This window comes from Kribbella yunnanensis, from assembly GCF_039529655.1.
Classification (GTDB): Bacteria; Actinomycetota; Actinomycetes; order Propionibacteriales; family Kribbellaceae; genus Kribbella; species Kribbella yunnanensis.
The window spans coordinates 173,015-230,685 of the sequence record NZ_BAAANF010000003.1 but is presented as its reverse complement, the minus strand read 5'-3'; the positions used below and the strand labels follow the sequence as shown (position 1 = coordinate 230,685).

The following is a 57,671-nucleotide window of genomic DNA, read 5'->3' as shown; positions in this document are numbered from 1 at the left end:
GAACGCGGGCGACTCGATCATCGACCCCGTCTTGCCCAGTACGTCGGGACTCCCCGGCCGCCCACCCAGCACTTTGATCGTCCCGGTGGTCGGCGCGATCAGCCCGGTCAGAATCCGCAGCGTCGTGGTCTTCCCGGCGCCGTTCGGCCCGAGGAACCCGTACACCTCACCCGGCAGGACCGTCAGGTCGACACCGTCGACCGCGAGCGTGTCGCCGTACCTCTTCGTCAGGCCGATCACCTCGACCAGTGGAACCCCTGTCTCGTTCATGACAACGAGACTGCCGGTAGACGCACCTGTTCCGCGTCGGCTGCCGGGAGTGACCGCGCCTACCTCCTGCGGAGTAGGGCGGACCGCCCCGTCTGCGTCAGCCCAGCCACCCCGGCCGGACGAGCCCGGTCTGATACGCCACGACGACCAGTTGCGCACGATCGCGGGCCCCGAGCTTGATCATCGCCCGGCTCACGTGCGTCTTCGCAGTCGCCGGACTGAGCACGAGCCGCTCGGCGATCTCGTCGTTCGACAGACCCTCTCCGACGAGCGCGACGATCTCCTTCTCGCGCTCGGTCAGTACGTCGAGCTCATTGCTGGCATGCGGTTGCCGGCTCCGGCTCGCGAACTCCGCCACCAGCCGCCGCGTCACCCCCGGCGACAGCAGCGCATCCCCCCTCGCGACAACCCGAACCGCCTGCAGCAGCTCAACCGGCTCGGTGTCCTTCACCAGGAACCCGCTAGCCCCGACCCGAAGCGCCTCGAACACGTACTCGTCCAGGTCGAACGTCGTCAGGATCACTACATGGACATCGGCCAGCGACTCGTCCGCACCGATCATCCGGGTCGCGGCCAGCCCGTCGGTTCCCGGCATCCGGATGTCCATCAGTACGACATCGGGCTTCTCGGCCCGCGCCACGGCGACCGCCTCGGCGCCGTCGGACACCTCACCGATCACGGTGATGTCGTCCTCGGCGTTCAGCAACGCCCGGAATCCGGCCCGCACCAACGCCTGGTCATCCGCCAGCAACACCCTGATCATGCGGTCACGTTAATGCTTGGGCCGGGCCATAGCGATCAGGCGAGTCCCGCGTCGTGGGCCAGCAATGCGATCTGGGTGCGGTTCCCGAGCTCCAGCTTGGTCAGGATGTGCGAGATGTGCGCCTTCACCGTCGCCAGGCTCATGTACAGCTCGGCGGCGATCTGCGCGTTCGCCTTACCCTGCGCGACCGCCAGCATCACGTCGTACTCGCGCGGTGAGAGCCGTTTCAGCGACTCCTGCGCGATCGTGTGCGCGTCGGCCTGGGTGGCGGCGCGGTCCATCAGCCGCCGGGTGATCGCGGGGGAGAGGATCGGGTCCCCGGCCGCAACCCGCCGTACGGCGTCGACGATCTGGGTCGGCGGCGTGTCCTTCAGCAGGAACCCGCTGGCCCCGGCGCGCAGCGCGTGCAGCACGTTCTCGTCGGTGTCGAACGTGGTCAGCACCACGACCTCGGGCGGATTCGGCCGCGCCCGCACCCGCTGGGTCGCGACGATTCCGTCCACCCGCGGCATCCGCAGATCCATCAGCACCAGGTCCGGGCAGTGTGCGTCGACGGCAGCCTGCACTTCGTCCCCATCAGCGGCCTGCCCGACCACCGAGATTCCATTGGCCCCGTCCAGCATCATCTCGAGACTCGCCCGAACCAGCGCATCGTCGTCCACCACCAGTACCCGGATGATCGGCTCACTCATGTCGGCCACGGTAGCGAGGCGGCGAGCCGGAACCCGCCACCGGGCTCCCGCTGATGGTCGAGCGTCCCGCCGGCCAGCTGCACCCGCTCGGTCAGCCCCACCAGTCCGGTCCCGCTCCCGGGTGCCAGCGGTACGCCGTTCGATCCGGGGTTGGTCAGCTCGATCCGCAACCCGATCCCGGGCTGCCCGGTCACGGTGACCGTCACCGGATGTCCGGCCGCGTGCTTGCGAGCGTTCGTCAGTCCCTCCTGCACAATCCGGTACGCCGTTCGTCCGGTTGCCGGAGGCAATGACATGGCGTCCGCCACCTGTTCGTCGTACACGACCGTCGTCCCGGCCGCTCGCGATTCCTCCACGAGCCCTTGCACATCTCCGAACGTCGGCTGCGGCCGCCCGCCCGGTCCCTCCTCGATCTCGGTGTCACGCAGCACGCTGATCACCTCGCGCAGCTCGTCCAGCGCTTGATGCACGCCGGTCCGAATCACCCCCGCAGCCTGCGCCAACTTCTCCGGCGACGAATCCGGCCGGTACTCCAGCGCCCCCGCATACGTGGCCAGCAACGACAACCGATGAGCCAGTACGTCGTGCATCTCCCGAGCCATCTTGGTTCGCTCAAGCGTCCGCGCCTCCGCGACTCGGCGCCCCTGCTCGGCCTCCGCCCGTCGTGCCCGATCCAGCAGCGAGTCGAACAACTGCTGCCGAGCCTGGGTCCACAATCCCCAACCCAGCAAGGCCGCATGCACCGCGACGTCCAGTACCGCGAACCAGAAGAACGGCAATCCGGCAACCGGTCGCCACGCTCCCTGCACCAGATGCGCGACGATCTGAACCGCCGTCACCGCGATCGCCGTTCGCTGCGGCATCCGCAGTGCGATTCCGATAGTTGCCGCCGTACTGGCTGGTGTCCCCGCTGGTGACAACATCACCAGGAACGCCATCCCGAGCGCCGTGGGTACGGGGCGCCGCGGCAACAGCACCATCAATGCGGTGCTGGCAACACCCACCGCAATGTCCAGCACCACCCGCCGCGGATGACTCGGGTCCGCCATCCGCCCGACGATCGTCAGCGCCGTCAAGAGACCAATGGCGACAACCATCCAGGGACCCCAGGCCAACCGCCGCCCCGTCGGCGGACAGTCCTCAGTTTCCATGCCCAGACCCTAAGCCGCCGTCCGTCCAGCCACCACCGACCAAAGTAGAAGGTGCACAGCCGTCGGACCGATGCCCGAACGGCCGGCTTTCAGTCACCTTGGTGGCAACAACCACTCCCGGAGGCTGAAATGCAGACCATCACCTCGTCCGTCCCCACCACCGCCAAGCCGGCCGCGCGCCGCCGTACCGATCGGAGCCGGTTGCTGGTGGTCGGGGTGGCCACGATCGCGGCGGCATCGTGGTGGGCGGTCCTCGTCCCCGTGGCCGGGCTCACGCTGGATGCACGACAGGGCGGCGTACTGCAGCACATCGGCGCGCCCATGATCGCGATCTCGACGGCTGCGCTCGCGTTCGCCGGCTGGGCACTGCTGGCGATCTTGGAGCGCTTCGCGATCGGCGCCCGCAGGGCCTGGACGATCGTCGCCGCGATCTCCTGCCTGATGTCCCTCGGCAGCCCGCTCACCGGCGGGATCGGCATCGGCGCCAAGCTCGGCCTCGCGTCCTTCCACCTGCTGGTCGGCGCGATCGTCATCCTCGGCCTGCGCCGGACCGCGCTCTCCGCCGTCGAACGTTGCTACGAAGGCAACCGGGCAGCCTGATAGAACGCCTGGATATGCGCGGTCACCAACCCGGCCGCGCTGTCCGCGTCCCCGGCCGCCAGTGCCTTCACGATCGCGCGGTGCTCACTCCTCAGGCCGACCGCGGTCGCCTCCCAGTCCGGCAGGTTCGGTACGGCGGCCAGCACGTACCCGTGGATTGCCGACCGCAACGACTCCATCACTGCCGCGATCAACACATTGCCGGCGAGTCCCGCCAACGCCACATGGAACTCCGCGTCGAGGCGGTGGAACTCCTCCGGCGACATTCCCGGCGCATCCATCCGATCCAGCAGTTCGATCACCGGGGCCAACTCGGGGGACCGACCAGCAGCCTCCTTCGCGGCCCAGGACTCCAGCAGGACCCGGGTCTGCACGACGTCACCCATCGGCAGATGGTTGGTTGCCAGGTGCAACCGCAGTACGGCGGTCAGCGGGGACACCGGCTCGGCCACGATCACCGCACCCGCCTCCGGCCCGGACCCGGTCGCGGTGCGGACGACCCCCATCGCCTCCAGCACCCGAACCGCCTCCCGCACCGACGGCCGGCTGATCCCGAGCTGCTCCGCGAGAACGCGCTCTCCGGGCAGTCTCCCGCCGATCCGCAGCCGCCCGGCCGCCAGATCCGCCTCGACCCGATGCAGCACCAGCTCGTAGTTCTTCACCCGGCGACTCTACCCGTGTGGTCGGACCACAGGGTAGGGTGTGGTCCGACCACATCTTCTCTGGAGTGCCGATGACCGACCGCCAGCTACCGAAATGGTCCGAGCTGAGGCCGCTCCTGCGGGCCAAGCCGATCACCACGAACCCGACCGAGCGCCGCCTCGAGAGAGCGCTCACCATCGCCGATCTCCGCGCGATCGCGAAGCGCCGGACACCGCGCTCGGTCTTCGACTACACCGATGGCGCGGCCGAGTCCGAGATCAGCCTCGGCCGCGCTCGCCGGTTGTTCGCCGAGATGGAGCTGCAGCCGTCGATCCTGCGCAACGTCTCCGAGATCGACCTCGGTACGACGATCCTCGGCAAGCGCTCGGAGTTGCCGTTCGCGTTCGCGCCGACCGGGTTCACCCGGATGATGAACCACGAGGGCGAGAGCGCGGTCGTCAAGGTCGCCCAAGAGAGCGGTATCCCGTACGCGCTCTCGACCATGGGCACCACCTCGATCGAGGACGTCGCCGCGGCCGCCCCGGACGCGCGGAAGTGGTTCCAGCTGTACGTCTGGAAGGACCGCGACTCCGGCGAGGACCTGGTCAAGCGCTCCGCCGCCGCCGGCTACGAGGCGCTCATGCTGACGGTCGACGTGCCGGTCGCGGGTGCGCGCCTGCGCGACGTACGCAACGGTTTCACCATCCCGCCGTCGCTGACCGCGAAGACCGTGCTCGACGCGTCGATGCACCCGGCCTGGTGGGCCAACCTGCTCACCACCCGCCCGCTGACGTTCGCCTCCCTGTCCAGCTGGGACGGTACGGTCGCCGAGCTGCTGGACAAGCTCTTCGATCCGACCATGACGATCGACGACCTGACCTGGCTGCGGTCGATCTGGGACGGCCCGCTGATCGTCAAGGGCATCCAGACCGTCGACGACGCCCGCCGCGTGGTCGACGCCGGCGCGGACGCGATCGTGCTCTCGAACCACGGCGGCCGCCAGCTCGACCGCGCGCCGACTCCGCTGCGCATCCTCCCGGACGTCCGCAAGGCGATCGGTTCGGACGCAGAGATCTACCTCGACACCGGCATCATGTCCGGCGCCGACATCGTCGCCGCGGTGGCTCTCGGCGCCGACGCCTGCCTGGTCGGCCGCGCGTACCTGTACGGCCTGATGGCCGGCGGCCAGCGCGGTGTCGCCCGCGCCACGGACATCCTCACGAGCGAGGTCCGACGCACCATGGCGCTGCTCGGCGTCTCGAGCGTCGCCGAGCTCAGCCCGTCACACGTTCGCTTGCCCGACTAGCGGCAGCGTCGCGACGACCCGCAGTCCGCCAACGGGGGTGCGGGTCGTCGCCAGGGTCCCACCGAGTGCGGTCGCGCGCTCGCGCATGCCGACAATGCCATTGCCTTCGGTGGGTGCACCGGCCAGCGACTGCCCGTTGTCGTCAACCTGGACCACGAGCGACTCCTCGCCGTACTGGATCCGCACGGTCGCAGTGGTCGCCTTGGCATGCCGTACGACGTTGGTCAGCGACTCCTGGATGATGCGGAACGCAGCGCGGTCCAGCCCGGTCGGCAGCGGACGTGACTCACCATGGATCACGGTGTGCACCTCCAGACCCGCCATGGACGTCCGGCTGACCAGATGGTCGAGCCGATCCAGGCCGGCGACCGGTTGGCGCGGTGCCGACTCGTCGGCCTGCCGCAGGATGCCGACGATCGCGCGTAGCTCCACCAGGGCTTCTTTGCTGGCGTCCTTGATCGCAGCCAGCGCCGGTGCGGCCTGTTCGGGCTGCCGATCGGCCAGGTGCAGTGCAGTCGACGCCTGCACGTTGATCAGCGAGATGTGGTGCGCAACGACGTCGTGCAGTTCCTGTGCGATCCGCAGCCGCTCCTCACTGGCCTGCCGCAGCTCCGCCTCCCGCCGCGTGCGCTCTGACGCAGTCACGCGCTCGCGGTGCGCCCGGAACAGCTCCGAGATAGTGCCCAGCAGAACGAAGAAGAAGCCGACCAACAGGATCTGGTAGACCCCGTCTTCGTTGATGCCGAGCACCATCCGCCCGCCGACATGCCCGATGTACAGCGCGGCCAGCGCCGACCACCCGACCAGTCGATGCCCGAGCCGGATGGTTGTGAACACCGCGATGATGAACGGGAAGATCACCGGGCCGTACGGATACTGCATCAGCATGTAGATCAGCGTCGACACAACCGTTGCCCACAGCACGGGGATCAGGTGGGTCCGCAGCCAGTACAGCGACAGGGACCCCTTCAGGATCAGCAGCACCATGAACCAGTCCGCCGGTCGCCGGTCGAACTGCCCGTTGTTCGCCGCCCCGAACGACCCCACCACACCGAACACGGACATCGCCAGCGGCAGCAGAATCCGCCGTACCTGGGGATAGTGGTCAGTGGTGGTCACAGTAAGGAACCGTACGGCGCTGCGCCCCGCGATGTCATCGTCGCCACGGAGTATTCGCTTGTACGCCAGGCGCAGTACTCAGTACTTGACGTCGTAGATCTTGTCCTCGTACTCCTGGCCGTAGTACTTCTCCAGCTCGGCCAGGCTGGCGTCCTTGCGCTCCAAGGCCTTCGAGATCTCCGCCCGGCTCGGCGCCGCGTCGACATCCCAGGTCTCCGGCTTCCACAGCTTGGACCGCAGGAACGCCTTCGAGCAGTGGTGGTAGACCTCCTCGATCTCCACCAGCAGTGCGAGCTGCGGCCGGTTCCCCTTGACGATCATCTGATCGAAGAACGGTGCTTCCTTGACGAGCCGGGCCCGCCCGTTGATCCGCAGCGTGTCCGTGCGACCCGGCAGGAAGTAGATGAGCCCGACGTGCGGATTGCTGATGATGTTCTCGAAGCTGTCCACCCGCCGGTTACCGGCCCGGTCCGGGATCGCGATCGTGGTGTCGTCGAGCACCAGCGTGAACCCGGCCGGATCACCCTTCGGCGAGACATCACAGGTGCCGTCAGCCGCCGAGGTGGCCATCAGCACGAACGGCGAGGCGGCCAGCCAATCGCGGTCGAGCGGGTGCAGCTCCTTGCGCTCCTTGTCGACCGCTGCGCCGAGCGGGGGCGGCACAATCTCGCGCAGTTCCTCGTACGTCGTGACCTCGACCAGACCGGGGATATCCATCAGACTCCTCAGGCGACCACGGCCGAACCGTCCACACTGACGGCCCGCGTCCGCGCTGCCCATTTTACGGCGGGACCAGTTCCCACACTGGTCCCAAGGAACAGCGCTCCGACGATGATCCAGCCGATCGGACCCCAGCCCAGGACCACCGTGGTCAGCAGCGCCGGGCCGAGCATCCTGGCGATCGCCGGACCGGTACCGAAGAACCCCTGGTACTGCCCCTGCTTGTCAGCCGGCGCCAAACCGAAGCTGATCTCCCACGCACCCGAGGCCAGCTTCATCTCGCCCAGCGTCAGCAGCGCCGCGGCCACCACCAGCACTCCGGCAGCGACTGCAGGCTGCAGATCCATCGCGGTGAATGCGAACACGCCGCAGGCGGCCAGCATCGCGATCCCGGCGTACCGGACCGACTTGGTCGCAGTGCGCAGATCGCGCACCGTGCGAGCGACCCGCACCTGGAAGACCATCACGCCAACCGTGTTCACGATCATCAGCGAAGCGACCGCCCAGCTCGGCGCATCGGTGCGAGTGACGATCCAGAGCGGGCCGATCAGGCTGATCAGCGGCATGAACAGCAGCATGATCGAGTTCAGCAGCGCCAGAACGGCGTACGGACGATCCCGCAGTACGGCGAGCCGCGGCTCACCCTGGACCCGCACGGTCACCGCGACCGCCGGCACCCGACGGATCAGCGCGGCCGCGATCAAGAAACTCACCGCATCCACCGCAAAGACCACCAGGTACGCCGCCTCCGTGTCGAACCGCAGCGCGATCCCGCCCAGCAGCGCGCCGACCGCCAGCCCGCCGTTCACCGTGGCCTGCAGGAACGCCCGGATCCGCGTCCGCTCGGCCGGTGCGATCAGCCCGGCGAGCAACGCCTGCCGAGCCGCCGTCAGCCCGGTCTGGCTGCACGCGTAGGCGATTGCAGCCACCAGGAAGAGCGGGAAGCTCCGAACGAACAAGAACGCCGAGACTGAGATCGCCGTACTCAATGCCAGCAGGATGGCGACCACCCGCGGCCCCTTCCGGTCCGCCAAGTGCCCCAGCGGCACACCCGCCAGGAACCCGACCAGCCACGCGATCGTCAGCCCCAGCCCGACCTGAGCCTCCGAGAGCCCAACCACCCGCGTGAAGAACAACGCCGACGTGACGACGAACGCCCCGTCCCCGACCGAGTTCGCCAGCTGTGCCATCGCCAGATCACGCGGTGCTCCCGCGGGCGGCAAGAACTTGTTCGTCATCATGCACTGAGCCTATGGCCACAGCGGCCCAAGCTGCAGATCCACTTTCGTTCCAGTCAGGTGGGCCAATTGTCCGCTGTAGAACTGCCCTGTGGATAACGCGGATCCGGGCCGGAAGCCACGGCACATTCTTGGTATGAGCTTCCTTGACTTAGCCCCCGAATGGTCCGACCAGCCCCTCACCGACCCCACCCTCGCCGCCGACGTCGTCGATCTCATGGTCAGTGACCGTGACCGCCACAACGGCACCTTCACGGCCATCCTCTGCGGCCCCGACGCCCGCTTCCGAGCCGTAGTAGCCATCGACCTGCCCGCAGAATTCGCCGAACAGGACGTACCCCTGGACCCTCCCGGCCTCTGCGCAACAGCCATGCACCCGCTCGTGCTCGCCCTCCGCTCCGAGCCCGGTTCCTGCCTCCTCCTGGCCCTAGGCCGCCCCGGCCCACCCACCTGGCCCGAAGTAGACAACGAATGGTCCACCGCCGCCACCCACCTCTGCCAAGCCGCCCAAGTCCCCCTCCTGGCCTTCTACATAGCCACCCCCGACCACATCTACCAACCCCTGCTAGCCAAAGCGAACGCCGCCTGACTCGTGGAAGACTGACCCGAGCACTGCCAGCTGGAGGACCAATCGATGAGCATCGCATTCGTGGATCACGTCGGACCCTGGACGATCGAAGACGTCGAAGCGCTCCCCGACGATGGCAATCACACCCGCTACGAAATACTCACCCCTGGCGTCCTGACGGTGACGCCAGCGCTGATGGGATCCGTCCATCAGCGCGCGTCGCGCCGGCTCGCCAATCTGCTGGAAGCGGCGGTCGTGGCAGCCCAGGCCCCCTACGAATTGCTCCCGGTGATCAACGTCGAGATCCCCGGCGGCCGCCTGGCAACCCCAGATCTCTTGCTGATCGACCGCGCCGTCACCGCGACCGACGTCCCGCGCTGCCCGAGCGACTCCGTGCTTCTCGTCGTGGAGATTGTGTCGCCTCACACACAGCCGCAGGACCGGATCATCAAACCGCAGCTCTACGCCGAGGCCGGCATCAAGTTCTACTGGCGCCTCGAACTGGAGAAACGTCCGCACCTGATCGTTTCCGAGCTCAGCAACGGCAAGTACCGCCGGACGCTCACGGCGCTCGGGGGAGTGGTCTCGACGATCGATGAGCCCTACCCGATCCAGGTGGACCCGGCAGCTCTCGCTCGCCAGTAGCTGACCGGAGGTTTCAGCGCACGCCGCGGGGGCGGAACTGGATGCTGATCCGGGGGCCGACTCGGCCGCTGGCTTTGGGGATGGCGTGCTCCCAGGTGCGTTGGCAGGACCCACCCATCACGATCAAGTCGCCGTGCCCGAGCGGATACCGGATCGCCGAACCCACCGGTCCACTCGACCCACCCGGCCGCGGCCGCAGCGCCAGCACACGCGGCTCACCTACCGAAAGGATGGCCACCATCGTGTCCTCGTGATTCCCGCGCCCGATCCGGTCGCCGTGCCAGGCGACGCTGTCCCGGCCGTCGCGGTAGTAGCACAAGCCGGCCGTGCGGAACGATTCGCCGAGCTCCTCGCGGTAGTGGTCGCTCAAGGCGTCGCGCGCTTCGTCCAGGATCGGCAGCGGAAGGTCCTGGCTCTCCTCGTAGAAGCACAGCAACCGCGGCACGTCCACCACGCGGTCGTACATCTGCCGCTTCTCCGCGTACCACGGCACCTCCCGCACGAGCCGCTCGAACACCTGGTCCGCCCCGGTCAACCACCCCGGCAGCACATCGACCCACGCGCCCTGCCCAAGCTCCGCCCGCGTGATCCCGTCGAGCGATCCCAACCCCGGATCCTCGAACGCATCCAGCAACGAGCCCTGAAGATCAGCACCCATACGCAGCACACTACCCTAGATTCGAACATTTGTTCCCATGGGTTCGGCGGTCCGGCACCGGGGCCGCGTCCGCCGTGCGTACGAGGCGGATGCGACCGCGAGGCCCAGTCCCCATCCGATATAGGCGATGATCTCGACCGCGCCTCCGGTCAGGCCGAGGAGCAGCGCCGTGAGACCTCCGATCCCGAAGTACACGCTGAGTCCGACGCTCATCATGACGCCGGGCCCAAGGACCAGCCAGCGCGGGACGCGGCGACCCGCCAGCGGGCCGAGCCACCTGGGCCAGACCCGACCCCACGAATGGGCCAGGGCCAGTGGGAGCAGGGTCCCGGCAAGTACCAGCAAAGCGACGAACAGGACGAACCCGGCCGGCCCTTCGATGCCGCCCGCCGCGATCCATCCCCGGACCGCCGGGATCATCCGGATCGTGCAACAACCCACGGCGAAGTACGCGCCGGCCAGCCCCCAGCGCTGGATGCGAGCCGCATCCGCCGGGATCGCTGTGGCGTGCAAGCGTCCGCAGGTGAGGCAGGCTCCGCGAAGGGCGCGGAAGTGCGGCCGGACCGCGTAGGCCAGACCGGCCGCGCTCGCGGTACCCAGCAGCCGGAGTCCGACGGCGCCCAGTTCGGCTCCGCTCATCGGTTCGCCGAAGGGGACCGTCAGGAGTTGCGCGAGCGTGGGCCACAACAGCAGGCAGTACGCCGCCATGCCCGCGCAGCCCAGCCAGGTAACGCCGAGAGCTGCCCATCGAACCATCCGACGGCCGGACCGGAGCATCGTGTACCCCGCCGCCGCAAGCAACGCCGGGATCGCCCCGATCCACACCGCCTCGATCACGGACTCGATCCGGGCGAATTCGGGTGGGCCGGTGGCTGCCCAGAACAGATGCGCGGTTCCGTAGAGCACGCTGCAGAGGGCGTAGGCGCCGGCTCGAGGTATCACCCTGCGACCGTATGGCGATGTCCGAGCGCTGCCTTCCCTCGTGTGGGTGAGCGATCTCCCTCCGGCGCGGGACCATCAAGTCCGGTGCGAAGATGGCGACCGACCCGCTCCACCGTCAACGGGAGGTTCCGACATGGCCAGCAAGCTCACCGAGCTGGCGATCGACTGCGCCGACCCCGGCGCCCTGTCCCGCTTCTGGTGCGCGGTGCTCGACTACGAGGTGCAATTGATCGAGGAAGACCTCATCACCATCGGCTCACCAGATGTCCCCGAAGGCAGGAACCGCCCCGGCCCGGTGCCGCCCACCCTGACCTTCGTCCAGGTTCCCGAACCCAAGGCGGTCAAGAACAGACTCCACCTCGACGTGAACCCCACCGACCGCGATCAGGCCGAAGAAGTCCGCCGGCTGCTCGAGCTGGGAGCTCGTCCCGCCGACGTGGGCCAAGGCGCCGACGCCACCTGGGTCGTCCTCGCCGACCCCGAGGGCAACGAGTTCTGCGTCCTGGCCGGCCGTCACCCCTGACCGTGAGAGGCTCCGGTATGGCGCAGTCGCTGATCCGCAACGTCGACGTCCTGATCGTCCCCGAGACAGGGGAGTGCCACATCGCCGAGGCCCAGGACATTCACCTCACCGACTCCGTCATCACCGCCATAGGCCCCACCGGCACACCCCCGCTCGAACCAACCAAGGTGATCGACGGCACCGGCTTGCTCGCCGTACCCGGTCTGATCAACTCGCACACGCACAGCCCGATGGTGATGATGCGCGGCGCCGCCGAGGACCTCTCGATCGACGACTGGTTCAACCAGCGTATCTGGCCGATGGAGGTCAACCTCACCCCGGAACGCGTCCGCGTCGGCGCCCGCCTGGCCTGCGCCGAGATGCTCCTCGCCGGCGTCACCACCTTCGTCGACCACTACTTCCACGCCGACCAAATTGCGCAGGCCGCCATCGAGACCGGCATCCGCGCCGACCTCGCCCCGACCTACTTCTCCTCGGCCGGCCCCGAAGCCATCGACGCAGCCATCGCCACCACCCGCGACCTCGCCACTCTTCACCCGCGCATCACCGCCAGCCTCGGCCCGCACGCGACGTACACGGTCTCGGACGACGACCTCCGCCGTACCGCCGACGTCGCCCGCGCCGAAGGCTTCCGCATCCACCTGCACGCCGCCGAGACGGACGACCAAACCCAAGCCTCCCTCGACAAACACGGCGCCACCCCGATCGAGATCCTCGACCGCACCGGCGTCCTCGACGCCGGCGCCCTGATCGCCCACGGCTGCGGCATCCGCGACACGGACCTCCCGATCCTTGCCCGCCACGCCGACCGCACCACCGTCGCCACCTGCCCCAAGGTCTACCTGAAACTTGCCATGGGCAACGGAACCCCGATCAAGCAAATCCACTCGATCGGCATCCGCACCGGCATCGGCACCGACGGCGCCGCCGTCCACAACACCCTCGACGTCTGGGAGTCCCTCCGCCTCCTGGCCCTCACCCAGAAACACCAGCAAAACAACGCCGAGTGGATGCCCCTCTCCGACACCCTTCGCCTAGCCACCCGCCACAGCGCCGCCGCCGCCAACCAGCCCGCGACCCTAGGCGCCCTAGAGCCAGGCCGCCAAGCCGACATAACCCTCCTGGACCTCTCCGCGCCCCACAATCAACCCCTCCACGACCCCAGAGCAGCCCTCGTCTATTCCGTCCGAGCCTCCGACGTCCACACAGTCCTGGTAGCCGGCGAAGTAGTAGTCCGCAACCGCCAACTCACCAAGCTCGACCTAGCCGAAGTCCTAGCCGACGCCCGCTCCCTGGCCCACACCCTCGTCGACCTATCCCGCGGCGGCGCCGTCCAGCACTACGCCCCCTGAACAGACGTGTGCCCCGGCCGCAATCGACCGGGGCACACCTGTCAGCTGATGATCAGGTGATCGTCAGAGTGCGGATCGCGCTGTAGGCGAGGGTGTGGTCGCCGTCGCTCGGGAAGTAGACCCGGTAGGCGATCTTCCCCTTGTACGGCGGCTTGATCCCGAACGCGTAGGCGCCCGCCGAGCTCAGCTTCGCCGAACCAGCCGCGGTCCACGTCTTCCCGACCAGCCGCTGCAACTGCACCGACTTGCCGGAGTGCGCCGGGTTCACCACCCCACTGAGCTTCGTGGTCGACCCCAGCTTCACCGTCGAAGGCGACAGCGTCGACGAGATGGTCGGCGTGACCAGCACCGTGATGTCGTTGGTCCGCGTCCCCATCAGGTCGCCGTTCCCGGCGAACGTCAGCATGTACACCGCCGAGTACCCCGGCTTGAACGTGTAGCTGACCGTCCCCCGCGACGACGACCCCAGCGTCGTCAGCAGCTTGAACGTCTTCCCGTTCGCAGGCCGCGAGTAGATACTCATCGGCAACGTCGGGTACGCCTTCCCGTCGATCCCCAGCGTGCTCCCCTTGAGCGTGATCGACCCACCGATGTTCAGCTTCGTAGACGTCGTAGAGATCCCCGACTTCATCCCCAGCAACTGCGTACCCTTACCCGCACTCAGCTTCCCACTCCGATCCTTCACCCAAGCGCTGTAGGTGTAGGTCGTCGACTGCGGCAGCCCAGTGTTGGCAAAGCTGGAAGCAGTACCCGAGTAAACAAGCGTCCCGGTAGTCGGCGTCGGGTACTTACCCCCGGCATTCCGCCGCACGATGATCTGATCCAGATCCCCAAGCGCCGGAATCTTCCACCCCAGATTCGCCTTCTGGAACCCACCGCTAGCGTCAAACGTCTCCAACGCACCCGGCACCAGATCAACAGTCGAGAACACACTGCTGAACGGCTCCAGGATCACGGCCGCACCGCTCTCGTGCACACCGTTCACGACGATCCGGTACGGCGAATTGTCCAGCAACGCGCTCGCCGGAGTGATGGTCGCGGTCTTGGAAGCAGCGTCGAAGGCGACCGTGCTTGCGACCACGGCCCCCGTCCTGCCGTTGAGCAGCCGAACCGTCGACTCGTTGACCGTCGCGGCATCGACATCGGAGGCGAACGTCACCGAAGGCTTCGTGGCGACGGCCGCTCCGGTCGACAGGTTCGCCGGCAACGCGTTCGACACCGGGTAGCTCGCGCCGGGTGCCGTGGCGCCCGTGCCGGCGGCGGACACATTCAGTGCATAGGCCCGCGCGTCGCGGGAGCCGTTGGCGTTGCGGACCGCGATGTAGGTGTCGCCTGCGAGTGCGCTCACCTCGGCGCGGGCGGTCAGCGCCTGCCAGATCGGACCAGTGTTCGGGTCGACCGGCGGGAACGGGTTCTCCGCGGTACCGATCGACTGCAGCTGGCTGTTGTACACGTCGACTCGCGGCGCGAAGTTGGTCGTCCGGGTCGCCTCGTTGAAGACGGGGCCGGTGACATCGATCCGCAGGTTGCGGGCGTCCGCCGAGTTGATCTTGTACCAGTCGACGTCACCCTCGGTCAGGATCGTGCCGCTGGCCGTACCCGTCGTCACGGTCGCCCGCGCCGGCTGGTCGTTGCCGTCGGCGGCCGAGGTGCTGAAGTCGCTCGTCCACTTGCCGCCGAGCGTGGCGTAAGCGTCGAGGATGCCGGCACCGTAGAACGGGTCGATGCCCCGCGGACCGGCGTCCCGGGCCAGGTTCTTGATCCGGGCAGTCACCTGCGCGGACGTGTACGTCGGCCACTTGTTCCGGACGAGTGCCGCGATACCGGCGACGATCGGCGAGGAGCACGACGTACCGGTGCAGTACCAGTACGGCTCGTACTGCGGCGGGGTCAGCTGGCGCGGACCGGTGCTGAGGATGTCCCAGCCCGGAGCGGCGACGTCAACCCAGTCGCCGTACTGGCTGAAGCTGACCAGGGCCCCGGTCGCGTCGGTCGCGCCGACGGCGATGACCTCCGGATAGGCGGCCGGGTAGTGCAGCACGTTGTTTCCGTCGTTACCGGCGGCGGCCACGATCACGATGCCCTTGGCAGCGGCCCGCTTCACGGCGTCGTGCAGGACCTCGTTGTCGCCCGGGCCACCGAGCGACATGTTGATCACCTTGGCGCCGTGCGCGGCTGCCCAGTCGATGCCCTCGGCGACGTCGAGGTCGTACCCGCTGCCCTCGGCGTCCAGGACCTTGACCGGCATGGCCTTGACCGACCAGCCGATACCGGCGACCCCGGCCTTGTTGTTGGCGCCGGCGGCGATGATGCCCAGCGTCATCGTGCCGTGGCCGTTGTCGTCGATCGGGCCGCGGTTCGGCGAGGTGGTGTTCACGCCGGGAACCAGGTGGCCGACGAGGTCCGGGTGACCGGCGTCGACGCCGGTGTCCAGGACGGCGACGATCTGGTTACCCGTCGACTTGGCCACGTCCCACGCCTGCGGCATCCGGATCGTGTTCAGGTACGCCTTCTGGTCGGTGTTGTAGTACTCGTCGTTCGGTACGGCGGCGATCCGGCGCTTGTAGTTGAGCGAGGCGAGCGCGACGGTCGGGTCGGCCTTCACCTTCTTCAGCAGCTCGGGCGCGGACGCCGTACCGGTGATCTTCACGAGATCCTCGGTCAGCGACTCTTCGGTGGTGGCGCGGAGCTTGGTCAGGGCGGCCTTGCGGGCCGACTTGGTCGCGTTCGGCTTGAACTTCACCATGACCGCGTTCGGTTCGAACTCGGCCTTCTTCGCGGTCTGCTGGTGGGAGGTGAACTTCGGCCGGTACGGACCGGGCTCGGCGGCGGAGCCGGACGAGCTGGTCAGGACGACCAAAGAGCCGGCGACGAGGGCCGCGGGAACGCCTACACGCAGCAAAAGGGCAGGGCGGAACTTCAAGGGGACCCCCCCAAGGGTCTCAGAGTGTCAGTTGGGCGCAGTATCGCAGGATTTCGGTCCACTCCGCTTTGGGATCCCGATGTCAAAACGTGCAATCTGGGTCGCGGGGAGGTGTAGAACCCGGCAGAGCGGGGAAAAGTCGACGGTCGTTCTAGCCGAAGAGGCGGCGTTGGATTTCTTGGCGGTAGTCCTCGAGGGTGTTGTCCACGTGGAGGGCGGTGGCCTGGGCGGCTGCCTCGGGGTCGCCGGCTCGGATTGCCTCGAGGATGGCGGCGTGTTCCTGGATCGCGCCGTCCGCGTGACCACCGATCGTGCCTTGCAGGCCGATGGTGGTGGACTGGTACTGCAGGCGGCGGGCTTCGCGGACTGAGGCGACTAGGAATTCGTTGTGCGATGCGGTCGCGATGCCGAGGTGGAAATCGTCGTCGCCGCGGGCGAAGGCGTCTGCCTGGCCGGCCAGCTGGCCTTGGCGGCAGGTTTCGGCGGCGGCCTCGATGGCTCGCAGTTCGGCGGGGGTGGCGCGGGTCGCTGCGAGCCTGCTGGCGGCTGTCTCCTGGACGCGGCGGAACTCGAAGAGCATGTAGACGTGGTCGAGATTGGTGGGGAGGAAGAACCCTCGCCAGCGGGCCGGACCCAGCATCCCGTCGTCGTCCGCGACGTAGAGTCCGCGGCCCTTCTGGGCTCGGACGCGTCCGATGGCGGACAGGATCTTGATGGCTTCCCGTACGACGGTTCGGCTGCAGCCCAGTCGGGCGGCCAGCTCGTTCTCGGTCGGCATCCGGTCGCCTGGCTGGAGCGTCAGTTCCGCGATGAGCTGCAGAATTTGCTCGGCCACCAGCTCATAACCGGGCCGGTAGGCGCCCCGCTCCTCGGGGCCGGCCGGAAGAGACGTGCTGTCCACCTGCGGGCCTCCATCGTCGTGGCGACCCCGGTTCACACCGGGGTCGCCACATTATGCCTTCGATCAGGAGATCGCCCACTGCTGGTTGCCGCCGCCGTGGCAGGTCCACAGCTGGACCTTGGCGCCGTTGCCGGTGCCGGCGCCGCTGACGTCCAGACAGCTGCCGGACTGTACGGCGGTGATGGTGCCGTTCGCGTTGAATTGCCACTGCTGGTTGGTACCGCCGGTGCATTGCGAGATCACCACCTGGCCGTTCAAGGCGGTTGCGCACCGCAGGTTGCCGCCGGCGTAGACGGTCAGCTGACCAGTCGCCGTACGGGTCCAGGTGCGGTGCGCCCCACCCGTACATCCCCAGATCTGCAGCTGGGTGCCAGGTGTGGTGCTGCTGTTGGGGACCTCCAGGCACTTGCCCGCCGCCAGCGCCAGGACGTCACCAGTGCTGGGCCGCACCGCGCGTTCGATCCCGGCCTCGGCCATCACCTGTTGAGCGGCCACCGGCCACGCGCCGCTCACCTGGACGTTGTCGCGTACGACGTTGTTGTGCGGCGGCCCAGTGGCCACATTCGTCGCACCGGTGTTGTACCAGTTGGCGGCGAACACGTTGTCGTTCGTGTTGTTGGAGTTGCTGGCGTTGGTGAAGGCGAAGACCCCACTGTCGATCACCACGTTGTTCGTCACTGAGACGTAGCGTGAGCCCTCGTCGAGATACAGCCCGACGGTACTGCGATTGTCGTAGACGAGGTTGTGGTCGATCGAGCCGCCAGGGTTGGCGGACAGGTTGTAGAGGCTTCCGCCGTCGTGCAGTGACTTCTTGGTGCCGTGGACCACGTTGTACCGGACGACGGTCTCGCGCAACGTCGTCGGTGTGGTGTAGACCGGCTGGTAGTCGTACAGACCGCGGTTGCGGTAGTCCTGGCTGCCGCCGGGGTCATTGGCGCCCCAACCCCAGCCGATGTCGATGCCGTCGTACGCGAGGTTGGAGACCTCGTTGTGCTCGATGACGACGCGGGTCCCGTACGTCGCCAGGATGCCGGCCATGTCCTTGTAGTCCTTGGCGACGTCGGTCACCAGGTTGTTCCGGACGGTGATGTCCTTGTTGACCATCGCGGGGTTGGCCGGGTGGTGCGCGTCCGGACGGACACCGCCGATCAGGATCGCGCCGCCGGACAGGTTCGTGAAGGTGTTCTGGGACACCGTGATGTTGGAGGCACCGAGGCCCACTCCGGACTGGTGCGCGGCGGCATCGTTGCCGATCCCGAGTCCGATCTGCCCGAGATGGCGGAAGGTGTTGTTGACGAAGGTGATTCCGGTGGCAGCCGAGACCTGTACGGCGGCCGGTACCTGCCCCCAGCCGTTGCGAGTGGCCTCGAACTGTCGGCAGCCCGACTGGCACGAGGTCAGGAAGTCCCCGGGCATCTGGTAGGCAGCCGGGATGAAAGCGCCGCTCTGCTGATTCGCGTACCCGATCGAGGTCCCCGGCTGCAGCCAGGTCGTGTGCTCGAAGACCATGTCCCGCATGGTGATGTCGCGGACCGGATTCGCGAGCGTCCCGCTCACCTGCACCAGTGAGGTCAAACGCGGCAGCACGATGTCGCGTCCGACCGGTGACTGACCGGGGGCCGTCTTGTAGTAGAGCCGTCCGGCCTGCGGGTCCAGATACCACTGACCGGCGGTTCTGAGGAACGAATAGGAGTTGTGCAGTGTCAGACCGCCACCCGCGAACGGGCGCGCGAGGGTGTCGTACCCCCAGTTGTTGTTGTTCCACGCAGGCTGCTGCATGGTGATGCTGGTTCCGCTGATGCTCTGCACGGGGGAGTACCGGTCGGTGAACGAGTTCAGGCTCTCCAGCTCGATCCGGTTCTGCCTGGGCAGCGTGGCGAGGTAGTTCAGTGCGGAGTTCGTGATCGTCAGCCCGCTTGCTGTGATCCGTACGTCGTTGCGCGAGATCGGGATGGATGCACGCGGTGCAAGCGTCCCGTCGACGTACAGCTGCCGCGAGTCGACGCCCTGCGGAACCGAAGCGACCCAGATGTTGGCACCTGCGTCGTACTGCGTCCAGCCGGTGACGGGTTGGCCGCCCGACAGGGACGCGCCCGGTGCGGCCTGCCAGGTCACCGTGTGGCCGTTACGCCCTGAGTCGGCGCCGCTGAGTTTCAGCGGCTCGGACAGCCGGTGTACGCCGCTCGCGAGCTCCACGACCACGTCGCTCGTGCCGGCCCGAGCGCGAACCAGCTCCTGTGCTTTCGCGAGCGTGGCGACCGGACGATCCGCGGACCCGGCATTGCGATCGTTCCCGTTGGGTGCAACAACAATCCGTACGACGGCAGTGTCGGCGGCCTGCGCGGTGAGCATCGGCGCGGGTACCGCGATCATCGCGACGATGAACACGCTGAGTCGTGGCGACATCAGGCTTTGGCCCAGCGCTGGTTGGGGTTGGTGGTGCAGGTGGCGACGTTGGCCGGGCTTCCGTTGGCGGTGCCGGCGGCCTCGAGGCACAGTCCGGTCTGCAGGTTGCTGACGGTGCCGTTGTCGTTCACGTTCCACTGCTGGTTGGCGCCGCCGTTGCAGTCCCAGATACGAGTTCGCGTGCCGGGTACGGCGTTGACGGGGGCCTCCAAGCACTTGCCGAGGACCTGCAGTGTCTGGCCGGTGCGCGCGAACTGCTGGTTGGCGTTGGCGTGGCAGTCCCAGACGAGCATCGGGGTGCCGTTGGCCGAGTTGGCGGCGTTGACGTCCAGGCAACGACCGGCGGCCTCACTGCGCAGCCGGAACGCCGTCGGGGTGGGCGTCGTGTCTCCCGTGAAGAACTTCCACACCTCGTTCTTCACCCAGCTCCGGGCGCCGCTTTCGCAGCCTGCGCAACCGTCGACCGGACCTTGCTGGTGACCTCCGTCGAAGGCGGCCCACACCACCGGATACCCGGCGCGACAGCCCGAGTAGGTGGTTGTGATGTGGGTGCGGCTGCCCGCTGCGGGTTCGCGCGGGGACTGCGGGGTGCAGCCGTTGTTCCGGACGAACCTGTCCCGGAGTCCGCGCCCGGCGCCGATGTTGTCCGAGATGCCGTGGATGCCCATGTACGCGAAGGGCTGGGTGCCACCGTTACAGCCGCTGATCCCGCCAGGTGCGGCGATCGCCGCGACCGCGCGGAAGGTCGTTGCGCGCGAACAGGCCAGTGAGTAGCTCATGGCGCCGCCGTAGCTGAAGCCCAGGGCGAAGCGCTGTGTCGTGTCGACGCAGAGGTCGGTCTCGATCCGCCGGATCATGTCATCGGTAAACGTCACGTCCTCACCACCCGAGTTACCCCAGCCGTTGTTGAGGCCCTGCGGCGCGACGAAGATCGCCGTGTTGTTCGCCAGCCGGCGCAGCCCGTAGTGGGCATAGACGTCGCCGTCGCTGCCGCCTCCGGCGACCTGCTGCATGGTGCCGCCCAGCCAGTGGAAGCCGAAGACGAGCCGGTACTGCGTGGTGTTGTTGTAGTTGTCGGGCACACTCAGGATGAAGCTGCGGTTCTTCCCACTGCTCTGGATCGTGTATGTCCCACTGCGCAGTGTCGGCGTCTTGCCACAGCCGGGGGATGCCGCGAGCGGAATCGCGGCCGAGGACGCGGGAGCCGGCCTGGCCTCTGCGGCGCCGGCTGACAAACCGGTGAAGATCAGCGCGGTGGCAGCGACGGGTACCAGCGACCGGCGTACAAGGTGGTTCTTCCTCATGATTCTCTCCTCCTGTCAGCAGGACGAATTCGTTTGGGTGAGCAGGCCCATCCGCCAAGGCAGCTTCAGATAGTCGCCACCGGCACCCGGATCCTGGCCCTGGTAGACGTACTGCAGCCGGCACGGATCGATGGTCAGCGTCTGGTCGTTGTTCGCGCGCACCAGCTCGCCGTGGCTGATGTCCTGGGTCCAGGCGCCGTTCGGGAACGCGACGTTGTTGCGGCCGGCAAATGGCTGGTTCTCCGTGGCCGCCAGCGGAGTCCAGTTGCCGGTGAGGCTGCCGGAGACGTAGGACCGGAAGTACCGCCGGCCGGAGCTGCCGATCGCCTCCTGGATCAACAGGTATTGGTTGGCCCCGGCAACCTTGTACACATTGGTTGCCTCGAACAAGTTGAACTTGGAGTCCGACAGCACGATCTGGGTGTTGCCGAACCCGTTGGGGAAGTTGGCCAAGGTGGTCTGAGCCCGGTAGATGTGGCCGTTGTCGTCGCTGAAGAACAGGAAGCAGTTCGCGGCGTCGCAGATGACCCAGAAGTCGATCCAGGTGCCGTCGCCCTTGTTCTGCCGGACGATGTCCGGCTCCTGCGCGATGAAGGTGCGCGGGGCCGACCAGGACCGCGGATCGGCGGGGTTGGTGCTGGTCGAGTACGTCGGTGGCGCGGTTTGGTAGACCAGGTACCAGAGGTTTGTCGGCGCGAAGTGGAACAGCTGCGGTGCGGCCCGATAGCCGGGCCCGATCGCGGAGGCCGTGTCCAGGTAGGTGTGCGGCGCGGCGGCCGCCTGTGACCAGTCGCCGAAGTTGAAGTTCACCAGACCCCAACCGGACGATCCCGCGGTCGTGGCGTAGATCAGCCACTGGTTGTTGTGCCGAACCACCGAGAAATCCTTGATGGAGTAGCGGTTGGGATGTTGCGCATCGGCCTTCGGACCGGCGAGCACCCCACTGGACGACCACTGGAAAGTGGACGGCAACGATCCACCAGGACTGCCCACAGCGACCAGCTGCCACTGCTGGTTCGTCCCGCCGCTGTCGGAGCGCTGCACGACCTGCGCCCCGTCGGTAGTGGAACCACTCGGGACCTCGAGAGCTTTGTTGCTGTTGCGGTTGAGCAGCCGGACCCGGCCGTCAGGGGAGTCGGCCAACCGGAACTGCTGGTTCGTCCCGTTGTGATCACTCCACTGGATGACGTTGGCGCCATCCGTGGTCGACGCGTTGGACACGTCGAGCGCCTTGCCGGAATGGCGTGCTCGCAAGCGGTAGTACCCGCCGCCGGAGTCCACGAACTGGAACTGCTGATTGGTCCCGTCGTGCCGCGCCCACTGCTGAACGCCGGCGCCGTCCGCGGTGCTCGCTCCGGAAATGTCCAATGCCTTGCCGCTCGCGCGATTCACCAGGACGTACCACGCGTTCGGATCCACAGTGGCCGCTTGCGCCGGACTCGTACCGACCACAGCCAGCAGGCCCGCAATCAGTGCTGTCGCGAGGGCGAGCGCCGTACTTCGTCTCTTGTTGTGCATCTGTTTCTCCTTCCGCTAGAGGCGCTGGAGCTGGAAGCGCTGGTTCGAGTTGCCGGTCGGGTTCCACTGCGAGACACGTGCGCCGTCTGCGGTGGATGCCGACCACACGTCCAGCGCGAGGCCGCTCTGCCGGTTGATCAGGCTGACCACCCCGTTGCCGTGGTCTGTCGGCTGCCATTGCTGACTCGTAGCGTTCGTGTCCGCCTGTTGCGTCACGTCTGCGCCGGTGTTCGAGCCCGCGACCTGCAGGACGAGACCGCTGTGGCGTGCCCTGATCCGGAAGTAGCCACCACCGGCGTCCAGGAAGTCGAACTGCTGATTGGTCCCACCGCTGGCCGACCACTGCTGCGCCAAGGCGCCGGCGGCAGTGGACGAGTTGGCGATGTCGACCGCCTTGCCACTGTGCTGCGCCACCAGCCGGTAGTTGACCCCGACCTGGATCGGGCCGCTGCCGGGAACGGCGTTCAGTGTGCTCAGTACGGCGTCGTACGCCGGCTTCTTGTTGCCGTTCCGGTCGAACAGCAACGGGTTCTCACTACCTCGCCAGGAATCGCTGTCGCGCACACCCCAGGTGGTGATGCCGGTGCACCGCAGTACGTTCAGGCAGGCCCGGACGGTGCCGGCGTACGCGTTCGGCGATGCTTGGGCGATGTCGAGTTCGGTCAGTTGTACGTCGACCCCGAGCGCAGCAAGGCTGGAGAGCGTGGTCTGGAAGTTGGCTGGCGCGCCACCACTTCCGAAGTGTGCCTGGAGGCCGACACAGTCGATCGGTACGCCACGGGATTTGAAGTCGCGGACCAGGCGGTAGACGCCTTGGGTCTTGGCCGCGTTCCAGTCCTCGATGTTGTAGTCGTTGTAGCAGAGCTTGGCGGTGGGGTCCGCGGCCCGGGCGGTCCGGAACGCCTCTTCGATGAAGCCCATGCCGAGGACGTCGCGGAACACCGACGACCGGAGCTGACCGCTGTTGCCGTCGGCAAACGCTTCGTTCACGACGTCCCACGAATGGATCTGGCCGCGGTACCTGCTCGCCACCGTGGTGATGTGGTTGTTCATCACGCTGCGCAGGGTGTTCGCGTCCCGGATCCCGCTGACCCAGCCGGGCAGTTGCGAGTGCCAGACCAGGGTGTGTCCGCGGAGCAGTTTGTTCTGCGAACGCGCGTGGTTGGCGATCCGGTCGGCCGATCCGAAGGTGAAGTTGTTCCGCGAGGGCTCGGTGGCGTCCCACTTCATCTCGTTCTCGGCGGTGATCGAGCCGAACTCGCGATTGAGGATCGTCGTGTACTGCGTATCACCGAGCTTGCCCGCGGAGACGGCGGCGCCGAAGTAGCGCCCGGACTGGGCCGCTGCCGCTCCCAGTGTGGTGGCGGCTGCGTCGGCGGCGATCGCGGGCGGGATGGTCAGTGCGCTGATGGTTGTGAGCAGTACCAGCGCACTGCGAAGTAGTTTCCGGACGGATAAGGGCTGCGGGGACATGCGTCCTCCTTCGTGCTGAAGGCATGGGATTGCTCCGCAGCAGGAAGGCCGGCACCAGGGTGCGGTGAACCATGAGGACTCCCGGGGCGGAGGGGTCGAAGCGGTTCGATTAGTCGCAGACCGTACGCCTCCCGCTGCGCGGTGCGCAATGCTTCGGTCTTATCGAGGCGAGATTCGAAAAATGTTTCGGTCCCATCAGTCCCGTAGATGTTCGGTTCTGAACGTTGTTGCCCACCTTTGATCGCCGGGTGGACAGGTTTTACCGCCGCGCATCATATTTCGGGAAACAATGCGCTCGACCAGGCTCAGAGAGGCGAGAACATGTTCCCAAGACCGATCCTGCTGGTGGTGATGGCGCTGTGCAGTTTGGCCGGCGTCGCCGTCACCTCAGCACCCGCCCAGGCCGCCACCAGTCAGTTCCGCGGCATGAACTGGGCCGTGCTGGGCGACAACTTCAGCAAGAATCCGCTGGTCATCGCGGGCCTGAGTCAGACCGACAGCAACGCGACCGTGCGGGCCAAGGCCAATGCCCTGTACGACGACATGGCGGCCGTCGGCGTGAACACCGTGCGGCTGCCGATCAACACCCACACGGTCGGAACCGCCTGGTGGGAGAACTACCGGGGTGCCGTCGACGCCGCCACCGCTCGCGGGTTCAAGGTCATCCTCGCGTACTGGGAGGACGGTGCCGCCTCCGGTGGCAAGATCACGAACCTCGCTGCCTGGAACACGATGTGGTCCCGCGTCACCAACACCTACGGCGCCAACCCGAACGTCTACTTCGAACCGATGAACGAACCGCACGGCTACAGCTCGGCGGACTGGCGCAACGTCGCGGCCAACTGGCTCAGCTATCACTACTCGGCAGTGCCCAGCCGGGTGCTCATCGGCGGTACCGGCTACAGCCAGGACCTCCGCGACATCTGCACCGACAGCCGCTTCAACGGCACGCTACTGTCGTTCCACTACTACGCCTTCTTCTACGGCCCGATGACGTACGACGGCTTCCGCAACCACGCGCAGACCCGGCTCGGGAACTGCGGCTCCCGGGCCGTCCTGACCGAGTACGGCGCTCCGATGTCGAACGGACTCAACTACGCCGACGCGGGCAGCACCGACAACTTCGTGCGCTACGTGCGCGCGATCACGCAGGTCATGCGGGACAACCAGATGGGCGGGACCTACTGGCCCGCGCTCGGCGGGAAGCGCACCAACGGCGGGGCATTCGACTGGTACTCGATGTTCGCCCTCAGCGGCAGCGGGACCAACCTCGATCTCACCGTCCGCAATGCGTCCGGTCGCGATCGGATCCGCTACGGTTGGGGCCTGTGAAGCAGGTCGAATTCCGGTCCGGTATTGCTATTCATTCGGGGTACTGAATTGCCCGGGCGGATCAATGCGATTGATTGCCTAACGCATTGGTCCGCCCACTACCGGAGCGTCCGCGCCGATGGATGTGTCGAACTCATTCCTCGCTAGACGGCGGTGAAGTACCAGCGTTGGCAGGAGCCGCCGTGGAAGGGCCAGATGATGACGTCGGCGCCTCGGGCGGCGGAGCAGCCGGCCACGTCGAGGGACTTGCCGGAGCCGGTGCCGATGATCTTGTAGGCGCCGCCGATGATCGGTTCGATGGTCCAGGTCTGGCAGTCGGCGCCGCTGTCGTCGAAGAGTTCGACGGGGGTGACGTCGGCGGTGGAGCAGCCGGTGACGTTGAGGGCCTTACCGGTGTTGCCGTCGAGGATCTTGAAGGTGTTACCGGTCGTGCGGACGATGTGCCATTGCTGGCAAGGGCTGGTCAGGATGCGGTCCCACATCCGGATGTTCGCGCCGTTCTGGGACTGGCAGTCCTGGACGTCGAGGTCGAAGCCGCCGACCTCGGCCTTGATCCGGTAGACGCCGTCCTCCATCGGGGGCGGCGGGTTGCCGGCGACATCGAGGAAGTTGCTGTCGATGTTGATGGTGACGCCACCCCAGGTCTCGTTGTGGTCGCCCTTGTACTGGTGGAGGCGCTGGTGGTTCACCCAGAGGCCGGCCGGGATGTACTGACCGCCGTTGGTGTCGGCGGCGCCGTTCCACCACGCGAACCAGAGGTGGTCGGGCATCAGCCAGCGGCTGTCACCGGCGGAGTTGGCCAGGTCGCGGCCGCCGGAGCCTGCGCTGCTGTACACGCCGCTGAGGTAGCCGCGGGCGTGCAGCGTCTCAGTCCAGCCGGTGACGTAGGACATGATCGCGTCGCGGCAGGCGACGTTGCCGGTCGGGTACGCCTCGATGTCCGAGTAGAGAGCGCTCCCCGGGCCGATCCCGAGCGCGCTCGCCGCGTCGGCCGAGACGTTCGCCGAGCTCGAGCCCTGGGAGCGGGCGGTGGCCAGATCGAAGGACATCTTCGGGTTCCGGCTGCCGCAGGCGGCCTGGTAGCCCACGTCGATCGGGATGAACGACCAGCCGTTGGCGGCGTTCGACGCGACCCACGAGGCGGTCAGGTTGGCCTGGGTGCAGGAGCGTGACGAGCCGCTGATGTAGATGCCGACGGCCTTGAACGGCGAGGACTTCCAGGCGTTCATGGCGCCCAGCGACGGTGCCGTGCATTGGTCGAACGCCTGCTGGTTGATCATGGTGCCGGGGGCAACAATCGACGCGGCCGGTGCCATCGCGGCCTGGTGAGGGCGGACCATGGCTGTCGCGTCGGCCTTGGAGGTGACACGTCCCCGGCCGAGGATCTGCCGGACGGACGATTCCTCACCAGCGCCGTGGATCGCGGTGACCAGGACACCGGCGTCCTCGACACCGACCTGGATCTGGTTGTCGGCCGACGGCGCCGCAGCGGCCGCCGTACTGGCTGAGGTTGCTACGGCGGCAGCGCGGGGAGCGGCGCCGGAGAGCGGTTCCAGGATCAGGCCGGCCGTGCGCCCGGCCAGGTGGGCCGGGCAGTTCTGCTGTTCGGCGGGCCGGCCGAGATAGACGGCTGGTCGGTCGAAGCGGACACAGGCCGACGGGTCCTTGGACAGGTCGACGACCTGCCACGACTTCGGTACGGCGACCTGGTACCCGTGATAGCTGATGGTCCGTTCGTCCGGTGCGGCCTGAGCCGGTCCGACGGCGGTGGCTGCGGTGAGTAGCAGCGCGGCACCGGTGAGTAGGGTGAGAGGACGGTACATGAGCACTTCCTCGGGGGCGGAGGCGGAGTCGGTATCCCAGTGGACTGCTTCTCCGGTGTCGAGCTCAAGCCTTTCGACCTAGGTGTTACATCGATGCAGGGGAGCGGATATGGCAACGAGTCCCGAAGCGGCCGGCTGGCGGCGTGCGCCGTTCACCGGAGCCGGGCAGACCTACGACTGCTTCGAGAAGGGTGAAGGCCCGGGAATCGTGGTGATCCCGGAGATCCCCGGCCTGACCCCGGAGGTCCTCGGGTACGCCGAACATCTCGTCAGCGAGGGTTTCACCGTGGTGATCGCCTCACCCTTCGGTACGCCGGGAAAGTCGGAGAGCGCTCTCTATGTTCTCGGAACGCTCTCCCGGCTGTGTGTGTCGAAGGAGTTCCGGGCCTTCGCGGCCGACGCGGAACGACCGATCACGCAGTTCCTGAGAGCGGTTGCCGCCGATCTCGCGGCCCGGACCCCCGGCCGGGGAGTGGGCGTGATCGGCATGTGCTTCACCGGCGGCTTCGGCCTCGCCACCGCGGTCGACGATGTCGTGCGGGCGCCGGTGCTGAGTCAGCCGTCGGTCCCGTTGCCGCTGACGGCCAAGCTACGCCGCGACCCGGGGCTGTCCCGGCGCGAGCTCGACGTGGTCAAGGAGCGCACCCGTACGGACGGGTTGTGCGTGCTCGGTCTGCGGTTCAGCAAGGACCCGATGGCGCCGGCTGATCGGTTCACCACGCTGCGGGCCGAGCTGGGCGATGCCTTCGAGGTCATCGAGCTCGACTCCGGTCCCGGCAACTCCGAGGGCTACGGCAAGTCCGCGCACTCCGTGCTCACCCGCGAGATCAAGGAGAACCCGCCGAACTCGGCCTTCCACGCCCGCGCCCGCACGGTCGAGTTCTTCCGCGAGCGATTGATCTCACACGCGCAGTCACCGGACTGACAGGTCTCACTAACGCTGCGTGCGGAAATGTTAAAGCAGCGTTGAGGAATTCCCTGGCTGTGATTGTTCAGGCCGTGGACGGGGCACCAACAAGGGCCTGGGGCCACCGTTTTCGTTGCGGTGCGCAAAGGAGGAAGAGCGGTGGGTGACGCCCGCCGATTTCCTCTGGTTGAAGCGACGATGACGTGGGACGATCGGCCCCGGTGCCCATCACGGGTCACTGTTCGGGGCACTACCAGGGGGCGGGCATGGCGCGAGCCAGGCACTTGACGAGTGAGGCTGTATGAACGGGCGGGCAGCACAGGACAGCCGGGTTCCGGCGGACGAGGCCAACGGTATGAAGGACCAGGCCAACGGCAAGAAGGAGCACGCCGCCGGGAAGAACGGCAAGGACACCAACGGTCACGCGGCGGCGAACGGCAAGGCGAGCGCGGCGAAGACCGACGTACCGGTCACCGAGGCGCACTGGTCGGAGCGGCCGATCGGGCGGGTCGACGTTCCGCCGCTGGGCGAGTTCAGTACGCCGGTCCGGGTCGACGAGATCGCGGTTGCCGCGATGGCGCTGTCGGAGAACCTCGACGCCGCGACCCGCGGAATGCCGGAATCCGTTGCCCTGCGTGAGTTTCGTCGCGAGCTCGACCAAGCGGCAAGCACGTTCCGCACCCTGGCCGGCAAGCTCCAGGCGACCGCCGGAAGCCTGGTCAGGCTGGCTGCCAACGATGGCGAGAGCTGTGGTGTGGGCTGGGGCGTCTGCCCGGATCACGGCCTCACCCTGATGAACGTCGGTGAGACCGTCAGTTGCCACATCCTTGGTTGCAACCAGCCGAACGAAGGCGCTGTCGAGCGCTGTGAGCATCCAGTCGCCTACCGCGTGGTCGATGCCGCGGGCCCGGCGCTGCACACTTGCGCCGGGCACGCGATCGCCTGCCGCCTCTACCTGGAGAACCCCGTCATCACCGCGGCCGGCGACAGCCTTGAGCTGTTCTAGGTGATCCGCACCGACGTCAACTGGTCGTTGGCGTTCGGTGACAGCGTGGTGAAGTTCGGTGTATCGGCGGTCCGGACCCAGGTCTGGCCGCCGAAGTTGTCTTCGGCGTAGATCGTCACGGTCCAGCCCGCCGGAACCTTCACCGACGACGCCCAGTTGTCCTGCACCCCGGCGGCCACCAGTTGAGCCCGGGTGTAGTTGCCCTTAGCAAGGACTGCGCCGGCGACGCCGAGATAGTCCACGTGTTCGTAGAAGATCACACCGCTCCCGCCCTGGGCCGGCCACGGCACGGTCGGGCGGGTTGGCGTCAACGGGGACTGGCCTTTGAACATCCGCCCGCCGTCGTTGGTCAACCGCAGGTAGTAGTCCGACGTGCACGCCGTACCGTCCTCGTCGAGCGCCCGGATCTGGGATCCGGAGGGAACCCAGGAAGCGCTCTCTGCGGTCTTCGCGATCTGGTTGCCCTCGTTGTACTCGTCGAACATCGAGATGTAGAGACCCTGAACGCCGACCCGCTTGAGGTTGTAGAACTGCCGCCACATCAGGTCGCCGTGCCGCCGGTGACCCGACGACAGGTCGCCCGGGATCACGCACGGCTGATAGTCGATCCCGTGCGCGTCGCAGTCGGCCTGATCCTGCTGATTCACGTTGTTGTAGTAGTGATCCGCGCCCGCGACGTCGCTGATCCGCCCGACCATCCAGGGCGAGAGCATGTTGAAGGCGTGGTACACCTCGAGGTAGCCCGGTCGCGAATCCTCGTTACCTGGCCGCCAGTGCGTCGGTACGCCGCCGATCACGTAGCAGCCCTGGCCTTTGAACCAGTTCACGACATCCAGGCAGACCGACGCCGGCCAGGCCTTGTTGGCCTCGTTGAATCCGAAGCCCCAGATGCACACGACCGGTTTGCCGTTCTGGAAGGCGTACGCCGATGACGACGTGTACGCACGCATCTTGTTGATCCAGTCGGTCTTCATCTCCGACTGCATGTTCGTCCAGTCGGTCGCGTCGTACATGATGTAGAACTTGCGCCCGTACTGTTCCGCGGCCTGGCGCACCTTCGCCGCCATCGCGTCCCGGGTCGGTCCTTCACCACCGGTCGGGTTGAACCGCTGTAGCGCGGCCGTGTCGCAGCCGTTCTGCTGCATCCATTGGAAGTGCGTGTTCACGGTCTGCTGGTCGTACGACGAGAACAGCCGCGCGGGCTGTCCGTTGCCGAGATTCGCGTACGCCGTCTGGTACGTCGCGCTGTAGTCGCGCATGTCCGGCCAGCTCACGATCGCGGTGTTGCTGGGGGAGGGCGGCTGGCCCCAGTTGCGGCTCCAGTGCCACCAGCCGTTGATCGGCGCTCCGTCACCGGGGCAAGCGAACCAGCCCTGGTATCCGACGGTCACCTTGCCGACGACGTCACCTGGCGGGCTGGCCGCATAACTGAGCTGTGGAAGGGATCCGGCTGCCGCAGTGGCGGCGGCCGAAGCGAGCACGGTACGACGAGAGAGCTTCATTGGGCGGTCTCCTGGGGGCGGGAGCGGGGGTCGGAGGGCGTGCTGAAAATTGTGAACAGGGTGTTGCAAGAAATCGATCGTGACAACCCCTTGACGCCAAACTGGCGGAAACTTAGTTTGTTGGCTCAACAGACAAAGTCTGTGATGGGGCTCACAGGGTAGGGGGTGGTGGCATGACACTGACGCACGGGCGCCGTCCCGGAGATCGCGCCGTTGCCGCCGACCACGTCGCCCTGCGCCGCAACAACCTGTCGGTCGTCCTGCGCCACGTCCGCGAATCCGGCCCGAAGTCGCGCGCCCGGATCGCCGCCGACACCGGCCTGAACAAGGCGACGGTGAGCAGCCTGGTCGCCGAGCTCGTCGAGCGCGGCCTGCTCCGCGAAGGCTCCGCCGACTCCACCCGCGCCCTCGGTCGCCCCGGCCAACTGGTCGAGCTCGACGGCAGCGGCGTCTGCGGCGTCGGCGCCGAGATCAACGTCGACTATCTCGCCGTCACCGCCCTCGATCTCGCCGGAGAGAGCGTTCTCGAGCGTCGCGTTCCCGTGGATGTCGCCCACCTCGACCCCGGTACGACGCTCGATCGCCTGGCCGACCTGATTCGCGAGGTGCTGGCCGCCGTGGAAGCGCGCTCCGGCCAACTCGCCGGCGTCACCCTCGCAGTCCCCGGTCTGGTCCGCGGCGACACCGGCACCCTGAGTCTCGCGCCGAACCTTGGCTGGGGCGAACTCGAGGTCGCTGCGGAAATGCGGTCCCGGCTCGGCGAACCGTCGTACTCCCTGCTGATCGACAACGAGGCGAATCTCGCTGCACTCGCGGCGTACTCGGAGTTGCGCAAGGATGGAGCGGTGCAGGATCTCGTGCTGCTGACCGGTGCTGTCGGTGTCGGTGGCGGCGTCGTGTCCAACGGGCACCTCCTGCGCGGCGGCCGCGGCTACAGCGGCGAGGTCGGGCACATGCCGGTCGCGCCGGACGGACGGACCTGCGGCTGCGGCCGGACGGGTTGCTGGGAGACCGTGGTCGGACTGAGCGCTTTGTTGCACAAGGCAACCGATGCCGACGACCCGGTCCGGAACCCGACGCTGGACGTCGAGCAGCGACTGGCCGCGATCACTCAGCGCGCCGATGACGGCGACCCGCGCACGCTGGCCGCGCTGCAGGACGTCGGCGCCTGGCTGGGCATCGGGGGAGCGATCCTGGTGAACATCCTGAACCCGGACGTCCTCGTGCTCGGCGGATATTTCGCAGCTCTCGGCCCATGGCTCAAGGAGCCGCTCGAACAAGCCATTCGCGATCGGGTGATCGCGCCGGACGGCGGCGGTTGCCGCGTGGTCCGCTCCGAGCTCGGTTTCGCTGCTGCCGTTCGCGGCGGCGCGCAGATCGCGCTCGACCAAGTCTTCGTCGACCCCACCACGATCGGCCGCACGGAACAGGGAGTCGCACCATGAGTCCAGAGAACGGAGGCGTGATCACCGAGAGCGCTCTCCTCACCATGACCGGGATCGTCAAGGAGTTCCCGGGCGTCCGGGCCCTCGACGGGGTCGACCTGGATGTCCGCGCCGGGGAGGTGCACTGCCTGCTCGGTCAGAACGGCGCCGGCAAGTCCACCCTGATCCGGGTGCTGACCGGGGCACACCAGCCCGACGCCGGCACGATCCGGATCAACGGCGACGAGGTGCAGCTGAACAGCCCGACGGCCTCGATCCAGCGCGGGATCGCCGCGATCTACCAGGAACTCGACCTGGTCCCCGGTCTGTCCGTGGCCGAGAACATCTTCCTCGGCCACGAGCCGGCCCGCTTCGGCTTCAGCCGCCGCCACGAAGCCTCCGCCCGCGCTCGCGAGATCCTGCAGGGTCTCGGGCACGGCGAGATCCCGGTACGGCGGGAGGTCGGCGCGCTCCCGGCGGCCGGTCAGCAGGTCGTGAGCATGGCGAGAGCGCTCTCCAGAGATGCCCGCCTGATCGTGATGGACGAGCCTTCCGCCGTACTGGATCCCGAAGAGGTCTCGAACCTGTTCCGCGTGATCCGCGGCCTGACCGCTCGCGGTGTGGCCGTCGTCTACATCTCGCACCGGCTGGAAGAGATCCGCGAGATCGGCGACCGGGTCACCGTTCTCAAGGACGGCGCCACCGTCGCCACCGGCCTCGACGCGCGAGAGACACCGACCAAGGAGCTGATCCGGTTGATGACCGGACGCTCGATCGAATACGTCTTTCCGCCCCGCGCCGAGATCCCGACGACCGCCCCGGTCGTTCTCGAGGTCACCGACCTGTCCCGCCCGGGAGAGTTCGCCGGGATCAACTTCAGCGTCCGCGCCGGTGAGATCCTCGGCTTCGCCGGCCTCGTCGGCTCCGGCCGCTCCGAAGTCCTCGAGACCGTGTACGGCGCGCGTCGGCCCGCGACCGGATCAGTCCGCGTCGACGGCACCGAGTTGCGCGGCGGCTGGGTGCAGTCCGCCGTGAAGGCGGGTGTCGGCCTGGCACCGGAGGAGCGCAAGAGTCAGGCGCTGCTCCTGGACGAGGCCGTCTACAAGAACATCACCGTGTCGACCATGCAGCGCTTCGCCAGTGGCGGGTTCCTGAACAACCACGCCGAGCGCGCTGCCGCAACTCAGCTCGCCGAGTCGCTCGACGTCCGGCCGCCCGGCGTCGATCAGCCGGTGCGCAACCTGTCCGGCGGCAACCAGCAAAAGGTTGTGCTGGCTCGCTGGCTGCTGCGAGAGTGCCGAGTGCTCCTGCTCGACGAGCCCACCCGGGGCGTCGACGTCGGCGCTCGGTCCGAGATTTACGCCCTGGTCCGTAAGTTGGCCGCCAGTGGCGTAGCGATCGTGCTGGTCTCCAGCGAGGTCGAAGAAGTCCTCGGTCTGTCCGACCGGGTCGTCGTACTGCGGGAGGGGCGAGCCGTCCACACGGGGCCCGCGCAAGAGATTGACGAACACCGAGTCCTCGACCTGGTGATGGAGGGAAGTTCAGTGTGAGTGAGGCACCTTCGGACACAACAGCTTCGACTCAGGCGACGGTCGCCCCGCCGACAGCCCAACGATCGAGCGGTCTGCTGAGCACTGGAATCGGCCGGAACCTCGGTCTGGTGGTAGCCCTGGTCGTGCTCTGCATCGTCGGGGTGGCGACGTCGGGTGACACCTTCGCGACCGGACCCAACGTGCTGACGATCCTGCGGCTGGCCGCGGTGATCGGGGTGGTCAGCATCGGCATGACGTTCGTCATCACCGGTGGCGGTATCGACCTGTCGGTCGGTGCGATGGTCGCGCTGTCCTCGGTGTGGGCGACCACGCTGGCGACCCAGCAACTGGCGACGGACTACCACTGGATCTTCATGGTCTCGACGGCACTCCTGGTAGGTGCCGCCTGTGGACTCGTGAACGGTCTGCTGATCGCCTACGGCAAGATCGTCCCGTTCATCGCGACGCTGGCGATGCTGGCGGCGGCGCGTGGTCTGGCCGAGATCATCTCGGACCGCCGGACGCAGATCATCAGCGACAACTCGTTCGTGGACTTCTTCGGCGGTTCGCTGATCGGCGTACCGGTGCTGGTCTGGATCTTCCTGCTGGTCGCCGCGGCCGGGTGGGTGGTGCTCAACCGCACCACGTTCGGCCGCCGTACCTTCGCCGTCGGTGGGAACGCCGAAGCCGCCCGCCTGGCCGGTATCAAGGTCCAGCGGCACACGGTGGCGCTGTACGTGCTGGCCGGCCTGTGCTGCGGGATCGCCGCGGTGATGCTGATGGCCCGGACGAACACGGGGAGCTCGACCCACGGTCAGTTGTACGAACTCGACGCGATCGCGGCGGTGGTGATCGGCGGCACGCTGCTGTCCGGCGGCCGCGGCACGATCGTCGGCACGGTGTTCGGCGTACTGATCTTCACCACCCTCAACAACGTCTTCACCCTCAACAACCTGAGCATCTCCGCCCAGTCGGTGGCGAAGGGCGTGATCATCGTGATCGCGGTTCTTCTCCAGCAGCGGCTCGCCAGACGCACCACCAGTTCATAGCCAAGGAGACAAAGATGTCCCGTTCCGCCCGAACAATCGCCATTGCCGGACTCGGCGTCCTCGCCTTGGCGGCCTGTACCAGCAACACCCCGAAGGCCGAGACCGACAACAAGGCCGCGCCGCAGGGCGTGTCGGCCGGCAAGAACGACGAGCCCGGCAAGAAGGTCAAGATCGGCTTCTCCGCCCCCGCCGCCGACCACGGCTGGATGGGTGCGATCACCAAGGCCACCCAGGCCGAGGCGAAGAAGTACTCCGACGTCGAGCTACTCGTTGCCGAGGGCACCAACGACCCGAGTCAGCAGATCAGTCAGGTGGAGACCTTCATCAACCAGAAGGTCGACGCGATCGTGCTGCTGCCGTTCGACGGCGCGGCGCTGACCGCGGTCGCGACCAAGGCCATGGAGGCCGGGATCACGGTCGTGAACGTCGACCGCGAGTTCAACAACCCGGCCGCGGCCCGGACCACGGTTCTCGGCGACAACTACGGTATGGGAGTGTCGGCCGGCACCTACGTCTGCTCCCAGCTGAAGGACAAGAAGGACTCGATCGTCGCCGAGATCGCCGGGATCGACTCGCTGCCGTTGACGCAGGACCGCAGCAAGGGCTTCAAGGACGCGCTGACAGGCTGCGGGCTGAAGGTGAGCAACCGGGTCGCTGCCAAGTTCACCGTCGAGTCGGGAGAGGAGGCGGCCGCCAACCTGTTGCAGGCGGCCCCGAAGATCGATGCGATCTGGAACCACGACGACGACCAGGGTGTCGGCGTGATGGCCGCAATCAAGAACTCCAACCGCAAGGACTTCTTCCTGGTCGGCGGCGCCGGTTCGGCGAACGTGATGCGCGACATCAAGTCCGGTACGTCGCTGGTGAAGGCCACCGTCATCTACCCGTCGACGCAGGGTGCCGACGGCATCCGGCTGGCCCGGCTGCTGGTCCAGAAGAAGGCCCTCGGCGACCTGGTGGAGGTCGAGGTACCGCGCAAGGTCCAGCTGTACGCACCGGTCGTCACCAAGGACAACGTCGACCAGTACCTGCCCACCGCCTTCGAAAGCTGACAGATGTCTAACTTGGGTATCGGGTTGATCGGCTATGCGTTCATGGGCGCCGCCCACTCGCAGGCCTGGCGAAGTGCACCACGGTTCTTCGACCTGCCGATCAACCCCACGATGAACGTCCTGTGCGGCCGCAACGCCGACGCCGTACAGGCTGCTGCGACCAAACTCGGCTGGCAGCAGACCGAGACCGACTGGCGCAAGCTGCTCACCCGCGACGACGTACAGGTCATTGATGTCTGTACGCCGGGGGACAGCCACGCGGAGATTGCGATCGCGGCCCTGGAGGCCGGGAAGCACGTGTTGTGCGAGAAGCCGCTGGCCAACACGGTCGCCGAGGCCGAGGCGATGGCCGCGGCGGCTGCGAAGGCCGCCGCGCAGGGTGTCCGGTCGATGGTCGGGTTCACCTATCGCCGCGTCCCGGCGATCGCGCTCGCCCGCCAGTTCGTTGCCGAGGGCAAGCTCGGTACCATCCGGCACGTCCGCGCGCAGTACCTGCAGGACTGGATCGCCGACCCCGAGGCGCCGCTGTCGTGGCGCCTCGACAAGGAGAAGGCCGGTTCCGGTGCGCTCGGTGACATCGGCGCGCACATCATCGACCTGACGCAGTTCATCACCGGCGACGCGATCGCCGAGGTGAGCGGTCAGCTCGAGACCTTCGTCAAGGAGCGCCCGGTCGCCGCCTCGGAACACACCGGCTTGTCCGGTACGGCGGGGACCGAGCGCGGCCCCGTCACTGTCGACGATACCGCGGTGTTCCTGGCGAAGTTCGCCTCCGGAGCGCTCGGCGTCTTCGAGGCGACGAGGTTCGCGACCGGCCGGAAGAACGCGATCCGGATCGAGATCAACGGCAGTGCGGGCAGTCTTGCCTTCGACTTCGAGGACATGAACCTCCTGCACTACTACGACGCAGGAGAGGATGCGCGGACGGCCGGCTTCCGTCGCATCCTCGCCACCGAGGCCGCCCACCCGTACGTCGAAGCGTGGTGGCCGCCCGGTCACCTGCTCGGCTACGAGCACGGATTCACCCATCAAGTCGTCGATCTGGTCACTGCGATTGCCGAGGGCACCGATCCGGCGCCGTCGTTCGCGGACGGGCTGCAGGTCCAGCGCGTGCTGGCCGCGGTCGAGGCCAGTTCGGCGTCCCGACAATGGCAGGAGATTCCCTCATGAACGCATATACGCCCTCCCGAGCTGACAAGTTCTCGTTCGGTCTGTGGACCGTCGGCTGGGAAGGAGTCGACGTCTTCGGTACGGCGGTTCGTCCCGCGATGGACCCGGTCCACGCGGTGGAGAAGCTGGCCGAGCTCGGAGCCGCTGCTATATCGTTCCACGACGACGACCTGGTGCCCGACGACAGCACCCGGACGCAGACGCTGGAACGCTTCACCAAGGCCCTGGCCGACACCGGCATCGTGGTCGAGATGGCGACCACGAACCTGTTCGCGCACCCGGTCTTCAAGGACGGCGGCCTGACCGCCAACGACCGCCAGGTACGGCGGTACGCGCTCGCCAAGGTACTGCGCAACGTCGACCTGGCCGCCGAGCTGGGCGCGTCGACGTACGTGCTGTGGGGCGGTCGCGAAGGCGCCGAGTCCGGCGGCTCGAAGGACGTCCGCGCCGCACTGGACCGGTACAAGGAATCGATGGACATCCTGACCGCGTACGTCCGCGAGCAGGGCTACAACATCCGGTTCGCCCTCGAGCCGAAGCCGAACGAGCCGCGCGGTGACATCCTGCTGCCGTCGATCGGTCACGCGATTGCCTTCATCAACGATCTGGCGGACCCGGAACTGGTCGGGATTAACCCCGAGGTCGGGCACGAGCAGATGGCCGGCCTGAACTACGCGCACGGGATCGCCCAGGCGCTGTGGCACGGGAAGCTGTACCACATCGACCTCAACGGACAGCACGGTCCGCGGTTCGACCAGGACCTGCGGTTCGGGGCCGGGAATCTCCGTGAGGCGTTCTGGACCGTCGACGTACTGAATGGTTCGGAGGACCGGCCCGGCTACGACGGGTACGTGCACTTCGACTACAAGCCGCCGCGCACCGAGGACGAGGAAGGCGTCTGGGAGACCGCGCGGGGCTGTATGCGCAACTACCTGATCCTGCGGGAGAAGGTGGCCGCGTTCCGGGCCGACCCGGAGGTGACCGAGGCGCTGGCCGCGGCCCGCGTCGCGGAGTTGTCCGAACCCACCCTGGCCGAGGGTGAGTCACTGCCCGACCTCCGTTCCCAGACCTACGACCCGAACGCGCTGGCCGAGCGCGGACTCGGATTCGAGAAGCTGGACCAGCTGGCGATGGAGCACCTGCTCGGCGTTCGCTAGTCCCTTCGTAGCAAGGCAATACCACGTCCCGCGCCGGGCAGAGCACGGGAATAGCAGGAGCGCGCACCTTATCCGACCCATGAGGAGCTCCGCATGATCCAGCTACGCAGGCACGGCACGTATGTCTGTGCCCTCGTGCTCGCCCTGGTCGCGGCCTTGCTGGTCCCGTTACCTGCCCGGGCGCACCCCGGGCACGGCGATGAGACCTTCAACGCCCTGATCTTCAGTAAAACAACGGGATTCCGGCACGATTCGATCCCGGCCGGGATCCAGGCGGTCAAAGACCTGGCCGCCGGCAACAACTTCACGGTCACCGCGACCGAGGACGCCTCGATGTTCAACGACACCGAGCTGGCCAAGTACGAGGTCGTGATCTGGCTGTCCACGACCGGCGACGTACTGAACGCCGAGCAGCAGGCGTCGTTCGAGCGCTACATCCGCGGTGGTGGCGGCTACGCCGGTATTCACGCCGCGTCGGACACGGAGTACGACTGGCCGTGGTACGGCAAGCTCGTCGGTAGCTACTTCGACAGCCACCCGCCCGGTACGCCGACCGCGACCGTGAAGACCGAGGACCACGCGCACCCGTCGACCGCCGAGGCGCCGACCAGGTGGCAGCGTACGGACGAGTGGTACAACTACAAGACCAACCCGCGTGGAACCGTGCACGTGCTCGAGTCGCTGGACGAATCGACGTACACCGGCGGCAACATGGGCGTCGAGCACCCGATCACGTGGTGTCAGGACTACGACGGCGGTCGCGCCTGGTACACGGGCATGGGTCACACGATCGAGTCGTTCGCCGACGCGACGTTCCGCAAGGTCCTGCTGGGCGGTATCAAGACGGCCGCCGGTGTGCAGCCTGCCGACTGTGGTGCCTCGCTGAGCGACGGCTACCAGAAGGTCACGCTCGACGACAACACGTCGAACCCGATGGAACTGAGCATCGCCAAGGACGGCCGGGTCTTCTACATCGACCGCAACGGTGCGGTGAAGATCGTCAAGACCGATGGCACTGTGGTGACTGCGGGGACGCTGAGCGTCTATACGGGCCAGGAGTTCGGACTGCTCGGGATCGCGCTCGACCCGGCCTTCGACACCAACGGCTTCCTCTATCTGTACTACTCGCCGGCCGCGGCCGATCCGCATGACCGCGTCTCCCGGTTCAAGGTGACTGGTGACACTCTTGACCTGGCGAGCGAGAAGCAGGTACTTCGGGTCGACACGCAGCGCGATCAGTGTTGTCACGCTGGTGGTGCGCTGGAGTTCGATGGCAACGGCAACCTTTTCGTTGCCACCGGCGACAACCGCAACCCGTTCGACTCCGACGGCTACTCGCCGATCGACGAGCGTGCGGGTCGTGGGGCCTGGGATTCGCAGGGCAGCTCCGCGAACAGCAACGTGCTGAACGGCAAGATCCTGCGGATCCACCCTGAGGCGGATGGGTCGTACACGATCCCGGACGGCAACATGTTCGCGCCCGGTACGGCGAAGACGCGGCCGGAGATCTACGCGATGGGCTTCCGGAACCCGTTCCGGATCGGCATCGACCCCACTACCAACCACCTCTTCGTCGCCGACTACGGTCCGGACGCCGGCCAGGTGTCACCGACTCGTGGCCCGGATGGGCGGGTCGAATGGGATGTCCTCGACAAGCCCGGGTTCTACGGCTGGCCGTACTGCGTCGGCGCCAATACGCCGTACAACGATCACGACTTCGCGACCGGTACCTCGGGAGCGACCTTCAACTGCAACGCCCCGGTCAACAACTCGCCGAACAACACCGGCGTCACCCAGTTGCCGGCGGCAATCCCGGCCGCGCTGTGGATGGGCAAGTCGACCACGGGTGTTCCGGAAATCGGCGGCAGCGGCGCGCCGATGACAAGCGGTGCGTACAAGTTCGACGCTGCCAGTACGTCGGATCGCAAGTGGCCGGCGTACTTCGACGGCAAGGCCGTGTTCGCCGACTGGAACGACAGCCGGCTGTTCTCGGTCCAGCTGAACGACGAGCGGACCGGTGTCAGCGACGTGTCCCGGATGCTGCAGAAGCAGAGCTTCATCCGTCCGCACGCGTTGCAGTTCGGACCGGATGGCGCTCTCTACGTGATCGAGTGGGGGAGTGGCTTCGGCGGTAACAATGCCGACTCAGGTCTCTACCGAATCGACTATGTCCAAGGGAACCGGGCGCCGATCGCCCAGTTCTCGACCGACAAGACGTCCGGGCCGACTCCGCTCGTGGTCGCCTTCGACTCGACCGGGTCGCGCGACCCCGACGGGCAGCCGATCACGCTGGCGTGGGACTTCGACGGCAACGGTACGACGGACAGCACCGAGCCGAAGCCGTCGCACACCTACACGGCTCCGGGCGTGTTCACGGCGCGGTTGACCGTGACGGATTCGGACGGCCGGACGGCGGTCTCGAACCAGAGCATCACGGCCGGCAACACCGCACCGACGATCACCGTCGAGGCTCCGCCGGACGGCGGCTTCTTCGACTTCGGTGACACCGTTCGGTACAAGGTCACTGTTACCGACCCCGAGGACGGTACGGTCGACTGCAACGACGTCATCACCAAGCCGGCGCTCGGGCACGACGAGCACGCGCACGACTACGAGGAATACCGCGGTTGTGGGGCGGTCATCCCGGTCAACGGCGACCAAGGCCACGTCGGGGCGAACATCTTCGGCTTGATCAAGGTGAAGTACACCGACAAGGGCGCACCGGGGACCGGCCGGATCACCACCGAGAAGATCATTCAGCTGCACCCGAAGACCCGCGAAGCCGAGTACTACAACGAAACCGGCGGTCCGGGCGCGAGTGGCGGCGTACAGGCTGAAGACACCGGTGACACTGCCGGTGGCGGGAAGAACATCGGCTTCATCGAGGACGGCGACTGGTGGGGCTGGAAGACCATGAACCTGACCAACATCGGTCAGATTCAGCTCCGGGCGGCCTCACCCGATGCCGGTGCGACTGTGCAGGTTCGGCAGGGTTCGCCGACTGACGGCCCGATCGTCGCCACCATCCAGGTGACGCCGACCGGTGCCTGGCAGACGTACAGCAACTTCACCGCGCCGGTGAGCGGTGCGTCGCTGACGAGCGGTCCGTTGTACTTCGTGAAGACGACCGGGCAGCTCAACGTCAACTGGGTGAAGTTCATCGGCAAGGGCGTCACGGAGAACGAGCGCCCGGCGGTGACGATCCAGGCCTCGACCACACAGGGCAAGGCGCCGCTCAAGGTCGACTTCACGGCGGCCGCGACCGATCCGGAAGGCGATCTGCCGCTCGCCTACGCGTGGAGCTTCGGTGACGGTGGGACGGGGACCGGAGCCTCGGTCAGTCACACCTACACGACGGCCGGGACGCACACTGCGGTCGCGACCGTGACGGACTCCCGCGGTGGAGTCGGTACGGCGAAGGTCGTGGTGACGGTGGATTCGCCGGCGCTGCCGACCTGTCTGACCGGACGCTCCGACGGGTTCGACGGAACTGCGCTGAACACGAGCCGCTGGTCATCGGTTGTCCGCGGCAACCAGGAGATGTCGGTTGCCGATGGCACCTTGAAGTTGCCGCTGACCGCAACGGACATCTACGGCACGGGTAACACGGGGACTCCGAACCTCGTGCTGCAGCCGTTGCCGGCCGGTGGCTGGCAGGCGACCACGAAGCTGACCATGCCGACGCGATTGGCGTATCAGCAGGCCGGGTTGCTCCTGTACGGCGATGACGACAACTACGCCAAGATGGTGATCCAGGGCCGCTCGACCGGTGCGCCGTCGGCCAACGACCGGATCTTCCAGTTCATCCGCGAGGAGAACGGCGTACCGAACGAGGTCTCCGGATCGAACACGGCCAACCTGGGTGCGGCGTACCCGGACACCGTGTGGGTGCGGTTCACCTCCGACGGCGCGAACCTGAAGGCGTCGTACTCCGCCGATGGCGCGACGTTCACGGAGATGCCGGAGACCAAGCAGCTGGCCGGGATCTCGAACCCGCGGATCGGAGTGTTCGGGCTGGCGAACCGGGCCGAGGCGCTGCCGATCACGGCCGCGTTCGACTACTTCCAGCTGACGCCGGACGACACCGCCGAGCAGCCGGCACCGGATGACGAGTTCACCGGTACGACGCTCGACGCGTGCCGCTGGTCGGGAATCGTCCGGCCGGATCCCGCGGCGTACCGGGTCACCGGTGACGGGCTCGAGATCGACACCAGCAAGGGCGACATCTACCAGGGGACGGCGACGAACCCGCGCAACCTGATGCTGCAGCCCGCGCCGGACGGTGACTGGACGATCGAGACGAAGGTCGACGGCTCGTCCTTCAACGAGGCGTTCCAGCAGGCCGGTCTGATGGTCTACAAGGACGACGCGAACTACGTGAAGCTGGACTACCTGACCACGAACCCGTCGGGTTCACCGGTCGCGCGGGGTCTGGAGTTGCGGAGCGAGGTCGGCGATGTCCTGCAGCAGCCGCAGCCGAGTGCTGGGGCAACGCAAGGTGTCTGGTGGTTCCGGCTGGCCAAGAAGGGCTCGAACTTCACCGGCTCCTACAGCACGGACGGGCTGACCTGGACGGCTCTCCCGTCGGTGCCGAATACTGCGCTGGCGACCGGGGCGAAGTTCGGGGTCTATGCGTTCGGGGTGGACCAGACGGCTTCGAAGACGGCTCGGTTCGAGTACTTCAAGCTGGTTCGGGACACGACCGCGCCGACCGTGGCGCTGTCGCTGAACCCATCCACGCCGAGCGGTCAGGCTGGTTGGTGGATCGACGAGGTCACGGCAACCGCTCTCGGGACGGACGACCAAGGTGGTCAGACGTACCTGGAGCAGAAGGTTGGCGACGGCAACTGGTCGGAGTACACGGCTCCGGTGAAGTTCACCGCTGATGGCACCCACACCTTGCAGGTGCGGGCGTCCGACACCGCCGGCAACGTATCTGAGCCGTCGAGTGTGACGGTGAAGATCGACCGTACGGCGCCGACCGCGACGGTGAGTGGTCTCGCGTCCGGTGCTTCGCTCGGGGTCGCTTCGACGGCAACGGTCAGTGCCAAGGCTGCAGATGCTGGTTCCGGCCCGGCCGGAGTCACGCTGGAGATCGACGGCAAGCCCGTACCGGCCGGCGGGAAGCTTGACGGGGCTGTGCTCGGCCTCGGCGCTCACAAGCTGACCGCTGCCGCACTCGATGCTGCAGGCAACAAGTCGGTGACCACGGTGCCGTTCACCGTTGTCTCGTCGTACCCGGAGGCGGTGAAGCTCGTAGAGCGCTTCCGCGCCGCTGGGAAGATCACGGCCGGTTCGGCCACGGTGATGAAGGTGCAGCTCGGGCTGGCGGAACGCGCCGTCGAGCGCAAGCAGCCGCTGGTCGCCCGGATCGCCATCGACTTGTTCCTCAAGCAGGCCGCGACGGTCAAGGACGTGCCCACGCGCACGTTGCTGACCGCGGTCGGCCAGGACCTGAGGAGCAAGATCCGCTAACTGTCCCGCAACAGCGGGACCCCAAGACGTCTTCCGTCGGAGAGCGTTTCCGTCCCCGGGTGGTTCGGCCCCACCCGGGAACGGGGTAGAGCGCTCTCCGGCGGTCGGCGGGGGACCACCCGGTCCTCGTCCCCGGCGCCACCTCGCGCTCCGGTGTCGCCGGGGACACCATCCCTGCACAGAACGTCTGCACAGAATTTCGGCGCAGAATTCCGGCACAGAAACGAGGAGAGGACATGGCGCGACCGATCACCCTGTTCACCGGCCAGTGGGCCGACCTGCCGTTCGAGGAGGTGGCCCGGCTGGCCTCGTCGTGGGGTTACGAGGGCCTCGAGATCGCCTGCTGGGGCGACCACCTCGACGTACGGCGTGCGGCCGAGGACCCGGCGTACGTGCGGGACCGGCTGGACATCCTGGAGAAGCACAACCTCAAGGTCTGGACGATCTCGAACCACCTGCTCGGCCAGGCGATCTGCGACGATCCCATCGACCAGCGGCACCAGGCGATCCTGCCGGCCCACATCTGGGGCGACGGCTCGCCGGAGGGTGTCCGGCAGCGGGCCGCCGCCGAGATGGAGACGACCGCCCGCGCAGCCCGCGCACTGGGTGTCGACGTCGTGGTCGGCTTCACCGGATCGTCGATCTGGAAGACCGTCGCGATGTTCCCACCGGTCCCGCCGGCCATGATCGAGGCCGGCTACCGGGACTTCGCGGACCGCTGGAACCCGATCCTCGACGTCTTCGACGCCGAAGGCGTCCGCTTCGCCCACGAGGTGCACCCGTCGGAGATCGCCTACGACTACTGGACTACTTCCCTGGCTTTGGAGGCGGTCGGCCACCGCGAGGCCTTCGGGCTGAACTGGGACCCGTCGCACTTCGTCTGGCAGGACCTCGACCCGGTCGGCTTCCTCTGGGACTTCAAGGACCGCATCTACCACGTCGACTGCAAGGACGCGAAGCGCCAGGTAGGCAACGGCCGCAACGGCCGCATGGGCTCCCACCTGGCCTGGGGCGACCCCCGCCGCGGCTGGGACTTCGTCTCGACCGGCCACGGCGACGTACCGTGGGAAGCCTGCTTCCGGATGCTCAACACGATCGGCTACACCGGCCCGATCTCGGTCGAATGGGAAGACGCCGGCATGGACCGCCTGGTCGGCGCCGCCGAGGCCCTGCAGTTCGTCCGCACCCTTGCCTTCGACCCGCCCACCGCCTCCTTCGACGCGGCCTTCTCCTCCTAGCTCGCTCGTTGGTTCGTGAAGAAAGCCTGGAGGTCACCGGCGACCAGGTCGGGGACCTCCAGGGCGGCGAAGTGGCCGCCGCGGTCGAACTCTTGGTAGTGGACGACGTCGAACTCGCGTTCTGCGAGGCGGCGTACCGTGCAGTCGCCGGGGTAGACCGCGAGACCGGTCGGCGCCGGGCAGTACTTGATCTCGGCGCCCCAGTTCGCAGCGGCTTCGCGGTAGATGCGGCCGGACGAGCCCGCCGTACCGGTGAACCAGCTCAGGGTGACGGCGTCCAGGATCAGGTCGTTGCTGATGGCACCTACTCGGTGGCCGTAGTCGTCGTACCACTCGAGAAACCAGGCCAGCTGGCCGATGGGGGAGTCGTCGAGGGCGTATGCGAGCGTCTGTGGGCGGCTGCCTTGGATGGCGGCGTAGCCGGAGCGCTCGGACTCCCAGCGGTCGAGTCCGCTGAGGCGTTCCTGCTCGGCCTCGGTCAGTTCCTCGTCGTGCGGGAATGCGAGGTACCCGTCGAGGTGTAGGCCGAGCAGGCGGTCTGGCGCCTCGCGGGCGATGGCGGGGCCGATTCGCGCGCCCCAGTCGTAGCCGTGGACGCCGTACCGGTCGTAGCCGAGGTTCTCCATCAACGTCCGGCAGGCTTGGGCGATTCGCTCGACATTCCAGCCGGTGGTTGTGGTCGGTCCGGAGAGCCCGAAGCCGGGGAGGGTCGGCACCACGAAGGCGAAGTCGGCGGCAAGCTTTTGGATAACGTTGAGGAAGTCGGCGCCGGAACCTGGCCAGCCATGCAGCAGGAGCAGGACCGGCTTGCCCGGGTTGGGGTGGTGCAGGAAGTGCACGCGCTGACCGCCGATCTCGGTCGTGTAGTGCGGGACTTGGTTGAGCCGGTCCTCGAATCGTCGCCAGTCGTATTCGTCATGCCAGTACGACGTGAGCTCGCGCAGCCTCGTGAGTTCGACGCCGCAGGACCACTCGGCGCCGGCGAGTTGGTTCGGCCAGCGGGCTGAGTCCAGCCTGCGCCGCAATTCGTCCAGTTCGGCCTGCGGGATCTCGACCCGGAACGCGCTCTCTGTCATGTTCTCGACGCTAGTTGCGGTAGCGGCCAGTTGATGTCCGCTACCGGATACGCTCGGCGCCATGAGTGATTCTGTCGGCTGGCCGGTGGCGCCGGACTTACGGCGGCCGCGGATCCTGCGGCAGCAGTGGCTCGATCTCACCTTCCTGCACTGGGCGGTGGATCCTGGTGAGGTCGCGCGGTTCTTCCCGCCCGGTACGCGACCGGATGTCTTCGAGGGACGGACCTATGTCGGGCTGGTTCCGTTCCGGATGGTCGGTACCGGCCTCCCGTATGGGCCCGCTGTTCCTTACTTCGGTACGTTCCTCGAAACGAACATCCGGCTGTACTCGATCGACGATTCCGGCCGTCGTGGTGTCGTGTTCCTCAGCCTCGATGCGAACCGGCTCGCGGTGGTGTCGATCGCTCGCGCGGTCTTCGCCCTCCCGTACCGCTGGGCTCGGATGACCCACACGGCTTCGGGTTCGGGTTCGGGTTCTACGCATACCTACAGGTCGAGACTGCGCCGGCCCGGTGTCGCCGTGACCGCCCTGATCACGGTCGACACCGGGCCGGCAGTACCCACTGATCCGTTGGCCGATTTCCTCACGGCCCGCTGGGGTTTGCACGCCCGTCGAGCCGGCCGGACGTGGTACCTGCCGAACCATCACCCGGTCTGGGAGCTTCACTCCGCAACGGTCACCAAGCTGCACATGCCGGGTCTGTTCCCGTCGGTCGGCCTGCCCGAACCAGCGGGGCCTCCCGACCACGTGCTGTACAGCCCCGGCGTACCGGCGGAGTTCGGGCTGCCAGTCAAACCATCATTTCGGCGGTCTGCTGCTCGATGAACGGGATGCCGGCCTGGTGCGCCCACCTGTTCACCTCGGTGGCCAGTGCCCGCGATCCCGGGCCGTCGCCCTCGTCCTTCAGTAGGACGGAAAGCAACGTCTGCTGAGCGAGCGCTCCCAGCAAGTGCCCGATCTTCTGCCGCAACTCGGTCGACCGCTCCCAGAGCGCTCGCGCGAGCTTTAGGTCGCCGGCCGTGTGCGCGTGATCCCCGAGATGCCGGAGCGCCAGAGAGATCACGAGATCATCGAGAGCGCTCTCTCCTCGTTTCAGGGCTTCGGTGTAGTGCGTGAACGCGGCAGCTGAGTCGCTCAGCAGGTTGTCCGCGATCACTCCGGCATAGAACGCGGCCATCCCGGCCCGGCCGTCGTCGGGAGCGGTATCTCGCAGCGCAAGTGCCTCAGCGACCAGCGCGTCGCCGCGTTCTGTCGCGCCGGCGAACAACGCTGGGGCATAGTCCGAGCGCAGTTGCAGCAACGCGGCATCCCAACGAATCGTTGCATCCGGCAAGGCTTCGAGAGCGCGGCCGAGCGCCGCCAGAGAGCGCTCCCCGGTCTGCGTCTGCCGGGCGAAGTCCTCGTCCACCGACACCCCGGCCAGCGCCAGTGCGACCGCCCGGACCTCCGCTGGTTCCACCGGCTGTGTCGCTTCCAGGAGAGCGCGCGCGACTCCCCACTGACCCGCCAGCACCAGCTGTCCCGCCGCGGCCGCGACCGCCGATATTTCGACCTGCACCATGTGACGTCTCCTCACGATCCCGAACTGGTGCACCGAAAGTACTTCGACGTCGAAATGTTTGACAACTAAGCTTCAGTCGGTGAAAAATCAGACCGGTGAAGGAAGACTTCGTGGACTGGCACGTCGACCAGTGGGAACGCGAGATCCCCGGCTTCGATCGCCGGGTCGAGGGGATCGCGGTCCGGCTGCAGTCACTCGGCCAATACCTCGACCGCAGTCGCGACGCCGTACTGGCGAAGTACGAGATGCAGTGGTGGGAGTTCAAGACACTGCATCTGCTGCGCCGCAACGGTTCGCCGTACCAGGCAACCCCGGGTGAGCTCGCCAAACACCTCGCCATGTCACCCGCCGCGCTCACCAACCGCCTCGATGCTCTGGAGCGCCGCGGGTACGTCGAGCGGCACCACGACCGCGACGACCGCCGCAAGGTCCTCGCTCGCCTCACGCCCGCCGGCCTCGACATCTGGCAGCGCGGTATCGGCGACATCCAAGACGTCGAGCAATCCCTGGTGCGCGCTCTCCCTGAAGCTGACCAGGACCACCTCGAAGCCCTCCTTCGTGCTCTCCTCCAGGCCACCGAAGCGTGAAAGAGTCCTCCTGTGACTAACGATCAGAGGACCGACCAGGTCGCGCGGCTGCTGTCGGCGTACGACGATCAACTGCGCGGTGCCAGTGAGAGCGCCGACGTTCCGACGAGTACGGACGGGCCGGTGATCCGGGTCGAGTACCCGAACCGTGGGTTCGTGAGTTACCGCTCTCTCGAGGGTCTCGACGGTGCTGAGCTGGACGCGTTGATCGCACGGCAGCGCGAGTACTTCGCGGCCAAGGGATGGCCGGTCGAGTGGAAGTTGCGCGGGCACGACCTGCCGGCGGATCTGCCGGACCGTTTGCGCGCCGCCGGTTTCGAGCCGGAGGAACAGGAGACCGTTCTGATCGCCGAGAGCGCGGAGATCGTGGACCGTTTGCGCGGGCGCGACGTCGTCGATGGAGTGTCGATTCGGTTGGCCGGTGAGCGTGCCGACTTCGAGCGGATCGCGGCGATGGAGTCGACAGTCTGGAACGACGACTGGTCCTGGCTCGCTGAGGATCTGACGCGCCGGCACGCCACCGGCCAGACCGACATCTACGTCGCCGAGGCCGACGGCCAGGTCGTTTCGGCCGCGTGGGCTGTGTACAAGAAGGACACCGAGTTCACCGGTCTCTGGGGTGGCTCGACGCTGGCCGAGTGGCGAGGCAAGGGCATCTACAAGGCACTCGTCGCCGTTCGGGCCGCCCGAGCTGTTGCCCAGGGCTACAAATATCTCCACGTCGACGCCTCGGACGACAGCTCGCCGATCCTGCAGCGGCTGGGCTTTCTCCGGGTGACGACCACGACTCCCTACGTCCACACGCCGCAGTGACCCGGCCGCCGGAGGACCTGCCTCGTCAATTCGCGCGGACGCGACGTTTCACCGCCGGAGCCGTTACGGGTCTCGCGATCGATAGCACCGGTCGGTACGCGATGTTCAACCGCAGCGGCTCGCTCTGGGCGGTCGATGCTGCTCGCGGTCGCGAACAACGCCTCGGCCCGGCCGACAGCTACAGTACGGCGCTCGCCCGCGTCTGCCTGCGGACCGCGGAAGGAGTCTCGGTCACCAACCTCGACACCGGCGATCGGACCGACCTTCCAATCGGTGCCGTCGACGCCGCCCGGATCGACCCGACCGCGACGATGATCGCCTTCGCGCAGGGTGGAGCCCTCGAAATCGTCGGGGTCGACGGCAGCGAGCGCCGTACGCTCGCGAAGCCGGACGGCGAGGCGGTGAACTGGGGTGTTCCCGAGTTCGCCGCGTCACTGTCGATGGGCCGAGAGAGCGCTATCTGGTGGTCTCCGAGCGGAGATCAGTTGCTGGTCGCCCGCGTTGACGAGAGCCGGGTCGAGCTGCGCCACCTCGCCGATCCGACCCGGCCGGATGCTCTGCCGAAGAGAATCCGCTACCCCCGGGCCGGCACGGCCAACGCGGAGGTGACGCTCAGCCTGATCGCTTTGGACGGCGGCCGCGTGGAGGTCGAGTGGGACAACGTCGAGTTCGAGTACCTGGTGCAGGCCAGTTGGACGACGGAGAAGCCGCTGTTCGCGGTGCAGAGTCGCGATCAGCGCCGGGTCCTGCTGCTTGAGGCGGATCCGGCGACGGGGGAGACGACCGTCGTCCGCGAGGTCACCGATGAGCAGTGGGTCGACGTCCAGCCCGGTACGCCGACGCGCACCGCCGACGGCCAGTTGGTGTGGATCGAGCGCGACCTCAGTTGTGACACCAACCGGCTTGTCGTCGGCACGGACTTCGTCACGCCGCCGGGCCTCCAGGTCGCGGAGATCCGGTCTGTTTCCCAGGCGGGAATCGCTCTCTTGGCGCAGACCGAACCGACCGAGACGCAGCTCTACTGTTATGACGGTGACCTGCGCGCCCTCACCACGGAGCCAGGCGTCAACGACGGGTTCGTTGCCGACAGCACCTTACTGCTCGACTGCCGCACCATGAACGAACGCCGGATCATGATCAACGGCCGCCCCATCCAGTCCCGCCCGGAGCGACCGCACCTCGAACTCGACGTCGAGCTGATCAAGGCCGGCCCCGACGAGCTGCGCACCGCCGTCTTCCGGCCCTCCTGGCATCGCCCCGGCATGCCGAATCTCCCGGTTCTCCTGAACCCGTACGCCGGCCCCGGATTCCAGCTCGTGATGGCGCACCCAGCGCCGTACTATGCGGTCTCGCGGTGGTTCGCCGAACAAGGGTTCGTCGTGATCAGCGCCGACGGCCGAGGTACGCCGGGCCGCGGACCGGCATACGAGCGCGCTGTCCACGGCGACGTGAAGACCCCGGCGCTCGACGACCAGATTGCGGCCCTGCGCGGGGTCGCCGAGCGGTACGGCGATCTGGATCTGGAGCGAGTCGCGGTGCGCGGATGGAGCTACAGCGGCTTCTTGGCGGCCGCCGCGGTGATCCATCGGCCGGACGTGTTCCATGCCGGGATCGCCGGTGCGCCGGTCACTGATCAGCGCCAGTACGACAGCTACTGGAAAGAGCGCTTTCTCGGGCACCCGGACGAGGAGCCCGAGGCGTACCGCCGCGGATCGTTGCTGCCGTATGCAACGGAACTCACGCGGCCGTTGCTGATCGTCCAAGGTCTCGCGGACACCAACGTCTGGAGTTCGCATGCCCTGCGCCTGAGTGGAGCGCTGTCCGCGGCAGGCAAGCAGCACGAACTGATCGTCCTCCCCGGCGAAGGGCACAGCATCGCCGACGAGGACACGATCGCCAACCTGCTGTATCGCGAACTCGACTTCCTGCAGCGGTCTCTCAGGGTCCCGGTGCGTGACTGAGAGCGGGCGTCAGTCGAGACGGAGAATGGTTTCTTCGATCTCGGCCTGACGCGCATTGGCGTAGCCGATGTCGGTGCCGGTGATGACGAACCCGGCTCTCTGCAGCACCCTGAGCGAACCGGCGTTGTCACTGGCCGCGCGGGCGTGGATCGGCCGGACTGTGGTGCGCTCGAGGAGCAGGGCGAGTGCCTGTCCGGCGATACCTTGTCCCCACACGGACCGATTGATCCAGTAGGTGATCTCGGTGTCGCCCTCGATCTCGAAGCGGCCGACGGTGCCCACCAGTTGGCCGTCGCGGGTGACGGCGAGGAAGGTGAGCTCGGGATCGGATCTCAGTCGCGCGATGTGTGCGTCGAAGGCGTCGCGGTCGTTGGGGTCCCGAGCGGTGAAGGCCGCCATCCGGACGGACTCCGGATCCCGCATCTGCTCGAACAAGGCGTCGAGATCGCCGTCCTCGACGTCCCGCAATGCCACCACAGCCATGATCCATCCTCTCGCCGATCCTGCACCGCAACGTAACAACGGCCACCGACAGTTTCAGACGCCGACAGGTTGCGGCACGGACAGGTCGCGGTGACGGCCGCTCAGCCGCGGAGGTGGTTGACGATGAGGTCGGCGACGGCGCGCATGCCGGCGGCGTTCGGGTGGTACGGCACGAAGCCGCCGAGGATGCCGGGTGGGCGCAGGGTGAAGCCGGTCGTCCACGGCTCGGGGGAGCCAATGGCGTGCTCACGACTGGCCGCGGAGGCGGCGATCAGGTCCGCACCGGTGGCCGCCGCGGCCTTCGCGAACGCGGTGGCCAGCCCGTCGGCCGTCATCGCGACGCTCGGCAACTGCTCCTCGTTCAGCGGCACATCGAGCCGCGGACGAGTACTCGGGCCAACCAGCGTGAGGTAGTCGACGAGCAGGATGCGCGCCTTCGGGGAGCGCTCTCTGACGTTCTCGACCACGCTCGCCAGCGAGTCTGCGGCGGCCTGGTAGGCGGCATCGTCCTTGAGATAGCTGACCCGCGCCCGGATTCGGTTCGCGACCCGGCGGCCGAGAAGAGTCGCCGGCTTGGCCAGCGTGTTCAGCGCACTCCCGCGCAGGAACGTCCCGACGTACTCGAGATCGTTGCCTCCGGCAGTGATCGTGACGAGAGCGGTATCCGGGCCGACAGCCTCGAGTTGCGGTGGCGCATCGTCCTGGCGGGTGTCGAGCAGATGTGCGGTGGTCGCGCCGGAGTACGTCACATCGATGTGGTCGAGACCGAGCTCCGCCGCGACGAGGTGCGCGTAGTTGTGGCCCGAACGGCCTGCCGGTTTGTGCACGATCGGGTCGATTCCGGGACCCGCTGCGAACGAACTTCCGAGGGCGACGTACCGGCTGCCGGGTGGGATCACCGCCCAACCATAACCGCGACCTGGCAGCATGGCCCTCGCGCTGTGACTGACCAGAATGTGGATGGCGATGTCACACGGCAGACACCTCGCCGGTCTTCACCTGCGAAACCAAACACCCTGAAGGGAACCACTCATGCGCGCAGTTACTCGGGGAGCGCTCTCCGCGTTCTCGATCACCGGTCTGGCGGCGGCGACGCTGGTCGGCGTACCGGCCACCGCGAACGCGACCCCGCCGTCCGGCGTCACCGGCGAGATCCTGTGGCAGAAGACGGTCGGTGACACGGACATCGTCTACCGCAAGATCACCATCCAGCCGGGTGGGACGACCGGCTGGCACTTCCACGACGGCAACCTGATCGCCCGGGTGGCCGAAGGCACCCTCGACCACTTCGGCAGCGACTGCAAGTCCGACGGTCACTACAAGAAGGGTTCGGTCTTCCACGAACCCGACCACCAGACCCACATCGGGCGCAACCTGACCGACAAGCCGATCGTGCTGCTGGTCTACTACTTCAACCCGAAGGGCGCCCCGCTGTCCGAGGACGCGGCGAACCCGGGCTGTTCGTTCCAGTGAGAGAGCGCTCGCCGGGGCAGATCATCCTGTCCCGGCGGGCACCCTCGCCGTACCGGTCGGCCCACGCCCCGGCATACTGCACCGCGTGAGCGACGATGTGTTCGGAACGGCCGGGATCCGCGAACGCGTCCTGGCAGGCTGGTCCGCCGCGCCGATGCGGTTCCGGGAGGACGCGAACGCGGAGGAAGATCTCGCACTCGGCGGGTACGTCGACCGCCTGGTGATCGAGCTCGCCCAGAACGCCGCGGACGCCGCCGTCCGCGCGGGAGTACCTGGCCGGGTGCTGTTCGAGTTCCGCGGAAACACGCTCGTGGTCGCCAACACCGGTACGCCGTTGTCCGCGGAAGGCGTCGAGTCCCTGGCAACGCTGCGGGCCTCGGCCAAGCGCGACGCGGACGAGTCGGCCGTCGGACGGTTCGGGGTCGGGTTCTCCGCGGTTCTGTCGGTGACTGACGAGCCGGTGATCTTGTCGCGCACCGGCGGTGTCAGGTTCTCCAAGGCCGACACCGCGGCAGCGATCGCAGCACTCGGCGAGACCGGACTCGACACCGAGGTACGGCGGCGCGACGGCAAGGTGCCGGTCTTGCGCCTGCCGTTCGCCGCCGAAGGCGAACCACCAGCCGGCTACGACACCGCGGTCATCCTGCCGCTACGCGACGAGGCCGCGGCCGCTCTCGTGAGTCGTCTGCTGGCTGAAGCTGGAGATCCGCTGCTGCTCGCGCTCCCCGGTCTCTCAAGCATCGTCCTCGAGACCGACGATGGCACTCGCGTTCTCGAGAACGCGGAATCGCGCTGGTGGATCCACCGCACCGCAGGAACCTTCGACGCCGGCGAGCGCGAACAGCTACTCGCCGACCGCCCCATCGAAGAGCGCTCTCGCCCGTACTACTCGGTCCTCTGGGCCCTCCCACGCGATCCCAGCACGGCTCTCCCGAACGTCGTCCAAGCGCCGACCCCGACCGAGGAAGCGCTCTCTCTGCCGGCGCTCCTGCTGGCGAGCTTCCCCCTCGACCCAACCCGCCGCCATGTAGCCAAGGGCCCACTCACCGACCGCCTGGTCCACGAAGCAGCCACCGCCTACGCCGACCTCCTTCACCGACGTGCTGAGCGCCCCGAGCAGAATGTGTTGCCGCTGGCACCCACGGGGTTGGCGGCCGGCGTGCTGGATCAGGCGTTGCGGGAGGCAATTCTCGCGGTACTGCCGGGGACGGCGATCGTGCGTGCGGTCGAGGACGGCCGCTTGCTACGTCCTCGGGATGCGGTGGTGGTCGAAGGTGCTGACGACGCTTTCAATCAGGTGCTGGCGCCGATCGTGCCGGGGCTGATCGGCTCGACTCGGCAGGATCGGCTCGCGCTGGATGCACTCGGCGTTCGGCGGCTGGAGTTGGCCGAGGTTGTGGACCAGCTCGGGACCGCCGCGGCCGACGAGTCGCCGGAGTGGTGGAGCGCTCTCTACGGATCTCTCTCTGGCATGGTGACGGACGCACTCCTGCGGGAATCCCTTGGTACGTTGCCGGTTCCGCTCGCCGACGGCCGCCTCGTCCGCGGTGCCCGCGCACTTCTGCTTCCCGGCCCGGAGCTCCCGATCGACGTCCTCGCTGAGTTCGGCGAGTACGGCGTTCGCGTCGTCCACCCGGCCGCCGTGGACCCAGCGCTCGAGCGACTCGGCGCGATTCCGGCATCACCACGTTCGTTGCTCGAAGACAGCGCCGTACGAACCGTCGTCGAGCATTCCGTCGAGGCAGACGACCCGGACGCGATCGCGCACGCCGTACTGAGCCTGGTTGCGACTGACCCGGCACAGGTCGAAGGCCTCTGGTGGCTGTCCGATCTCGTGCTGCGTGACGTGGACGGCGAGCTGGTGCCGGCAAACGCTCTCGTGGTTCCCGGGTCCGACGCCGAGGCGGTGCTGGACGACGAAGAGGTTGCGCCGATCGATCCCGCGGTCGTCGAGCGGTACGGACTGCCCGCGCTGGCGGCCGTCGGCGTACTCGCGACTCTCGGGATCGTCACATCCTCGGATGTCGCGCTGGACCGGTTGCCGGAGGCCCTCAAGGACCTGGATGCGATCGAGGACTGGGCATACGACGTGGCGCCGGACGGTTCGCGGTACGGCGCGACCGTCGGCGAACTCACCGCGATCCGCGATCTCGACTGGATCAAGGACGACGCGTGGCCACGGGTTCTCGGAATTCTCGGAACCGTTCCCGAACTACGCCGTGCCCTGGTTACTCAGGTGCGCGTGGTCGGCCCCGACGACCGGCCGCTCGGCGTACCGTCGTACTCCGCGTGGTGGATCAGAGAGCGCGTTCTCCTCGAGGATGGCGAGCCCTTGGCCGGCCGGGCCGATCCCGACGCGGACCATGTTCTCGCGGCGTTCCTGGACGCGGCCCCCGAGTGGACTCGCGATCTCGATCCCGAGGTCCGGTCGGCGGTGGGCCTGGTACGTGAAGTCGGCGATCTCGACGCGGATGGGATCAGCCTGGTGCTGGAGCGCCTCGCCGATCCGGATCAGGAGATCTCAGAGAGCGCTCTCCTCCGTTTCTGGCGGCAGTTGGGGACGCTGCCGTTGTTCCCCGGTGATGCTCCAGAGCACGTCCGAGTGCTGGGGGAGGACGGCTGGACCGAGGTGGTCGAAGCCGATGCTGCCGTCGTCGCGGACAGCCCGATGTGGTTGCAGCGCGCCGATCTCGGCGGATTCGTGGTCGCCTCCGGCGCCGCGGCCGACGGGCTGAGCGACCTGCTCGACGTACCGCTCGCCCAAGAAATTGCCGAAGGCAAGATCGACGGTGCCGGGACGCCTGCCGACGTACCGGAGCTCGTGCGCGAATTAGTCCCCGAGGTCCCGCACGTGTGGTGGGAGCACGAGGAACTCACCGTCGACGGCGTAGAGGTCTCCTGGTGGGTAGACGCCGACGGCGCCCCCCACGCAGCCACCTTCGACGGCCTAGCCAAAGCCCTAGCCTGGGCCAGCACCCGCTGGGACCGCCGCCACGTCATCCGAGCCGTCCTCAACGAACCCGACCGAACCTCAGAACTCCTAACCGACGCCTCCTACGACTAGCCGCCCGCCCACCCCACGACACGAAGAACACGAGGCAGCGGCACCTACCGCGCTCCCGCCCGCTGACCTGAGCAGAAGAGCGCAGCCGCAAGCCGGCCCCCTCCTGCCCGTCACGTCGCCCAAACGCCCGCCAGCAAAGAACCGCCAGTCGATCCGCTGGCTGAGCCGGGGTGGCCGACTCCCAGTCGTCTGGTGCCGACAGACCGTGGTCGCCGCTGCCCTGCGACCAGCTGACTCGCAGCTGCCCCTTAGACCGGGCCGTCGCCTGCATCGACTCGGCCGACGACGCACCCGGTGGTTGATCGCCGCTGCGGCCGACCAAAAAGCAGGTTGGCTGGGCGGTCCGGTGGCTGAGGGGGATGGTTGCTGCGGGCGACCAGTACCTGCGTCGTCTGGGGCTGACGGGCTGTGGTTGCTGCAGTGGGATCAGGTGCCTTGCAGCTGACCCACCGCCTTAGTTGCTGCCCCCGGGACCAGGCGACTTGCGGCTGACCCATAGCAGTGGTTGCTGCTCGCGGATGCGGCTTCCTGTTGACGTCGCGTCCTGGGTTGTGCAGGCGTGGCGTCGGCTGCCTGCGTGGACTCGGCCGGTGGCGTGTGCGGTGGTTGTTCGCCGCTGCGGCCGGTTGAAAGCAGGGTGGGTTGGGCGGTCCGATGGTTGAGGGGGATGGTTGCTGCGGGCGACCAAAGCCTGCGTCGTCTGGGGTTGACGGGCTGTGGTTCCTGCCTGAGGATCAGGAGGCTTGCAGCGGACCTCTCGTCGTGGTTGCTGCATCGGGATCGGGCGGTTTGCAGCTGACTCACCGTCGTGGTTGCTGCTCCGGGATGCGGCTTCCTGTTGACGTCGCGGCCTGGGCTTGAGCGGGTGTCGCGTCGGCTGCCTGCGTGGACTCGGCCGGTGGCGTGTGCGGTGGTTGTTCGCCGCTGCGGCCGATCAAAAGCGGGGTGGCTGGGCGGTGCGGTGGTTGAGGGGGATGGTTGCTGCGGGCGACCGGTGTCTGCGTTGTCTGGGGCTGACGGGCTGTGGTTGCTGCAGTGGGATCAGGCGGCTTGCAGCTGACCCAGCGCTGTGGTTGCTGCATCTCGGATGCGGCTTGCTGTTGGGGTCGTGGCCTGGGCTTGTGCACGTGTCGCGTCGGCTGCCTGCATGGACTCGGCCGGTGGCGTGCGCGGTGGTTGTTCGCCGCTGCGGCCGACTAAAGGCGGTGTGGCTGGGCGGTCCGGTGGCTGAGGGGGATGGTTGCTGGCGGCGACCGGCGCCTGCGTCGCCTGAGGTCGACGGGCTGTGGTTGCTGCCTGCGGGATCAGGTGGGCAGGTGGCTGACCCACCGCTGTAGGTGCTGCCCCGGGGATCAGGTTGCTTTGCGACTGACCCGTCGGTGTAGGGCCCGGCCCGGGGATCAGAGGGCTTTTGCGCTGACCCGTCGGTGTAGGTGCTGCTTGGAAATCACGGGGGTGGCGGCTGATGCGGTGGTGTGGGCAGCGGCTGTGGCTGTGGTGGTTGTGTGGTGGGCGTGGGTAGGTCCGCGGGCCGGTCTGGGGACCGGCTGCCGCGGTGGGGTGATGGGGTGGGTGGATCGGTGAGGTGGTGAACCCGGGGTGGTGGGGTTTACGGTCCGGCTGTGGGGGTGGTGTTGGTGCCCCAGGGGTCGGTGTAGTTGGGTGCCACTGCGGTGAGCCAAGTCCGGAGGGCTTCGCGGGCGGCGGCCAGTCCAGGGTTGGGCAGGGTGCTGGCGGCGGGGAGCCGGTCGGGTTGCTGGTGCGTTGGGTTGCTGGTGACGCCGGTGAGGCCACTCCAGTCGGCACTGGCGCTGCCGACACCGCCCCGATCGTCACCGCAGTCGTTGGTGTTGTGGGTGTGGGCAGGGGTGACCCAGTTGATGACCTCGGCGAGTGCGGCGGGGTCGGTGATCGGTGGCGGGTCGGCCCATGACGGGCGGGTGACCTGGACGCCGTCTGGAGTGATCGACAGCGCCCACTGACCGTCATGGACAGCGCGGTGATGGACCGCGCATAGCAACGCGAGGTTTTGGAGGCTGGTGGGGCCGCCGTTAGCCCAGTGGATGAGGTGGTGGGCGTGACACATCCAGGGTGGGGCTTTGCAGACGACGCAGCCTTTGTCGCGTTTGTTCAGCGCGCGGCGGATGTAGCGGTTGACGAAGCGTTGTTCGCGGCCCACATCCAACGGTTGGGAGTCGCCGCCGAGGACGATCGGCAGGACCGCGGCGTCGCAGGCCAGGAGGCGGACGGCGCCGGCGGACAGGTTCCCGC

Annotated in this window: 46 protein-coding genes (2 of these 46 running past the window's edge); 23 read left to right on the top strand and 23 right to left on the bottom strand. The window is 67.4% G+C overall.

Features of this window, described 5'->3' with window-relative positions:
* From ABD231_RS05795 to ABD231_RS05780, 4 genes are all read right to left on the bottom strand, one after another.
* A protein-coding gene (locus tag ABD231_RS05795) for an ABC transporter ATP-binding protein (RefSeq protein ID WP_344146127.1) crosses the window boundary here: on the bottom strand, window positions 1-270 show its start. 651 nt of this gene lie to the left of the window's left edge; 270 of the gene's 921 nt are visible here — the first part of the coding sequence; its start codon is at window positions 268-270; its stop codon lies off the left edge, out of view.
* 97 nt (window positions 271-367) lie between these two features.
* Window positions 368-1,033, bottom strand: a complete 666-nt coding sequence (locus ABD231_RS05790; protein ID WP_344146124.1) for a response regulator — start codon at window positions 1,031-1,033, stop codon at window positions 368-370.
* A gap of 35 nt (window positions 1,034-1,068) precedes the next feature.
* Window positions 1,069-1,725 carry a response regulator gene (locus tag ABD231_RS05785; RefSeq protein WP_344146121.1) on the bottom strand — a complete coding sequence of 219 codons (657 nt, stop codon included), beginning with the start codon at window positions 1,723-1,725 and terminating at the stop codon, window positions 1,069-1,071.
* Window positions 1,722-2,876 carry a sensor histidine kinase gene (locus ABD231_RS05780; protein ID WP_344146118.1) on the bottom strand — a complete coding sequence of 385 codons (1,155 nt, stop codon included), beginning with the start codon at window positions 2,874-2,876 and terminating at the stop codon, window positions 1,722-1,724. Before ABD231_RS05780 ends, ABD231_RS05785 begins: the two co-directional genes overlap by 4 nt.
* 129 nt (window positions 2,877-3,005) lie before the next feature.
* Here ABD231_RS05780 and ABD231_RS05775 point away from each other — a divergent pair, with 129 nt between their 5' ends.
* Window positions 3,006-3,476 carry a DUF6069 family protein gene (locus ABD231_RS05775; RefSeq protein WP_344146115.1) on the top strand — a complete coding sequence of 157 codons (471 nt, stop codon included), beginning with the start codon at window positions 3,006-3,008 and terminating at the stop codon, window positions 3,474-3,476.
* On the opposite strand, the gene ABD231_RS05770 is transcribed toward ABD231_RS05775, so the two are convergent.
* Complete coding sequence (locus ABD231_RS05770; protein WP_344146112.1) at window positions 3,452-4,138, bottom strand: FadR/GntR family transcriptional regulator; 687 nt, start codon at window positions 4,136-4,138, stop codon at window positions 3,452-3,454. The genes ABD231_RS05775 and ABD231_RS05770 overlap by 25 nt on opposite strands.
* 71 nt (window positions 4,139-4,209) lie before the next feature.
* Here ABD231_RS05770 and ABD231_RS05765 point away from each other — a divergent pair, with 71 nt between their 5' ends.
* Window positions 4,210-5,424 carry an alpha-hydroxy acid oxidase gene (locus ABD231_RS05765; RefSeq protein WP_344146109.1) on the top strand — a complete coding sequence of 405 codons (1,215 nt, stop codon included), beginning with the start codon at window positions 4,210-4,212 and terminating at the stop codon, window positions 5,422-5,424.
* On the opposite strand, the gene ABD231_RS05760 is transcribed toward ABD231_RS05765, so the two are convergent.
* From ABD231_RS05760 to ABD231_RS05750, 3 genes are all read right to left on the bottom strand, one after another.
* The gene (locus ABD231_RS05760) at window positions 5,401-6,543 is read right to left on the bottom strand and encodes a sensor histidine kinase (RefSeq protein WP_344146106.1); all 1,143 of its coding nucleotides are present in this window, start codon (window positions 6,541-6,543) and stop codon (window positions 5,401-5,403) included. The two genes, ABD231_RS05765 and ABD231_RS05760, sit on opposite strands and share 24 nt — an antisense overlap.
* Window positions 6,544-6,621: 78 nt before the next feature.
* On the bottom strand, window positions 6,622-7,260 hold the full coding sequence (locus ABD231_RS05755; RefSeq protein ID WP_344146103.1) for a pyridoxamine 5'-phosphate oxidase family protein: 639 nt from the start codon (window positions 7,258-7,260) through the stop codon (window positions 6,622-6,624).
* 8 nt (window positions 7,261-7,268) lie between these two features.
* The gene (locus ABD231_RS05750; protein ID WP_344146100.1) at window positions 7,269-8,504 is read right to left on the bottom strand and encodes an MFS transporter; all 1,236 of its coding nucleotides are present in this window, start codon (window positions 8,502-8,504) and stop codon (window positions 7,269-7,271) included.
* 133 nt (window positions 8,505-8,637) lie between these two features.
* On the opposite strand from ABD231_RS05750, the gene ABD231_RS05745 reads away from it, so the two are divergent.
* Together ABD231_RS05745 and ABD231_RS05740 are read left to right on the top strand one after the other, a co-directional pair.
* A complete protein-coding gene (locus ABD231_RS05745; RefSeq protein ID WP_344146097.1) occupies window positions 8,638-9,090 on the top strand; it encodes a hypothetical protein in 453 nt (150 codons plus the stop codon).
* A gap of 45 nt (window positions 9,091-9,135) precedes the next feature.
* Window positions 9,136-9,714 (top strand): Uma2 family endonuclease, encoded by a 579-nt coding sequence (locus ABD231_RS05740; protein WP_344146094.1) that lies wholly within the window; start codon window positions 9,136-9,138, stop codon window positions 9,712-9,714.
* Between the two features lie 13 nt (window positions 9,715-9,727).
* Here the strand turns inward: ABD231_RS05740 and ABD231_RS05735 are convergent, their stop codons facing one another.
* Both ABD231_RS05735 and ABD231_RS05730 read right to left on the bottom strand, forming a co-directional pair.
* A complete protein-coding gene (locus ABD231_RS05735) occupies window positions 9,728-10,372 on the bottom strand; it encodes an alpha-ketoglutarate-dependent dioxygenase AlkB (protein WP_344146091.1) in 645 nt (214 codons plus the stop codon).
* A 15-nt stretch (window positions 10,373-10,387) separates the two neighbouring features.
* On the bottom strand, window positions 10,388-11,314 hold the full coding sequence (locus ABD231_RS05730) for a hypothetical protein (RefSeq protein ID WP_344146088.1): 927 nt from the start codon (window positions 11,312-11,314) through the stop codon (window positions 10,388-10,390).
* 133 nt (window positions 11,315-11,447) lie between these two features.
* On the opposite strand from ABD231_RS05730, the gene ABD231_RS05725 reads away from it, so the two are divergent.
* Complete coding sequence (locus ABD231_RS05725; protein ID WP_344146085.1) at window positions 11,448-11,837, top strand: VOC family protein; 390 nt, start codon at window positions 11,448-11,450, stop codon at window positions 11,835-11,837.
* 17 nt (window positions 11,838-11,854) lie between these two features.
* Complete coding sequence (locus ABD231_RS05720; RefSeq protein WP_344146082.1) at window positions 11,855-13,189, top strand: amidohydrolase; 1,335 nt, start codon at window positions 11,855-11,857, stop codon at window positions 13,187-13,189.
* A 52-nt stretch (window positions 13,190-13,241) separates the two neighbouring features.
* Here ABD231_RS05720 and ABD231_RS05715 read toward each other — a convergent pair whose 3' ends face one another.
* The 6 genes from ABD231_RS05715 to ABD231_RS05690 all read right to left on the bottom strand — a co-directional run bounded on the left by ABD231_RS05715 (window position 13,242) and on the right by ABD231_RS05690 (window position 23,714).
* The gene (locus ABD231_RS05715) at window positions 13,242-16,112 is read right to left on the bottom strand and encodes a S8 family serine peptidase (RefSeq protein WP_344146079.1); all 2,871 of its coding nucleotides are present in this window, start codon (window positions 16,110-16,112) and stop codon (window positions 13,242-13,244) included.
* A 151-nt stretch (window positions 16,113-16,263) separates the two neighbouring features.
* Window positions 16,264-17,013 (bottom strand): FadR/GntR family transcriptional regulator, encoded by a 750-nt coding sequence (locus tag ABD231_RS05710; protein WP_344146076.1) that lies wholly within the window; start codon window positions 17,011-17,013, stop codon window positions 16,264-16,266.
* Between the two features lie 63 nt (window positions 17,014-17,076).
* Window positions 17,077-19,419, bottom strand: coding sequence for a ricin-type beta-trefoil lectin domain protein (locus tag ABD231_RS05705; RefSeq protein WP_344146073.1), 2,343 nt, complete (start codon window positions 19,417-19,419; stop codon window positions 17,077-17,079).
* The gene (locus tag ABD231_RS05700; protein WP_344146070.1) at window positions 19,419-20,723 is read right to left on the bottom strand and encodes a ricin-type beta-trefoil lectin domain protein; all 1,305 of its coding nucleotides are present in this window, start codon (window positions 20,721-20,723) and stop codon (window positions 19,419-19,421) included. Before ABD231_RS05700 ends, ABD231_RS05705 begins: the two co-directional genes overlap by 1 nt.
* A gap of 15 nt (window positions 20,724-20,738) precedes the next feature.
* On the bottom strand, window positions 20,739-22,241 hold the full coding sequence (locus ABD231_RS05695; RefSeq protein WP_344146067.1) for a non-reducing end alpha-L-arabinofuranosidase family hydrolase: 1,503 nt from the start codon (window positions 22,239-22,241) through the stop codon (window positions 20,739-20,741).
* 15 nt (window positions 22,242-22,256) lie between these two features.
* Window positions 22,257-23,714 (bottom strand): glycoside hydrolase family 10 protein, encoded by a 1,458-nt coding sequence (locus ABD231_RS05690; RefSeq protein WP_344146064.1) that lies wholly within the window; start codon window positions 23,712-23,714, stop codon window positions 22,257-22,259.
* Window positions 23,715-24,035: 321 nt separating this feature from the next.
* Between ABD231_RS05690 and ABD231_RS05685 the strand changes: the two genes are divergently transcribed.
* Window positions 24,036-25,046 (top strand): glycoside hydrolase family 5 protein, encoded by a 1,011-nt coding sequence (locus ABD231_RS05685; RefSeq protein ID WP_344146061.1) that lies wholly within the window; start codon window positions 24,036-24,038, stop codon window positions 25,044-25,046.
* A 143-nt stretch (window positions 25,047-25,189) separates the two neighbouring features.
* Here the strand turns inward: ABD231_RS05685 and ABD231_RS05680 are convergent, their stop codons facing one another.
* Window positions 25,190-26,869 carry a glycoside hydrolase domain-containing protein gene (locus ABD231_RS05680; RefSeq protein WP_344146058.1) on the bottom strand — a complete coding sequence of 560 codons (1,680 nt, stop codon included), beginning with the start codon at window positions 26,867-26,869 and terminating at the stop codon, window positions 25,190-25,192.
* Between the two features lie 109 nt (window positions 26,870-26,978).
* Here ABD231_RS05680 and ABD231_RS05675 point away from each other — a divergent pair, with 109 nt between their 5' ends.
* Both ABD231_RS05675 and ABD231_RS05670 read left to right on the top strand, forming a co-directional pair.
* On the top strand, window positions 26,979-27,794 hold the full coding sequence (locus ABD231_RS05675; RefSeq protein WP_344146055.1) for a dienelactone hydrolase family protein: 816 nt from the start codon (window positions 26,979-26,981) through the stop codon (window positions 27,792-27,794).
* Between the two features lie 283 nt (window positions 27,795-28,077).
* Window positions 28,078-28,782, top strand: coding sequence for a hypothetical protein (locus tag ABD231_RS05670; protein WP_344146052.1), 705 nt, complete (start codon window positions 28,078-28,080; stop codon window positions 28,780-28,782).
* Here the strand turns inward: ABD231_RS05670 and ABD231_RS05665 are convergent.
* Window positions 28,779-30,284, bottom strand: a complete 1,506-nt coding sequence (locus ABD231_RS05665; RefSeq protein WP_344146049.1) for a glycoside hydrolase family 99 protein — start codon at window positions 30,282-30,284, stop codon at window positions 28,779-28,781. The genes ABD231_RS05670 and ABD231_RS05665 overlap by 4 nt on opposite strands.
* A 173-nt stretch (window positions 30,285-30,457) precedes the next feature.
* Here ABD231_RS05665 and ABD231_RS05660 point away from each other — a divergent pair, with 173 nt between their 5' ends.
* The 8 genes from ABD231_RS05660 (at window position 30,458) to ABD231_RS05625 (ending at window position 44,381) form a co-directional block, all read left to right on the top strand.
* Complete coding sequence (locus ABD231_RS05660) at window positions 30,458-31,729, top strand: ROK family transcriptional regulator (protein ID WP_344146046.1); 1,272 nt, start codon at window positions 30,458-30,460, stop codon at window positions 31,727-31,729.
* The gene (locus tag ABD231_RS05655) at window positions 31,726-33,258 is read left to right on the top strand and encodes a sugar ABC transporter ATP-binding protein (RefSeq protein ID WP_344146044.1); all 1,533 of its coding nucleotides are present in this window, start codon (window positions 31,726-31,728) and stop codon (window positions 33,256-33,258) included. Before ABD231_RS05660 ends, ABD231_RS05655 begins: the two co-directional genes overlap by 4 nt.
* A complete protein-coding gene (locus tag ABD231_RS05650) occupies window positions 33,255-34,289 on the top strand; it encodes an ABC transporter permease (protein ID WP_344146041.1) in 1,035 nt (344 codons plus the stop codon). Before ABD231_RS05655 ends, ABD231_RS05650 begins: the two co-directional genes overlap by 4 nt.
* A gap of 14 nt (window positions 34,290-34,303) precedes the next feature.
* Complete coding sequence (locus ABD231_RS05645) at window positions 34,304-35,341, top strand: substrate-binding domain-containing protein (protein WP_344146038.1); 1,038 nt, start codon at window positions 34,304-34,306, stop codon at window positions 35,339-35,341.
* 3 nt (window positions 35,342-35,344) lie between these two features.
* Window positions 35,345-36,511 carry a Gfo/Idh/MocA family protein gene (locus ABD231_RS05640; protein ID WP_344146035.1) on the top strand — a complete coding sequence of 389 codons (1,167 nt, stop codon included), beginning with the start codon at window positions 35,345-35,347 and terminating at the stop codon, window positions 36,509-36,511.
* A complete protein-coding gene (gene xylA / locus ABD231_RS05635) occupies window positions 36,508-37,668 on the top strand; it encodes a xylose isomerase (RefSeq protein WP_344146032.1) in 1,161 nt (386 codons plus the stop codon). Before ABD231_RS05640 ends, xylA begins: the two co-directional genes overlap by 4 nt.
* 93 nt (window positions 37,669-37,761) lie before the next feature.
* A complete protein-coding gene (locus ABD231_RS05630; protein ID WP_344146029.1) occupies window positions 37,762-43,143 on the top strand; it encodes a ThuA domain-containing protein in 5,382 nt (1,793 codons plus the stop codon).
* A gap of 236 nt (window positions 43,144-43,379) precedes the next feature.
* The gene (locus ABD231_RS05625; protein ID WP_344146026.1) at window positions 43,380-44,381 is read left to right on the top strand and encodes a sugar phosphate isomerase/epimerase family protein; all 1,002 of its coding nucleotides are present in this window, start codon (window positions 43,380-43,382) and stop codon (window positions 44,379-44,381) included.
* Here the strand turns inward: ABD231_RS05625 and ABD231_RS05620 are convergent.
* The gene (locus ABD231_RS05620; protein WP_344146023.1) at window positions 44,378-45,457 is read right to left on the bottom strand and encodes an epoxide hydrolase family protein; all 1,080 of its coding nucleotides are present in this window, start codon (window positions 45,455-45,457) and stop codon (window positions 44,378-44,380) included. The genes ABD231_RS05625 and ABD231_RS05620 overlap by 4 nt on opposite strands.
* 61 nt (window positions 45,458-45,518) lie before the next feature.
* Here ABD231_RS05620 and ABD231_RS05615 point away from each other — a divergent pair, with 61 nt between their 5' ends.
* Window positions 45,519-46,283: a YqjF family protein gene (locus tag ABD231_RS05615; RefSeq protein ID WP_344146020.1), complete on the top strand. Its 765-nt coding sequence runs from the start codon at window positions 45,519-45,521 to the stop codon at window positions 46,281-46,283.
* Here the strand turns inward: ABD231_RS05615 and ABD231_RS05610 are convergent.
* The gene (locus ABD231_RS05610) at window positions 46,249-47,019 is read right to left on the bottom strand and encodes a hypothetical protein (RefSeq protein WP_344146017.1); all 771 of its coding nucleotides are present in this window, start codon (window positions 47,017-47,019) and stop codon (window positions 46,249-46,251) included. The genes ABD231_RS05615 and ABD231_RS05610 overlap by 35 nt on opposite strands.
* A 95-nt stretch (window positions 47,020-47,114) precedes the next feature.
* Between ABD231_RS05610 and ABD231_RS05605 the strand changes: the two genes are divergently transcribed.
* The 3 genes from ABD231_RS05605 (at window position 47,115) to ABD231_RS05595 (ending at window position 50,380) form a co-directional block, all read left to right on the top strand.
* Window positions 47,115-47,606: a MarR family winged helix-turn-helix transcriptional regulator gene (locus ABD231_RS05605; RefSeq protein WP_344146014.1), complete on the top strand. Its 492-nt coding sequence runs from the start codon at window positions 47,115-47,117 to the stop codon at window positions 47,604-47,606.
* A gap of 12 nt (window positions 47,607-47,618) precedes the next feature.
* Window positions 47,619-48,419: a GNAT family N-acetyltransferase gene (locus tag ABD231_RS05600; protein ID WP_344146011.1), complete on the top strand. Its 801-nt coding sequence runs from the start codon at window positions 47,619-47,621 to the stop codon at window positions 48,417-48,419.
* A 101-nt stretch (window positions 48,420-48,520) separates the two neighbouring features.
* A complete protein-coding gene (locus ABD231_RS05595) occupies window positions 48,521-50,380 on the top strand; it encodes a S9 family peptidase (RefSeq protein WP_344146009.1) in 1,860 nt (619 codons plus the stop codon).
* Between the two features lie 9 nt (window positions 50,381-50,389).
* Here the strand turns inward: ABD231_RS05595 and ABD231_RS05590 are convergent, their stop codons facing one another.
* Together ABD231_RS05590 and ABD231_RS05585 are read right to left on the bottom strand one after the other, a co-directional pair.
* Window positions 50,390-50,863 carry a GNAT family N-acetyltransferase gene (locus ABD231_RS05590; protein ID WP_344146006.1) on the bottom strand — a complete coding sequence of 158 codons (474 nt, stop codon included), beginning with the start codon at window positions 50,861-50,863 and terminating at the stop codon, window positions 50,390-50,392.
* Window positions 50,864-50,964: 101 nt separating this feature from the next.
* Window positions 50,965-51,762, bottom strand: a complete 798-nt coding sequence (locus ABD231_RS05585) for an SGNH/GDSL hydrolase family protein (protein ID WP_344146003.1) — start codon at window positions 51,760-51,762, stop codon at window positions 50,965-50,967.
* A gap of 133 nt (window positions 51,763-51,895) precedes the next feature.
* On the opposite strand from ABD231_RS05585, the gene ABD231_RS05580 reads away from it, so the two are divergent.
* Both ABD231_RS05580 and ABD231_RS05575 read left to right on the top strand, forming a co-directional pair.
* Window positions 51,896-52,336, top strand: coding sequence for a cupin domain-containing protein (locus ABD231_RS05580; RefSeq protein ID WP_344146000.1), 441 nt, complete (start codon window positions 51,896-51,898; stop codon window positions 52,334-52,336).
* A gap of 85 nt (window positions 52,337-52,421) precedes the next feature.
* Entirely contained in the window at window positions 52,422-55,400 is a 2,979-nt protein-coding gene (locus tag ABD231_RS05575; protein WP_344145997.1) for a sacsin N-terminal ATP-binding-like domain-containing protein, read from the top strand.
* A 1,609-nt stretch (window positions 55,401-57,009) separates the two neighbouring features.
* Here ABD231_RS05575 and ABD231_RS05570 read toward each other — a convergent pair.
* Window positions 57,010-57,671, bottom strand: partial view of an HNH endonuclease signature motif containing protein gene (locus ABD231_RS05570; protein WP_344145994.1) — the 3' end only. It continues 880 nt past the right edge of the window; 662 of the gene's 1,542 nt are visible here — the last part of the coding sequence; its start codon lies beyond the right edge, outside the window; it ends in the stop codon at window positions 57,010-57,012.

Coding starts and splice junctions, on each gene's coding strand:
- ABD231_RS05790 (WP_344146124.1), bottom strand. CDS start 1,033: ATGATCAGGGTGTTGCTGGCGGATGACCAGGCGTTGGTGCGGGCCGGA.
- ABD231_RS05785 (WP_344146121.1), bottom strand. CDS start 1,725: ATGAGTGAGCCGATCATCCGGGTACTGGTGGTGGACGACGATGCGCTG.
- ABD231_RS05780 (WP_344146118.1), bottom strand. CDS start 2,876: ATGGAAACTGAGGACTGTCCGCCGACGGGGCGGCGGTTGGCCTGGGGT.
- ABD231_RS05775 (WP_344146115.1), top strand. CDS start 3,006: ATGCAGACCATCACCTCGTCCGTCCCCACCACCGCCAAGCCGGCCGCG.
- ABD231_RS05765 (WP_344146109.1), top strand. CDS start 4,210: ATGACCGACCGCCAGCTACCGAAATGGTCCGAGCTGAGGCCGCTCCTG.
- ABD231_RS05755 (WP_344146103.1), bottom strand. CDS start 7,260: ATGGATATCCCCGGTCTGGTCGAGGTCACGACGTACGAGGAACTGCGC.
- ABD231_RS05750 (WP_344146100.1), bottom strand. CDS start 8,504: ATGATGACGAACAAGTTCTTGCCGCCCGCGGGAGCACCGCGTGATCTG.
- ABD231_RS05745 (WP_344146097.1), top strand. CDS start 8,638: ATGAGCTTCCTTGACTTAGCCCCCGAATGGTCCGACCAGCCCCTCACC.
- ABD231_RS05740 (WP_344146094.1), top strand. CDS start 9,136: ATGAGCATCGCATTCGTGGATCACGTCGGACCCTGGACGATCGAAGAC.
- ABD231_RS05735 (WP_344146091.1), bottom strand. CDS start 10,372: ATGGGTGCTGATCTTCAGGGCTCGTTGCTGGATGCGTTCGAGGATCCG.
- ABD231_RS05725 (WP_344146085.1), top strand. CDS start 11,448: ATGGCCAGCAAGCTCACCGAGCTGGCGATCGACTGCGCCGACCCCGGC.
- ABD231_RS05720 (WP_344146082.1), top strand. CDS start 11,855: ATGGCGCAGTCGCTGATCCGCAACGTCGACGTCCTGATCGTCCCCGAG.
- ABD231_RS05705 (WP_344146073.1), bottom strand. CDS start 19,419: ATGTCGCCACGACTCAGCGTGTTCATCGTCGCGATGATCGCGGTACCC.
- ABD231_RS05700 (WP_344146070.1), bottom strand. CDS start 20,723: ATGAGGAAGAACCACCTTGTACGCCGGTCGCTGGTACCCGTCGCTGCC.
- ABD231_RS05695 (WP_344146067.1), bottom strand. CDS start 22,241: ATGCACAACAAGAGACGAAGTACGGCGCTCGCCCTCGCGACAGCACTG.
- ABD231_RS05690 (WP_344146064.1), bottom strand. CDS start 23,714: ATGTCCCCGCAGCCCTTATCCGTCCGGAAACTACTTCGCAGTGCGCTG.
- ABD231_RS05685 (WP_344146061.1), top strand. CDS start 24,036: ATGTTCCCAAGACCGATCCTGCTGGTGGTGATGGCGCTGTGCAGTTTG.
- ABD231_RS05680 (WP_344146058.1), bottom strand. CDS start 26,869: ATGTACCGTCCTCTCACCCTACTCACCGGTGCCGCGCTGCTACTCACC.
- ABD231_RS05675 (WP_344146055.1), top strand. CDS start 26,979: ATGGCAACGAGTCCCGAAGCGGCCGGCTGGCGGCGTGCGCCGTTCACC.
- ABD231_RS05670 (WP_344146052.1), top strand. CDS start 28,078: ATGAACGGGCGGGCAGCACAGGACAGCCGGGTTCCGGCGGACGAGGCC.
- ABD231_RS05665 (WP_344146049.1), bottom strand. CDS start 30,284: ATGAAGCTCTCTCGTCGTACCGTGCTCGCTTCGGCCGCCGCCACTGCG.
- ABD231_RS05660 (WP_344146046.1), top strand. CDS start 30,458: ATGACACTGACGCACGGGCGCCGTCCCGGAGATCGCGCCGTTGCCGCC.
- ABD231_RS05655 (WP_344146044.1), top strand. CDS start 31,726: ATGAGTCCAGAGAACGGAGGCGTGATCACCGAGAGCGCTCTCCTCACC.
- ABD231_RS05645 (WP_344146038.1), top strand. CDS start 34,304: ATGTCCCGTTCCGCCCGAACAATCGCCATTGCCGGACTCGGCGTCCTC.
- ABD231_RS05640 (WP_344146035.1), top strand. CDS start 35,345: ATGTCTAACTTGGGTATCGGGTTGATCGGCTATGCGTTCATGGGCGCC.
- xylA (WP_344146032.1), top strand. CDS start 36,508: ATGAACGCATATACGCCCTCCCGAGCTGACAAGTTCTCGTTCGGTCTG.
- ABD231_RS05630 (WP_344146029.1), top strand. CDS start 37,762: ATGATCCAGCTACGCAGGCACGGCACGTATGTCTGTGCCCTCGTGCTC.
- ABD231_RS05625 (WP_344146026.1), top strand. CDS start 43,380: ATGGCGCGACCGATCACCCTGTTCACCGGCCAGTGGGCCGACCTGCCG.
- ABD231_RS05620 (WP_344146023.1), bottom strand. CDS start 45,457: ATGACAGAGAGCGCGTTCCGGGTCGAGATCCCGCAGGCCGAACTGGAC.
- ABD231_RS05615 (WP_344146020.1), top strand. CDS start 45,519: ATGAGTGATTCTGTCGGCTGGCCGGTGGCGCCGGACTTACGGCGGCCG.
- ABD231_RS05610 (WP_344146017.1), bottom strand. CDS start 47,019: ATGGTGCAGGTCGAAATATCGGCGGTCGCGGCCGCGGCGGGACAGCTG.
- ABD231_RS05595 (WP_344146009.1), top strand. CDS start 48,521: ATGTTCAACCGCAGCGGCTCGCTCTGGGCGGTCGATGCTGCTCGCGGT.
- ABD231_RS05590 (WP_344146006.1), bottom strand. CDS start 50,863: ATGGCTGTGGTGGCATTGCGGGACGTCGAGGACGGCGATCTCGACGCC.
- ABD231_RS05580 (WP_344146000.1), top strand. CDS start 51,896: ATGCGCGCAGTTACTCGGGGAGCGCTCTCCGCGTTCTCGATCACCGGT.